We start from the raw sequence: 57349 nt of genomic DNA on the forward strand, positions 1-57349 counted from the left end.
GCCGAAACCTTCATCGCGACCGACGAAACGCCCGGCCGCCGCTATGGGTTACCGCCTGAGCCAGTCCACCGCCCGGGCGGCGGCGAAACCGATGAAGGCGTCACGCTCGGGAACTCTCGAACGGGCGTCGACGGCCCTGGTGAAGACGCCGACCGCGTACCGGCCACCGTCCGGGTACTCCACCACGCCGATCTCGTTGCGCAGCGAGGGCAGCGTGCCGGTCTTGCCGCTGATCCTGACGTCGTCGTCCGCGAAGCCGGAGCGCAGCCGGTGCGGCCACACCTGCAGTTCCAGCCAGCGCCGGACATCGGCGCACGCCGTCGCGGGTGCGGCTTCGTCACGCCAGATCAGGCCCAGCAGGCGGGTACTCTCCGCGGCGGTGGTCCGGCAGGTCTCTTCGGGTGTCAACGCGCGCAGCTTGGCCAGTTGTTCGGCCGGCATCGCGGCCAGGATCCGTTCGTCGTCCTGGTAGTCGATCCCGAGGTCCTCGCCGATCGTGCGCAACAGGTCCCCGCAGTCGTGGGGGACGGCCGTGTGCGGGAGGTCGAGCCGCCGCAGCGTCTTGGCGACCGCGGCCTTTCCCACCTTCCCGAGGATCAGGTCCGTGGCGACGTTGTCGCTGATGCCGATCATCAGGACGGCGAGGTCGTACCAGGACATCGTGAGGTCGTGGCGGAACGTCGCGAGGCCGTACGGACTGGCGGTCGGATGTCCCGGTGGAACCGTGATCCGCTCGGCGAGGTCGAGTTCACCGTCGGCCGCCTGCCGGGCAAGTTCCACTGCTACGGGAACCTTGAACACGGACGCGGTGACCACCGGCTCCTCGGCGTCGATACCCACCTGTCGCGGGCTGTCCAGGTCAGCGGCGTGCAGCCATACCTGGACGCCGACTTCCGCGGCCCGGCCGGTGATTGTCTCGACCAGTTCCGATTCGGTGACCATGGGGTCCCTTCTTTCTGTCGGGGGTGGATTCTGTCCGGACGGGATCTGTTTCCCGGGTACGCCGGCCGATTATTTGGCGCCGGCCGACCACTTGGCGCCGGTCGACTACTTGGCGCCGGCAGGCTCCTTGGTTCCGGCCGGCGGGAAGGTGAACTGTTCGGCTCGCTGCGGGACCCAGAACGCGATCACCGCGGTGAGCAGCGTGGTGCAGATCAGGAAGCCGAACGCGGCGGTGTAGGAGAACGCGTCCGCCAGCCAGCCCATCGCCAGCGGCGCGATCACACCGGCGACCTGGCCGCCGAAGTTCGTCACTCCGGAGCCGAGGCCGGCCACCGCCGTGGGAAGCACCCGCAGCGGAAGGCCGAAGACGCACATCGTCGCCATCCCGAACACTCCGACGGCCAAGGTCTCGTAGAGAGTGAACGTCGCCGCGCTGCCCGCCGACACCATCAGAACGAGCAGGACCGCGGTCACCGTCGCGATGGACACCAGGTACCACCTGGCCTTGTCATGGAAGTACCGGTCGAACAGCCAGCCGCCGAAGATGGTCGTCGCGAAGCCCACCAGACTCGGGATCGCCGACAGCACCCCGGTCTCGTTCAACGACAGGTGTCTGGCCTCCAGCAGATAGCTGGGCACCCAGGTGACCAGGCCGTAACCGAGCATGTTCATCGCGCAGAACAGCACCGCGAACTTCCACACCGCCGGGGACCTGAGCACTTGCGCGCGCGAGACCGCGGGCGGCGTCACCGTCGTCTGCGGAAGCCGGCTCAGCCGGTCCGGCAGCGCCTTGGGCAGAAGCGCCCACAACCCAATGCCGATGGCCGCACCGCAACCCGCCATCCAGAAGAAGGTGTGCCGCCAGCCGATGCCCGTCAGCAACGGGGCGACGAGCAGCGGCGCGAGGCCGGCGATCCCGCTGGCGGACAGCATCACGCTCGTGGCGGTCCCCCGTCTCGCCGGTGTCGTCCGTTCCGCCATGGCTTTGAACGACGCCGCCGGGAAAGCTCCCTGACAGGCACCGAACAGACCGCGGAACAGCAGGAGCAGACCGAACGTGCCGGCCATTCCGGTCAGTGCGGTGAACAGCGACCACAACACGAGCGTGACCAGCATCGGTCCGCGGGAGCCGTACCGATCGGCCAGGAAACCCGCGGGTATCTGGCAGATCATGTAGACCAGCGCGAAGACGGTGACGAGCGAGCCCTGTGCCGTCTTGCCGAGTTGGAACTCCTCTCCGATCGACGGCAGAGCCATGCTGATCGAGAAACGGTCGATGTAGTCGATCGACCAGGCGCACAGCATGACCACCATCGTGATCGTTGCCGTCCGGTTGACCCGCTTCGGTGTCCAGGTGTCCTCGGTGATCACCGCCGTCATGGCTACCTCCGTACCGCTGCGTCGGGGTTGACGGCCCATCCTGGACATCAGGTGACGCAGCGGATTCGTGGAGTTCCACAAACCTTCAGGTGGTGTTCGGGCGGTGCGGACGTTGTCCTGGTGCGGCGCCCGGCTTCTGCTCGCGGTGGCGAGCCGGGTGGAGCCGGAGTTGCAGCATCGCCGCGAACCGCTCGCCGGGGTCGTCCAGATTGATCTCACCGACTTCCGCGACCCGTCGCAGCCGGTACCGGAAGGTGTTGGGGTGCACGTACGCCGCGGCGGAAGCGGCGGCGACGTCGCCGAAGGCGTCCAGCCAGCACGAGAGCGTGTGGACGAGCTGCGACTGGTGCCGGGCGTCGTAGTCGAGCAGGCGGGCGACGGGGCCGGTCGCCACGTCCCCGCGCGCGGCGGCCAGGTCGGCGAGGTCGAGCATGAGTGCGTCGACGTGGACCTCCTCCGCCGTGGCCACGCGCCGGGCGCCCCCGTTGGCGAGCAGCACCCGCAGCGCGCGGTCCGCGCCGTCACGCGAGCGGCTGAGCGCGGAGCCGTCGAGAGCGGGCGGGCCGATGCCGATCGCCGCGTCCACGCGTTGCCCGGTGCGCTCAAGGAAGGTCGACGCGACGCGGACCGAACGCTCCCGGCAGTCCGTCTGGCTCCCCGGCATCGGCACGATGCCGTAGGCCACGTCGCCCACCAGCGCCACGGCCGAGCGCGCCTGGACCGCGCTCAGATGCATGGCCAGCGCGTCGGCGACCCGCTGGCGGTCCGCGACCCGGCGCAGACCGTCCTCCGTCGACGGATCTGCTTCCGAGCCGCCGAACAGCCCCAGGGCGAGGACGATCGCGGGCTGTCCCACGAGCCCGAGCCGCGCAATCGCCTCCGGTGCCCCGGTGCCGCCTTCCAGCGCGGTGCTCACCAGGTCGGCGCGCAGCCTGCGTTCGACATCGGCGCCCGCGCGCAGGCGCAACATGTGGAGCGCGACGACCTTGCCGGCGTCGACCAGCGCCTGCGTCCGCTCCTTGGACAGGGGCCCGGGCACCGCGGCCCAGATCGAGCCGAGGATCTCGTCGCCGGCCCGCACCGCGAGCGCCACCCGGGGAACGGTCATCGACTCGTCGTGGAGCGGATCGACGTACACGGGCGCATGGCCGCGATGAAGTCGATCGAAGACTCCGTTGCGTGCCAGGTCGAGGGTGAACCGTTCCGGTACCTGGCGCCCCAGGATCGTCTCCACGCGGGACTGGTCGGCCTCGTCCTGGCGGCCGGAGAAGGCGAGCACGCGTGAGCTGCGGTCCTCGATGGTGACCGGCGCGTCCAGGAGCGAGGCCACGGCGTTGGCCAGCGCGAACAGGTCGCCCGACGGCATGCCGCCCAGCGTCTGCGGTGAGATGTCGCCGATGTCTCCCTCGACGAGCAGGGTGCGGAGCATGGCGGCGATCTGCGCCCAGGAGGCTCCGCGGGTGAGTCCGAGCAGGGCGACGCCGGACTCGTCGGCTGCCCGCCGGATCTCCACGGTCGCGGTGAACGGTGACCGGACGACGAGCGCTGCCGCGCCCTTGCGACCGAGGTCGTACAGGAGGCGGACCACGTCGTCCGGTTCGTGGACACCCACACCCAGGACGACGGCCTGCGCGGGGAACTGCGCTTCGTCGAGCGGGTCGTGGATGACTACGCCGCTCAGTTGCCGGCGCGTGCTCCCGCCGCCGGCGATCGACTCCAGCAGCACGTCCCCGAGGTCGTCGAGGACGCGCGCCAGGCTTGTGTGTGGCTTGCCAGACGTCGGTGTCAGCATCGCCCAAAAGTATCTCCGGCCGCACCGGAACCTATTGGTCCGATCCGACCGGATTTCACGGCGAATTCGTCGCGTGCTACGAACCGAGCCACGCCTTCGAGGTGGTTACCTCCGCCAGCAGGTCGGGAATCGGCCTGACACCGAGGCCCGGCCCCTGGGGCACCGGCAGGTGTCCGTCCTTCAGGACGAACGGTTCGGTGATGTCGGTCCGGTAGAACCGGTCCGACGCCGAGGTGTCTCCGGGCAGGGTGAATCCGGGCAGCGAGGCGAGCGCGACGTTGGCCGCCCGGCCGAGCCCGGTCTCGATCATGCCACCGCACCAAACGGGGATCCCATGGGCGGCGCAGACGTCGTGCACGCGCCGTGCCTCGAGGTACCCGCCGACCCGGCCGGGCTTGATGTTCACGATGCGGCAGGCACCGAGCGTGATCGCGTCGGCAGCGGAGCGGGCGGACACGATCGACTCGTCGAGGCAGACCGGCGTGCGGATGCGACGGGACAGCTCGGCGTGGCCCAGGAGGTCCTCCTCGTCCAGGGGCTGCTCGATGAGGAGGAGCTCGAAGGGGTCCAGACGGGCGAGCTGGGACACGTCGGCGAGGGTGTACGCCGTGTTGGCGTCGACCTGCAGCAGCACGTCGTCGCCGAAACGCTCCCTCACCGCTCGCACCGGCTCGACGTCCCAACCGGGTTCGATCTTCAGCTTGATCCGCACATAGCCGGCGTCGAGATAGCCGCCCACCGCATCAAGGAGTTGAGGGACGGAGTCCATGATGCCGACCGAGACCCCGCACGGAACGGAATCCCGTGTGGACCCGAGCGCGGCGGCGAAGGACAGGTCGTGTGCTCGCAGTTCGGCGTCGAGCACGGCCATTTCGAGCGCGGCCTTCGCCATCCGGTGCCCCTTGAACCTGGCCAGAAGGGGCGCGACCCGGCTCGCGGTGACCTCGCCCGCCTCCATCAGGGCCGGGACCAGGAAGTTCCGCAGCACGTGTTCGGCGCCGTCGACGTATTCCGAGGAGTAGAGCGGACTTCCCATGGTGACGCACTCGCCCCAGCCCTCGCCGTTCGGCGTGACGACGCGTACGAGCAGCAGTTCCCGTACGTCCTGCGTACCGAATGACGTCCGGAACGGTGCCACCAACGGCATCTGCACACGCAGAAGTTCCACACCACTGGGCTTCATGACGGCTTCTCCCTTGAGACCACGTACCATCCGGCACGATCGAATCCGACGACCCTGGCTTCCTCCGCCATCAGGCCTCCCAACACCTCCCGCAGCGCGACGCGCCACGCCTGGCCCCGGCCCGGGTCCGTGCGCCGGAGTGTCTCGATGTCCGGCGGCACACCGACCAGGACGACCGGCCCGTCGGCCACTGCGGCCAGCGGGCCCCCGTCAGGTGCGACGGACAGGGCGGCTGCCGCACCGTGCTCCCGCAGCGCGGCGGCGTCGACCCGGGCGGGCTCACCGAGCGAGGCGGCGGAGGCCACCGGGCCCGACAGGTCCCAACGGACCATCAGCCGGTCGGTGTCATCGGCGCCGTTGATGCCGTCGCGCATCGGCCCGTAGAAGTCGGGCAGGTAGCGCGTCGGACCGGCGCCGAGCTTGGCCAGGTTGAAATGCGCGTTCCGCCGGACCAGGGGATCGAACGTCCAGGTGATCAGCGAGACGTGCTGGCGCAACGCCCAGGCGCGCTGGTGCAGTTTGAGGGCGAACCCGATCGCCCGGCCGAGGCCTCGCGGCGCGACCCCGGCGATGTGACTGTGCAGGCTCGCCTTGGCCGGGCTACCGAAGAAGCCGAGGCAGGCTCCCAGGAGCTCGTCCCCTTCATACGCCCCCGCGACATAGTTCCCCGCCGCGGACATCGCCCGCAGCAGCTCGGTCGTCACCGGTTGGGCACCGGAGCCCGGCTGCCAGATCGAGGCGAAGAGCCGGCAGACCTCGGTCAGGTCGGACACCTCGGTCAGGTCCCGGATTTCCACACGTGAGGCGGCGGCCGCAGCGGTCGCGGCGGCCGACGCGGCTGCACTCACAGCCGGGGAAACCAGAGCTGACTCATGTGTCGCAAGATCGGTCACGGGACTGTCCTTTCCGGGCCTGCCTGGCGGGCCACGGTGGTGCCGCGCCAGGGTTGTCCGCCGCGTTCGTCGTGGCGCACGGAGCTCAATTCGCCGACACGGCGTCGATCAGGGCGGTCAACAGAGCAGTGCGCCGCGGAAGTTCGGCGACGACGACATGTTCGTCGTCGGCGTGCGCACCGCCGCCCACGGCACCGAGGCCGTCGAGGGTGGGGACCCCTAGTCCGGCGGTGAAGTTCCCGTCCGAGGCACCGCCGACAGCGGCAGCGGTGAGATTCCCGAGACCGAGTTCGGCAGCGAGCGTCGCGGCGAGGTCGAACAGCCCCGAGGACGCCTCCGCCTGCAGCGGCGGGCGGTTGATGCCACCCGAGATCCGGATCCGCGAGCCGTCGAGTACGGGCCTCAGGTCCCGCACGGCCTGATCGACCCGCCGCTGTTCCGCTTCGTCCCACACACGTACGTCGACCGCCACGCCGGCACGCGCGGGAACGGTGTTGGTCGTGGTACCGGCGGACAGGGCCGTCGGCACGACGGTCGTACCCCGTTCGGCGTCGGCGAGTGCGGCGACGGCGAGGATCTGGTGCGCCACCTCCACTCCGGCGTTCACGCCCTTCTCCGGTTCGAGCCCGGCGTGCGCGGCCCGGCCGTCCACGTCGATCCGGTACAGGGAGACGCCCTTGCGGCGGCACTTGAGCGCTCCGCCGTCGGCCGACGCCTCCAGCACGAAGACCGCGTCGCAGCCGCGAGCCTCATCCTCGATCAGGCGCCGCGACGACGGGGAGCCGATCTCCTCGTCGCCGGTGACGAGGACCGAAAGACCCGAGCGGTTCCCGGCGGCCGCGGCGGCGTGCAGCGCCATCACGACGCCCGCCTTCATGTCGAAGCAGCCCGGCCCGCGCAGCACTCCGTCCAGGACGGAGTACGGGTGCGTCTCCAGCGATCCAGCGGGCCACACGGTGTCGTGGTGCCCGAGCAGCAGCACACGCGGCGCCTCGCCGAAGCGCCACCTCAGATGCGTACACCCGTCGATCACCACGCGGTCCGGTTCCGCGTCCAGCAGCCTGCGCCCCATCGCCGCCACGACGTCTGCGCTGCGGGCGACGGCTTCGTGATCGGAGGACGGCGACTCGCACCGCACCAGGGCCTCGATGTCGGCGAGGAGTGCCTCCACCGTCACTTCGGAACGCGTCGCCGTCATCGCGGCTCACCTCGCAGCGGCTGTCCGGCGAGTGCGTCGACTTGAAGCTCCCCCGCACTGACCACCGGAACACCACCGACGAACAGGTGCCGCACGCCCACGGACGGCCGCGTGGAGTCGAAGTAGGTCGCGCAATCGGTGATCGTCACCGGGTCGAGGACGACGATGTCGGCGTCCGCGCCGACGCCGAGGTGTCCCTTCCCCCGCGCGCCCGGCGCCACGTCGTCGAGGACGCGCGCCGGCAGGTGGGCACAGCGCCGGAACGCCTCCGGCCAGTCCCAGGCGCCGCTCTCGCGCACCATCACGCGCAGCGTCTTGGTGAACGTTCCCGCGGTGCGTGGGTGCGTCGTTCCCCCGGGCGGCAGCGGCCACTCGGTGCTGTCGTTGCTGCCGTCGGGCCAGTAGACCGGCATCGCGTCACTGGCGACGATCGCGTCCGGGAAGGCCATCGCCTGGTGCAGCATCGCGAGATCGTGCGAGTTGCCCTCGTCGAGGAACTCCAGAATGCAGGGCGCCCCGGGGTCAGTGTTGCGCAACTGCCGCAGGCGCCCCTCGTCGGCGATGCGTTCGCCCGATTCGAGCATCACGACGCTCGACGGGGACAGGCCCTTCATCCGCAGACGTTCGGCGTCGAGGAAGGCCGCGCCGATCGCGGTGCTGCCCGCCCCGTAGGGGTAGGCCTCGACCGTCACCCGGGATCCCGACCGCCGTGAGCCGTCCAACGCGCCGAGTACCCGGTCGATGTGGTGGCCCGACGTGCTGTTGACGTGACAGTGGTGCATCGCGGCGCCGGTCTCGGCCGCGGCGATGACGATCTCCTCGGAGCCGTCCGCCGGAGTGCCGGGATCCACCTCGACCAGCTCACGGACGTGGGTGTACGTCGGCACACCGGCCTTCGCGGCGAGCCGGGCGACGGCGAGGAACTCGGCCGGATCACTGTGCGGCGCGTACCCGAGGAGGACTCCGATACCGAGCGCTCCTGCGGCCAGTTCACCCTCGATCAGGGCCAGCCATTCGGCGAGTTCACGATCGGTGGAGGAGCGCTGCCATGCGGGGTTTCCCAGCACCGCGAGGCCGCTCCCGATCTGTGCGTCGGGCTGGATACCGGCGAGCACCTGGGCCCGGGCGCCGCCCCACGAGGCGGAAAAGCCGTAGTGCAGCGGGCGTCCGTCCGCGGCGGCCTCGGCGTACGCACGCCCGATGGGCATGAGGCCCGACTCCAGGTCGAGGGTCGTCGTCACACCGTCCATGGCCTGCAGCCGCTGCCCCGCGACGGAGTGCACGTGGCTGTGCAGGTCGACGAACCCCGGACCGACGACCAACCCCGTGACGTCGACGACCTCGCATCCCGGTGGCGCGTCGAGCCCCGCGGCCACAGCTCTGACCACGCCGTCGGACACGAGGACGTCGGCGATGCCGTCGAACTCTGTTCCCGGATCAATGACACGACCGCCACGCAAAAGTGTCTGCACGCTTTCGTCTCCTCGTCGAGGACGCACTGGAGCACCTGCTGGTCTCCAGTGCGAGCCTAGGAGGGGGACCAGGCACCGCTGTTGGTCCAGGCCGACGAATCCGTGGCCGCCTGTTCATACGCGCCGACGAACCCGGCCCGGACCACCGCGAATGCCCGGGTCGCACGTGAACGGCCACTGCTGTCCGGCCGCCGTTTCCGTGGGGTGGCCGCGGAGCAGCGCACGCGTGAGCAGACCGGTGGCAGCCGGGCCGAGGACGACCGTGTCGGCCACCAAGGCGACCCCCGCGCCGGCGGAGATCTGAGGTGCGGCACCGGTGAGGCCGCGGGCGAGGGGAATGAGCGTGGTCCAGGCGATGCCGACGCCGAGCCGGAGACCAGTGGCGGCCACCAGGAGTGCTTCCCAGCGCATCGTGCTCGGCTCCTGCGGTCCGGTTCGGGGCGGGGAAGACCCCGGCCCGAGCTCAGACGGAGGCGGTCGCGACCGCGAGGCCGAAGCCGATCAGTACGACGCCTGTGGTCCGCCCCAGAGCGCGGCGGATCCGCGGCTTCTCAAAAGTCCGCTCGCCCTCGGACAGCAGGAAATCGTCTTCGACGTGCTGGAGCTGTCCGACGCTGCTCTCCTGGACGAGCCCCTGCGTCGGCGCAGGGGCGTGATTGAGGACCTGTTCGTCACACGGCGGCCGGCGGCACCGTGGGCGTTGCCCAGGCCGACCCGGGGTCGCCGCTGTGGCCGTCGCGGTCTGCCCGGAGGCGCCAGTCCGGCTTCGTCCCTGCCTGCCTTGCGGTCAGGAGGTCGCGAGCCTGCCACCGTCAATTCGGTGAAGGCCATGAACCCGTCCAGGGAACAGAGAACCAATACGCCCGCCGTACTGCCGACGGCGAGTACGACGCGGGCAAGGGTGGGGGATCGATGTGCTCACCGCCTACTGCAAGGGCGTCAACAAGTGTCCCAGCCGGGTCAACGAGTGAGCGGCCCGTGCGAGGAATCGGTCGAGCAGCAGGCGTACATCGCGCGCTTCCTCCTCGACTGCACGGCGGTACCTCTCCTCGGCCATACCTTCCTGCGCGGGATGCTGCCGACGCGGGATGCAGTCCGGGTCATGGCCGGCGCGGCCGATGCCGTGGCACCGAATGCACTGGTCGCCTACGGGATCCCACTGGTGGACGACGATGACGAGCCGGTTACCGCCCCCATGGCACTGGGGTGGGTACGTGCACTCGTTTCCAGTGGCCCCGCGTTCTCGGATGCGTCCGTGATGGGCATGTCCCTGGTCCGGGTGGACACTTCCGCTGTCGAGCCCGCCCCACCGGCACGCGCGGACCAGGTGCTGCGCATCCTGCGGACACTGGCCTGGCCGGCCATCGAGACACCGCCGAGCCCCGCTCTGTGCGGCTTCCTCTTCACCGGGCAGGACAGCCTGCGTCTGTACATCGCGGTCGAGGAAGTCGGCGTCATTGCGGCCGATGTACGTCTCACCGGCGCGCTGACCGCCCTTCTCGCTGCGCTCCCGGCACTCGTGCGCGAGGAGGAACGCTGGACGACCGACGAGAGCGACCCGCACTGCGTCCACACAATCGACCTCACCGCGTGGTGAGAACCAGTGGGCAACGCAGCCACGACGGCCGCAGGAAGTCGCCCCACATGAGCACCAGTGACTCGGCGCGCCGCCACCTCTTGTCTGGGCCCTTGGCATGGGACCGTGATCGTTTCGGCGATGAAGGGGATCGAGGCCGGGACCGGGATGCGGGCCAGCGAGGTCATCAGCCAGGTGGCCGACGTGCCGGCAGGCCGGATCGCGGTGTTGTCCGGGCCGAACCTCGCCCGCGAGGTCATGGCCGGCCATCCCGCGGCCGCGACCGTCGACTGTCCCGACGAATCCGTCGCACGGCGTTTGCAGGCCGCCTTCCACACCCCGTACTTCCGGCCTTACACCAGTACGGACGTCCTTGGATGTGAGCTCGGCGGAGCGGCGAAGAACGTCATTGCGCTGGCGGTCGGTATTGCTGCGGGTATGGGTCTCGGTCACAACGCGGCGGCCGTGCTCATCTCCCGGGGCCTGGCGGAGAGCACCCGACCGGCCACGGCCCTTGGCGCCCACCCCGGCACCCTCGCGGGTCTGGCGGGCCTGGGCGACCTCATCGCCACCTACTCATCACCACTTTCGAGAATCCGTGCTTTCGGCCGGTGTCTTGGCCGTGGCCTGACCGCCCCGGGACCGGCGCCGCCGGACAGCCTGCCGGACGACGACTCCCGCCGCCTGCACAAGCTGTTCCCCGGCCACGCGGGCACCGCCTGCCTTTACTTCGTCGAGCACGTGTACGCGGCCGCCCCTGTCGTTCCCCTCCTTGCCCCGGACGGCGTCAACGTCTGGAACCACTTCCTCGAACTCGCCGCCGCATGAGCCGGCAACAAGACCGGGCCACAGCGTCCTCCGGCACACCGGCGGTGCGATGAGTGCGCCTCGGCGTCGGCAGCCTGGCACGCCCGTTCCACGGTCGAGGCGCGGCCACACAGAATCGGGCCATTGCCGCCACCGTGACGCCCCATGGCACCCACTGCACAGCGCAGTCGCCGCACGGGGCGGCCACGGTTTCAGGATGGCCGGAAACCCGCGGCGGATGCGGCCGAAGGGGTGACCATCCATCGAACGGAGACGTTTCGGATGCCGCGCCCCCGCATGCCCGGCACGTTCCGCACTATTCGTACAGAAGTCCAGGATTCCCCTCGTCGTCACCCGTTACGACGAGCTACGGGGCCCGTTCTTAGAGCACCCGTGCCATTCGATGACCTGATGGAGGACACGATGACTTCTCTTCCCGCGTCGCCCCTCGGATTCGAACGATGGCGGCCCTCCCCTGCCCGTCCCGGCACTGGTGTGCAGCGGGTCGGGCAGTTGGCCCGCTGCTCGGCACGGCCGGGTACGGGGTGGGCAGCCGGCCGTCCCCAGCTCCGCCGGTCACCGGGCACGTGCACGCGAAAGCGCCTGCCGTCCGGCAGGCGGGGGTGGCGACGGTGATGGCGCGCAGGAAGCAGAATCAGGGTGGTATCTCGCGTGCCGAGCAGGAGCTCTACGGGGGCCGGCTCCGGTGGGACCAGAATTTCGTGCGCTACGAAGGGGCGCTGACCCGGCTGGGGTTCGGTCAGATGGCGGCGGCGTTGCCGCGGATGGCCGGGATGGTGCTGCGTACGGGGTGGGAGGTCGACCGGCGGGCGCTGGCCGGGGTTGTGGCAGCGCAGGCCGGGCAGGGGGTGACCGCCGTGTGGGGTCTGGTGGCGGTCAACAGTGTCCTGACGCAGTTGTTCGCCGACGGGCCGACCTCGGACAAGCTTCATGAGTCCCTGCCGTCCCTGGCGGTACTGGCAGTGGTGTCCGTGGCCGCGGCCTTGCTGGCGGCGTGGTCGACGGCGATGTCCGGGCGTCTGGAGCCGCAGGTGGAACGGGCGGTGTCTGCCCGCTACTACGAGGCCGTGACCCGGGTCGAGGTGGAGGCGACCGAGCGGCCCGAGGTCCAGCGTGTGCTGGAGGCGGGGAAGTTCGGAACGGACTCGGCCCGCGCGATGCTGCGGCTGACCGTGGGTGTGAGCAATGTCCTGGTCGGCATGGTTGCTGCCGCCGCCGTGCTGGTGGCGCTGCACTGGACCCTGTTGCCGATGCTGCTGGCCATCGCCCTGCCCAAGGGATGGGGTGCGGTGCGCTCGGCGCGCCGCGACTACACCTCACGTCTGAACTGGGTCGATCACCGGAGGGCGATCGCCTCACTGCTGGCGTACCTGACCCGTCCCCATGCGGCGGGCGAGATCCGCGTGCACGCGGCGGGCGAGAAACTGCTGGCCGGATACGAGGAGATGTCGCAGCAGACGGAAATGGAGCAGCGGCGGTTGGCGCGGGCGCAGGCGCAGACCGACCTGGTCGCCGGGGGTTTCTCCGGTCTGGCCTCGCTCGCCGGCTATGGGTTGCTGTGGTGGTTGTTGAGCAGTGGTGGTCTGCCGCTGGCGGTCGGCGGGACCGCGGTCATCGCCATCCGTACGTGCACCGCGCGGCTGACGTCGCTGGTGCAGCAGGTCAACAGGCTGTACGAGGAGATGCTGTTCCTCTCCGACACCAAGAACGCCACCAAAGTGGCGGGCAAGCACGCCATCGCTTCCACCGGCGCGCCGCTGCCGCCCGACGTGTCCGCCGTGCATGTGGAGAACGTGTCGTTCGCCTACCCCGGTGCGGCGTCCCCCTCCCTGAAGGGGGTGACCATGTCGGTCCGCCGGGGAAGGGTGACGGCCCTGGTCGGCGCGAACGGTTCGGGCAAGACCACGCTGACCCGCATCATCGCCGGACTTGTGCTGCCGTCCGAAGGCCACGTGCGGTGGGCGGGCGAGGCCGGCGAACAGGTCGAACTCCGTGAAGCGGACCGGGCACAGGTCTTCGCCCAAGTAGCCATGCTCGCACAGGACTTCCCTCACTGGGAGATGACCGCGGCGACGAACGTGGCCATTGGCATCGGCGACCGGCCCCGCGACATGGACCGGGTCAAGGAAGCCGCACGGGCCGCAGACGTGAAAGACCTCGTCGAGGAGCTTCCCCACGGCTGGGACTCGATCGCCTTCAAAGGGTACGAGCGCGGGGTTCAGCTCTCCGGCGGGCAGTGGCAGAAGCTCGGAACCGCCCGCGTCCTGTACAGGAGCGCGCCGTTCCTCCTCGTCGACGAGCCGACCTCTGCGCTCGATCCCCATGCGGAGATCGCTGCGTTCCAGCGGTTGTGGTCACTGGCCGAGCGCGGTCACGCCGTCGTACTGGTCACGCACAGGCTGGCCGCGACAGCGAAGGCTGATCACATCTACGTCCTCGACCAGGGCGCCGTCGCCGAAGAGGGCACGCACGGCGAGCTCATGGCCATCAAGGGAGGTCTCTACCGGCAGATGTACGAGGCCCAGGCCGCACAGTACGGGCTCAGCCTGCCCGCCACGGGCGCCAGGATCCCCACGCCGCGCAGCGGCACGGACCGGCACGAGGAGGCCCAGTGAGCGGGTCACGCGCATCGGGCCGATCGCTGCGCTGCCGGAGGCCTCCCCGCTGTGGCCGAGGCGGGAACGGCCCGGCGGCACACGCCACAGCAGGCGGGGCTGACGACCGGATCCCGCCCACGGTCCACAGCCGTGCCTCGACGCCGGGCGGGGCCCGCGCCGAAGCGTCCGCCTCCGTCGACGGCGCTGCCGCTCAGCGCCCCGTGCCGATCACCAACCGACTCCTTGCGCAAAGGCGGTAATTCGTTGAACGCGTCCATTTCACCTCTGCCCGCAAGTACCGCCGTCCTGATCGTCAATGGCCGCGGCGAGTACCTTCTTCATCTGAGGGATGCACACAAACCGATTTGCGACCCGGGTACCTGGTCACTGGTCGGCGGCGGGCCCGAGGCCGGCGAGACGCTGGACGAAGCGATCGCCCGCGAAATCCTTGAGGAAACGGGCCTCGTCCTCTCCGGCATCACCCCCTGCACGACCGCGACAGCCCACGGTCCGAACGTCACCGAGGGGACCATCCAGATCTACACGGCCCGCTGGGACGGCGTCGCCCGTGAACTGCCCGTCACCGAAGGGATCATGTTCGCGTGGTTCGACATCGCCACCATGGAGCAGCTGTCGATGTGCTCGTGGGCTCACGAGGTGATCAAGGCCCACCACGGAGAACACCCCGCACCACTGCTGCCCGGGCCACAGGACGACGCAGGCCGGGGCGGGGCGGGAACGGTGAAGAACGTGATCGGCGCACACCTGTTCCTGGAACGCGACGGCCGGACTCTCCTTGGTCTGCGACACCCGGATGTGAAGTTCGCAGGCGGAGTGTGGCACGCCCTGGCCGGTCATGTGGAATGGGAGAGCGTTCGCGCGTGCCTGGTCAGGGAAGCGTATGAGGAGGCCGGGCTCGTCATCGAGCCCGCGGATCTCACCCTGGTGCACACCGTGCACGTGCTCGACGGTCACGAGAACGCCGAGCCAAGGATCCAGCTGTTCTTCCAGGCCGGCCGGTGGTCCGGGGAACCGGAGGTACGCGAGCCCGACAGGTGCATGGCCTGGCAGTGGTGGCCGCTGGACGGTCTGCCGGACCCGATGGTCCGCTACACCCGTGCCGCGATCGAAGGCATCCTCGCGGGCACGACGTACACAGAGCTTGGCTGGGCACCCGCAGTTCACCTGTCGGGCAGGTGAACTACGGTGAAGGCCGAATCCGGCACGGCCGCCCCGGTGTCCAAGGGCCGGCTCACCGATGTGGCATCGGCGCCGCCGGCGCTGGTCGAACGCCTTCAAGCCGACGGGGTGCTGACCGGTCCACGCCTGCGGGACGCGCTGTCGCACCTGGACCGCGGCGTGCTGATGCCACGGGCGTACGTACGGCGTAGTGAACGGGGCAGCGAGCCGGTGGCGTGGGAGCTGCTGGACGGAGCACATCCCAAGGACCGGGCCGATCGGCAGGAGCTCGTGTACTCGGGCGAGTCGGTCCCGGTCCAGCGGGACGGCGAACCGTTGGAGGGTCAGGTCCGTGGCATGGCGAGCGGGCCCGGACGCTGCCTGGTGACCCGCACGCCGGGAGGACACATCGAGGCCGTCCTGGAAGGCGGACCTCGCGGCCACCTCCCCCTGCACGGATACACCTGGCTCACCGCCCAGCACCATCTCCAGCAGATCGCGGACAGCCCGGGAAAGGGACGCCCCACCGCATTCGCTCCGCCGCCGGACCACGCGTACGGCTTCTGGCTGACCGCGGCCTACCTAGTTCCCGGGGTGGTGCGGCACTTCCAGGCCGGCACACTCACCGTGGTGGCCCCCGAGGAGGACTCCTGGGCCGTGGCAGGCCACGGTGACGGCACCGTCCGTATCCATGGTCCGCGCGACGTGTGGGCCGAGCTCGAACGCGTCCACGACCTCTGGACGCGGGCCGGATCCCCTGCGGCCTTCCACGTCGACATACCGGACGACGGTGCCCGCAGCACGTCACTTCCGCAACCGGCACCACTGCCCTCGGACGGGAACTTCCCGCACTCTCCGCCACGCCATGACGGCACACCCAGCCTGCACTTCCCGCATGGAAAATGGAAAGAGGACCTGTGGCCCTGTTCGACTCGGCGGCCGACTATGCCCGATACCGCCCGGGAATTCCCGACGAAGCCATCCGGCTCCTTGCCGAGACCCTGGCCGGCCTTGAGCGGCCGACTCTCCTGGATCTCGGTTCGGGCACCGGGCAGGTTCCGGCCGCTCTGCTGCCCGCCGTTCCGCGGATCAGCCGCGCCGACCTCGTCGACCCGGACAGCGACATGCTCCGCACCGCCGCCGATCAACTCCGGCCCCTGCACGGACAAACAGTGGTGGCCGTCCACGCTGTACCCGCGGAGACGTTCTCCGCGCCGGCCGACGGATACCAGGCCGATCTGGTCACCTGCGCCCGGGCGTTCCACTGGCTGGACCGCCCCACCTCCCTGAGGGGGATCGACCGGGTCACCAGCCCCACGGCCGCTGTGGCGGTCATGGGCGACGGAAGCCTGTGGACGTACGAGGCGCACTGGACCGCGGCCCTGAAGGAGCTGATCCAGTCCTACCTCGGTGACGGGCGGCGGGCCGGCACGACCGGGACATACACCGGACCGAGCAGCCGCTACGAGGACGACCTCGCCGAGTCCGCCTTCAGCAAGGTCACCGAGCACCGCTTCCCTGTCCGCCGCACATGGCACCCGACCAGGTCGTCGGCTACCTGCGCAGCACCAGCTTCGCCCAGCCCTCCCTGTTCGATGAACCCGGGCAGGCCGGCCGCCGGCATGCCCGGTTCGAACAGGAAGCGCACGCGCTCCTGGAGAAGCATGTACACGGCGAAGGGCTCGTCGAGGACGCCGTGTTCACCGTGCTGCTCGCCCGCCGCGGCGGCGCGGCGTGAGCACGGGGTGGCACACCGAGCCGCTGGATGTCCACCTGATCCTGTGCCGCGACGGCGCAGCGGGTCCGGAGGTCCTGCTGTCCCGCCGCGCTGGAAGAAACCGGGATCACTCCGGCCGGGCCGCCCCGGCTCCTGGCCACGGTGTGGAGCCCGCCCGGCGGCGGATGGCCCTTCAGCGCGATCGGCACTGTGTTCGGCGGCGGCCGGCTCACGGCCGCGCAGATCCGTGACATCACCCTCGCCCCGGAGGAACACGACGAAGTCCGTGTTCTACCGCTGTCCAGGTGGAAAGACCTGATGCCACCAGGCGACTTCGCCCGCCTCGTCGCCGTGGAGAAGGCGCGCCGGACCGGCGTAGTCGCGTACATCGATTCCTGGGAATGGGGAAACAGTTGAGCATCATCCTGATGGCCGACCCGCGGGTGGCCGCAATTCCGGTCCGCGAGTGCGGCGAGCCACTGGTCGATATCCGCTCGGGCCCGGCAGCCCTGCTGGTCGACGGGCGCAGGAGCGACCCCGACGGGGCCTTCGCGCACCTGCGTCAGCACGTCCGTGACCAGCTGCTGGAAGCCCAGCGCCAACTACCTGAGGGTCTAAGTCTGTTGGTCGTCGAGGGCTACCGGCCCCCGGCCCTGCAGCAGAAGTACTTCGAGCAGTACACACACAGCCTTCGCGTACTGCATCCCGACTGGCCGCCGCAGGACGTGCGGACCGCGGCCAGCCGCTACGTGTCGCCCCCGGAGATCGCCCCGCACAGCGCCGGCGCCGCAGTTGATCTGACCCTCGTCGATGCCTCGGGCCGGGAACTGGACATGGGAACGGCGATGAACGCCAACCCCGAGGACAGCCAGGGCGCCTGCTACACGGACGCTCCGAACATCTCCGCGACAGCCAGGTCGAACAGGGCGGAGCTCACCTCCAGCATGACTGGAGCCGGATTCGTGAACTACAGGACGGAATGGTGGCATTTCAGCCTTGGAGATCGGTACTGGGCCCTGCTGAAGGGGCACCCGGCCGCGCTGTACGGGCCGAAGAGCTGGACCTGACCTCGCGGCCGGGCTCGGCGCCGGGGCCGCCTGGACCATTCAAACGTCAGAGACCGCAAGACGAAGAGGAGTGTGGGGCGTTGAGGCATGTCCGAAAGAGCACCTGGCAGGAGCACTACGACATGGGACAGGGGTTTCGTCCTCTGGGCGACGCCGAGCTGGCACTACTGGCCGAGCATGTCCCGGCACCCGAGGGCGGACGGGCCCTCGATGTCGGATCCGGAACCGGTGAACTCGCCGTTGCGCTGGCCCGCATGGGATATCGCGTCGACGCGGTCGACTTCGCCGAAGGCGCCCTGGTCCGGGCCCGTGCGGAGCACCCCGAGGAGCAGGGGGTGCGCTGGCTTTGCCTGGATATCGAACAGGACCCGCTGCCGAGCCCGCCCGAGGAGGACGAGGGCGGATACGACCTGGTCACCCTGCGGCTGAGTGCTGCGTTCATCCGGGCCAGATCGCGCGTCCTTCGCGCTCTGGGCGCGCAGCTGCGCAAGGACGGCGCGCTCGTCGTCATCACGCCGGTCGTGGAACACACCCCGCACGAGCGTCGGCATATCGCCCTGGACGAGGACGAGCTCAGCCAGATCACGGACGGTTTCGAAGAGGCCATGAGGTTCGACGCGCAGGGCCTGGCAGTACTGGTCCTGCGAGGGGCGGGCGGGTCGTTCACCGCGGTGGAGAAGGGCCGGCCGGACCCGCAAGCGGTCGTGGGCGCTGCGGCCGTGGTCACCAATGCCTCCGGGGAGGTCCTTCTGGGCCGCTCCGCCCGGGGCATGTGGGAGCTGCCCGGTGTTCATTAGGCAACTCAACTGTTGGAAGTACCGCTGTCGGGCTCCCGAGGCTCTGTGGCTCTTCGATCTCCGGGAGCGGCTAATCAACGCGGTGGATCTGCTGACCAAGGAGTGACACCAAGTGAGCGAGACGACTATCGAGCACGATTCGGTCGAAGAGCCGACTGGTGGTGCGATGCTGTCGGCCGCGTCGGACGAACAACTCGTTGCGATGCTGGCCGGGACCACAGTGAGGGCCTGCAGCTGACCGGCGAGGGTGGGATGTTGCAGCAACTGACCAATCGAGTGCTGGAGTCCGCGCTGGAGGGTGAGATCACCGACCATATCGGCTACGAGAAGTACGATCTTGCCCGGAAGAACAATGGCAACAGCCTTAACGGCAGAGTACGAAGACCGTTCTGACCGATATCGGCCCGTTCGAGGGCGGAGCGCCTCGGGGTACCGCTGGCAACTTCGAGCCGTAGATCGTCAAGAAGCGGTAGCGCCTCCTGCACGGCACCCTGTGAATCCCTCGTGTGCCCTGTGGATAGCCGTGAGCTCAGCGGCCTATGGGCAGTTGGCGTGCGCGGGGCGACGGTCTAGAATCTTGGCGGAGCAAGCGATGGGTGACATGCGAAGTGTGATGCACATCACTCCACGGAATCAAAAAAAAGTTTCCGGAAGCCTTGAAATCGAGTTTCCAAGGTAGAAGGCTTGGAAGCCTTGCGCGATCGAAGCTCAGGGTGGACATTCCCCTGCATGATCGCCGATCGTGGCCGAGTTGAGCCGTGGAATCAAAAGTGACTTCCCCGTGGGTGAGTTGTACTCGCCGTTTGGATAGGGCTCCATTGAGGGGCGCCCAAATAGGGCCCCCAGCCCACTACTTGGCGGTGAGCGGCTGGAGGCCCAAGGCGCTGTTCCCATCGGATGGACCGAGAAGAGGACAGTCCTTTGTCACGTCAGCGTAAAACAGCAAACCCTCAGCCCAACACCTCCAAGCAACAGATCCTCGCGCTGATTCTGGCGATCGCAGCACTGCTCGTTGGGGCCGTACTTGCGATCACTGGTACAGCTACAACGTCAGAAGCCACCGCATTCGTCATTGCCATTCTCGCGGCGGTCGGCTGGGGCTCCCGCCCCAGCAGGTAGCCATCCCCCGGAAGTTCCGTCTGGTGGCCCCCTCTGACGAGAGCCCTTCACCGACCCGCGAAGGTGAAGGGCTGTCGTACGGCCTGTGCGAGGAATCATGCCCACGGCCAACCAGGACGTTTCAGCAAGATCGTGTTACGGGCCGTTATCTGTGCATTCCCCGTCGACGCGGGGCGGGAAGCCGGGTGACGTTCTCGGACTACTGAAGTTCCTCCTGGGCTTGCATCAGTTCAAGGTCGAGCTCGGCGACGATCCGCCGCATTGCGGCATTGACGGCCTGCTCCGTCACGAGCTTCTCCTTGACGGCTGCCAGCTTCTCCGTCACCTCGCTGAACTTGTCGGCAAGTTCCTGCATGGCAGCTGGCGTGGCGTTCTGAGCTTTGACACGGGCCTGGAACTCCTCGACGAGGTCCCTATGGTCGCTGTAGGCGACGTCTCGCCTCAGGCCTGACTCGCGCAGCAGCTCGGTGGCCGTGAGCCGCCCTGACTCCGACCACAGCGGGGCGCCGGCAAGGAGACGGTCAGCGGCACTCCGCAGCGCGACACGCTCGGCTTCCCGGTCCCGGGAACGTCGCCTCGTCATGTGATGTCTCTTTCGTCTTCCGTCGTACGGCCGTAGTGGCGTTCGATAATGGTCAGATCCTGTGCAACTTGGGCGGCGGCCCGGTCCCGACGCGGTTTGGGCGCCAGCGGGTCCGCAGCGGCCGCTTGCAGGACGACAAGCTCCTGCTGAAGCTCGGCGATGTCGCGGTCGGTATACGCGAGGTTCACGCAGGTGGACCGGCACTCGGCCTCGTCCGGGGCGTCGGCGCCGGGCAGGCCCAGGGTGAGCTTCGCCTTCCGGCAGGCAGCTGTCGCGGCGCGCCACACACAGGTCATGCCCTGTTCGTGGTGAACGGCGGGGTCGGCTTGTTCGAGGAGTCGCTCGACGTCGCGTACACCCGTAACGACTCGGCCGGCAAACGGCGCGGATCGTGCGACACGATCCCGATACTCCTGAGCGGAAGGCCCGCTGACATGCTCACCAGCGTCAAGGCGGCGGGCGTCGTCCTCGATCTGGCCGATGATCAGTTCTAGCTTTTCCACCGCCACGTCCTGGAGCCATGCGGGGTCCTCGTTGCCTAATGGTGGAGTCGGGTATTGGAACTCTCCGAATGCCTCGGCCCCGAGGTTATCGTGGGTTGCTGTAAGCCGTAAGGGTTGTAAGGCATGCGGTTGTACGCTGGTCCCCGTCGCTGCGGTTTTCACTCCGCAGCTCAGTCGGCGGGTGCGCAGGCCCTCTGACCAGGGCGGCAAAGAGTCTCGATCGAGACTCTTCGTCAGACAGATGTCCAAACCTGCGAGCGGGCTGCCCTCATGCCTTACAGCGCCCCATGGCCTCTGAGCTGCACTTTTGGCTACTCAACCCCAGATAACGGACGCAGGCGGTGGCCGAGTTGAAGCAGAAGATGAGCGAGGCAGCGTAAAATCTGTCTTCGCACCGCATCGGTTCAGTCTGTGTCCGCCAGCCACTGGTCGATGAGCGCCTTGCCAATCGAATCGACCCGGTACGGGCCGCCGAGAGCAGCGTCCGCCAGCCGCGCGCGCAGTTCCGCGGCCGTGAACCAGCGTGCCTCCACCACTTCCACATTGTCCACATCGATCGCGTCGGAAAGGGCCTCGGCGCGAAACCCGATCATCACCCCGGCCGGGAACGGCCACCCCTGGGAACCTTGGTAGGTCACCGCACCCACGGTGACGCCGGCTTCCTCCCGCACCTCGCGGCGCACCGTGTCCTCGAAGCTCTCGCCGATCTCGACGAACCCGGCTAGGGTGCTGAAGCGGTTCGGGCCGGATGCCGCATGGCGGCCGAGCAGGCAGCGCCGGGGCGTGCCTGGAAGCTCGACTAGCACGATCACGGCCGGTTCGATCCGCGGGAACAGCAGCTTCCCACAGTTCTGGCAGGTCCGCAGGTGGCCACCATTGTAGGACCGGGCCGGGCCCCCGCAGGCGCCACAAAACCGCTGATTGCGGTTCCAGTGCAGAATTCCCCGCGCGTACGCCAGCAGACCCGCTTCGTCCGGCGTGATGGTGGGAACCATCGCCCGCACGTCCAGCATCCTGTCCGCGCCGGCCAGCTCGACGGCGCTCTCCCGTTCGAGCCCGGACACATCAGCCGCGAACACCGCCCTCTCGCCTTCGAGGCCGAGCAGCACCCGGTCGCCGGCCGCGACGAGGATGTCCCTCGCCTGGGCCAAGGGCAGCCGCAACGGCGTTTCGTTTCGCACCAGGCACTGGTCCTGCCACAGGGGAATGACCTGGGTACTGGCCCTGGTCAGCAGTGCCTCGATCCAGTCCGAGTCTCCCCGCCGATCAACGACACGGTCGAGCCCCAACCCGCTGTAGTACACCGCTCCTCCTGGATCACAGTGTCTGCCTGTCCTCGACACTAGCGGATACGTCCGCCGACACCCTCCGCAGCTAGAACTTGCCTAACATGCCTTACCGGATCAGATCTGGGATGAACTGGCTCGATGGCTTGACAACACTAGATAACCACCGTCACATCCCGCGGTCAGGTCCGTGCCAGGGAACGGGGCGATCGTCCGGACTCATGGGCAAGTGTTCGAGATTGACCGGACCGGGGTAGAAATGCGTTCCATCGGGATGGATGACTACCTCGCCAATGAGGTGCCGGTAGAGCCACTCGGCGAAGCTCATGGCATGCTCCCAGTACCCGCCTTTGTCCCGGTCGTGTACCACCACGCTCCAGTCGGGCGTCCGTGGGCTGCGGCTGAGGAAGACGTGGAAGCCGAAGTCGGTCGACAAGGCAGGAATCAGAACTCCGCCAGCACCGGTCTCCGGGTGCGGAAGGCCGTCCCAGTCGGCATCGCGGAAGGCTTGCTCGGTCTCCCGGATGTCCTTGAGAAGGTTCCAACGTGTGGTCGCCGGGTGCTTGAAATAGAGGTGGCTGTTGACCGTGATCGGCGCGTACTCGTCGATGAACTCCTTGTAGTCGCTGGGGAGTTCTGTGCCGACCTCCGACTCAAGACGCGCCCAGCTTTCGGGATCGGCGAAGCGTCGGCCTCCCGGCCCAAGCATCGTGAAGACGGCAGACAGATGGTCGGTCATGGGTTGCACCTCTCGTTCGGTGTAGGAATCGCGGCAAGATCAACGTGGCTCTTCACGTCGTTAGCCCCGGAGGGTTTGTTGTTCTTGGGTGCTGGCCATCGGGAACCTCGTTGGTCTGGGCTTCGCCCGCCGGAGTGGGGGCACGGCGGCTGACCTCGGCGGCGTAGGCGGCCCAGTCGCCGGCCGATGCCTTCTGCCACTGGACGGCGACCTGGATGTGGACGCCCAGCATCCGGGCAAGGATGGCGGCGGGGACCTCGGTGGCGAGGGTGAACAGGGCGGTGGAGCGGTCCTGGCGCGGCTGGAGGCCGATCTTCTGGAGGCGGAGGCCGAGCCGGTCGTCACCGATGGGCTGTCCGGGACGGCCGCCGGGGAATAGCCACGGCGCGTCGTCGGGGGCGCCGATCCTGGCCTTGCCGCGCCGGGTGGCGATGAGGTCGCGCACCAGGCCGGCCAGCGGTTCGGGGAGGACGACAGGTGAGGTGCCGAACGTGATCCCGACCTTGTCGTTGTCGAGGTGGACGTCGTCGACCGTCAGGCGGCTGATGGTGGCGATCTGCTGGGCATAGAGGACCAGCAGCAGGCCGGCGACTCGATCCGAGGTCGCCAGCGTGTCGTCGTGCAGGAGGCGCCTGGCGTCGGCCCAGCGCTTCTCGCTGTCGATCGTCCCGCAGGGTCCTGTCCAGCGCACGGTGCCGTAGGTGAGTCCCTTGGCATGCCGGTGCTGGACGGACCACCGGACGAAGTGGCTGGTCTCGTCCCGGTAGGTGGCCTTGGGGTCGGCAATCCATCGCTCCAGGTCAACCTGGGTGCACGTGCCCAGCGTGAGAGCGCTGTCGGACAGCCAGTCGAGGAAGTTCGCTGCTGCGGTGACGTGGCAGCGTACGTTCAGCGCCTGCAGGTGCGTGGTGTGCTCCTGGCCGAGGCGTCGCCGGAGTCGACGTAGGTGGTGCCAGACCGCGTAACCGTGCAGGATCCGGCGCTCGGTGAGATCGGTGCGTGCTTGGAGCGCCGAGGTGATCCACTGGTCCAGGGCGACCAGCCGCTCGTCGCGAGGCGGCAAGGCGCCGGTGGCGACCAGGACACTGCGGAGATGTGCGAGGACCTTGCTCGCGGGCAACTCGTCGAGCGTGTCGTGGGTGACGGGCCGTTCGTCACGGCCTATCTGCCGGAGCAGGCCGCCGACCTTCGAGCCCGATAGCCAGAACATGGTGCTTGTGGGGCGTTCGGCTCCGGACAGTGCCTTGTAGAGAGGGACGAGGTCCTGCCGGATCGTGCCCGTGTTGCCGGCCAGGAGGTCGCGTACTTGCCGGTCGAGCGCGCATCGCTGGCAGGGACGGGTGCTGAGCTGCCAGGTGGTGCGGCAGACGGGGCAGCGGCCCCAGTAGTCCGGGTCCGGGTTGGTGCACTTCGCGCACAGGGGTGCATCCCACGTGCCGCTGCGGACGTGGTCGACGGCTCCACAGCCACTGCAGGGCGCCCACCGCAACTGGCGCCCCAATCCGCGCGACCGCCTCCGGCCCCGCCATCGAAGCGGCTCTCACCGGGCAACACGCGGGACATGAACTCCTCGACGCGGGCGCGGCTTCGCTCCTGGACAGCCCGTCATGAAGGAGCACACAGCCCTGCGGGAACGTACGGCGGTGTTCGCGCCGCCAGGGAACCGGCCAGGCGAGGACGGATGCGCCGGGCTCACATCGTTGCGGCGAACTCGATTCCTGCTCCACGAGCCCTCGGGGATGCGGCTCACCAACGCTGAGACCCTCCTCGGCAACCTCATACCAAGCCGCTCACCGGCGCCCCGTCCCGCTGTCCAGCCCCTGGCAGCCTCATCACATCCGGAGTGAAACCCTGTGCCGCAGCGGCCGCACCCACCTGTCGTCCAGGTAGTCCTTCTGACGATGAATGACCGGCCTGAACAGGAACGTGCCGCGCAGGCCACGCTGATGGCCCAGCAAGGGGTCGATCCGTGGATCTGCGTTGTCGGCAACGGCTGTGTCCCCGACATCGTGCCTGCCGGCGCCCTCACTGTGGCCCTGGAGACCAACATCGGTATTCCCGGCGGTCGCAACGCCGGAGCCCGGGCCCTCGCCGTGGCGAGCCGGCCGGACCAGGGCAGTCACCTGTTCTTCCTGGACAACGACGCCGTCCTGCCCACGGACGATGTGCTCGCCCGCCTGGTCGCCGAGGCGGATCAGCATCCCGAAGCCGCCTACCGAACAGTGGCCGCAGGTCCTGCGCTGGCGCGAGTTGATCAAGCTCGACACGAAGACAGACGTCCCCGACAACCTGCTCACCGCTGCATACGCCGTCCCGCTACCGAGGGCCGCGCACGTCCTGGAAGCGCTGGACCTGTGGTGACCTGGATCCGGTTGCTGGTGTCGTGGGTGCTTTGGGAGATCTTCGGCTGCCGACCTCCGACTCGCCCGCAGTCCAGAACCGCTTCGCCCATGACTGCGCTGTTGTCGACGGGCGAGACGGACGGAGCCGGCTCGTCAACCGGATCAGGACCTCACAGGTCCTTGCGAAGTGCTCGGTTGATGTCGGGATTCCTGTCAGGCCGGTATGAGGTGATCGGCGTGTATCCCTGAGCGTGGTAGAGCGCAAGGGCCGCGGTGTTGGCGACGCCGGTCTCCAGTTGCGCGCACGTGGCACCCCTGAGTTTCGCGTCGGCTTCCAGACGCAGCAGAATCTCCCGCCCCAGGGACTGGGCACGGGCTTCGCGGCGGACATACATCCGTTTGATCTCTGCGGTCCGGGAGTCCAGGAACCACCATCCGCCGCAGCCGAGCGCGTTCCCTTGTCCGTCCTGTACCAGGAGGAACAACCCGTGCGGGGGCACGAACCGGGAGACGGGGGTGTCGGCGGGGTCGTCGGCGAAGCCGTACAACGAGCGCTGTTCGGCGTACAGGCCCAGGAGCAGCCGTTGGACTCCTGGGTCGTCGTACGGAGCGGGAGTCATCATCCACGCGGCCTGGAAACCTGAACGGAAAGTATGTGTCATGGACCTGAAATCTCCCGGTCGACGGTGCAGGATACTGCTTCGCCCGGCGGATCACAGGGACCGCCGGTCCGTACGTGACGGCCGCCCGCCCGTCAGCAGCGCAGCGAGATGCGGTGGCTGGAATGCCTGGCTGCCTCACGCACGGTCGCGTCCCCGCATCCGTCACACCGCTTACGGCCGACACATGGTCCCCTGGAGGTCCCCGGCCACGACAAGCCGGCCGCCTTCGCCCTGCTGCACCGGCTTTCCGGCGCAGCATCGCCCCCTGCCGTCGGCTCGGTGTGGCGCGGGAGAGAGGTCGAACACCATTTTTGAACCGGCGCGAACTGGCCGATGCCCTGAGGAGCCGCCGCGGTCTTGCCCACCATCGGCGAATCAACGCGTGTGGGCCCTTGAGCGGCATGCCTTGAGCATCTCCGCATGGGGCACCCGGGGACATCGGTTCTGCGGAACCACTTGCTGTGCGGCTTGGTGCACAAGCATCGGCAGTCCTCCGACAACGCGCCGCCCGGCTGCTTCCGCCGCGCATGCGAAGCGGGTTGGCCATGGCTGGTGGACGACGTCCATGAGGGTGCCGGCGGCGGGTGTCCAGAGCGGTGCGAGACCGTCGGTGGCTCCGGGCGGCAGTGCGGAAACGACCAGTTCGGCGGTCGGGTAGGTGCCGGCCGCTGCGGCGGTGACGGCGGCGATGATGGCCGCTTCGTTCCGGCTGGGCAGGATCGCGGCGGCAGGCTTCGGTGTCACACGTACTCCTTGCTGATGAGGTCGGCGGCGGCCTGCGGATCGGGCGCGTACAGACAGGAGTAGGGGTGCTGTTCGAGCCGGGCGATCAGGTGGGTCCGCCGGCGGGCGAGCGGGAGGTCGTCCAGTGGCCACTCCGTTCCCACCACCCCACACCCCGACCCGGCGAACACACAGCTCGTACGGGACGCGCTGCGCCGCACCGACTGGGTGCGCCGGCACCGTACTGGGGAGCCATCTCGTCCACATGGCCCTCGACACCGCCACCCGGCCACGTCCCTGACCGACACAGGCCGGGTTTCCTTCGGTCCGTCGCCAGCCACGCCGAGGACGACGTCGACGACACCGGCTTCACCGCCACCGGCGACATCCGCGACGGTGTCCTCTTCCACGAGCGCCTCGTCCTCTACAAGGAGGAACAGGCATGACCGGCACGGCCAGGACGATCCTGATCACCGGCGTCAGCAGCGGCCTCGGCCGCGCCTTCGCCACGGCCGCTCTTGGCGACGGCCGCTCTTGGCGACGGCCCCACCGTCGTCGGCACCGTACGCGAGGAGGCGGATACGACCGCCCTCACCGCCCTGCACCCCGAGCGCGCGCACGTCCGCATCCTCGACGTCACCGACGACGCGGAGATCCGCGCGGCGGTGGAAGAGGTGGAGCAGTCCGTGGGCCGGGCCCGATCGACGTGCTGATCGCCAACGCCGGATACGGCCGGGAAGGCACCTTCGAGGAAACCCCGCTGTCCGCACTGCGCGCCCAGTTCGACGTCAACGTCTTCGGCGCCGCCGCCACCGTCCAGGCCGTCCTGCCCCACATGCGCGCACGCCGCCAAGGGCACGTCCCGGCCGTCACCGCCATGGGCGGCCTGGCCGGCTTCCCCGGCGTCCCCCCTACTGCGGCAACAAGTACGCGCTCGAAGGCATCCTTGAAGCCGTCGGCAAGGAAGTCGCCCCCTTCCACATCCATGTCACCGCCATCGAGCCCGGCGCCGTCCGCACCGACTGCGCGGGACGCGTGGCGCAGCACTCCCAACGACCCCCCTGAGGGTCGGCGTCTGTACGCGGCTCTGGAGATTGGGGCTATCGGGCAGGCCGAGTGGAACGAGGGCACGGCCGCGCTGTTGGGTGCGCACGTGGATCCGGTGAATCCGATGGGGCGGGCCTGGGCCGGGGTGCCTGTGGCCCGCCGGATGGTCGCGCTCGCGTGCCGCGCGGGCCGCCGGTCACCGGCTTGCCCTGCTGTCCAACAGTTTCGGTCTCCCACCCGTTCGACCCGTACGAACACGTCGGCATCTGGTACCTGTTCGACGTGCACGTCGTCTCCGAGCTGGTCTGGGTGGCCAAGCCCGATCCGGCGATCTACGAACCAGCCCCGGAGCGGATCGGGCTGCCCGCCGAGCGGTGCGTGTTCGTGGACGATCACGCGGTGAATCTGCCGCCAGCGGCCGATCTGGGCATCGCCACGGTCCACGTCACGGACGAAGATGCGGCCGTGACCGAGCCGGAGGCTCTCCTCGGTGTCACGGCGGTGCTCGCCGCGTGAACCCAACTGCAGCGCGAGGCCACGGGGGTTACGTGGTCCGGCAGGTGGCCAGTCCCGATTCTGCCCGTGCGTGTTCGAAGACATGCGATTCGGCGCCGGGGATGGCGAGCGCGGCCAGGAATTGTTCACGTCCCTCGCGAAGGCGACCTGCGGTGGCGTATGTCTGGCCGAGCCGGCAGCGGATGTCCATCTCCAGCCGGTCGTAGTGCGGCTCCTTCAGGGGGTCGAGCTGCTCGTGCAGGGAGAGTGCTTCGTGGTGGAGGGACAGTGCCTTGTCCGGGTCGGTGGTTTCCTGGGCGGTGCCGAGCCGGGCCAGCAGATGCGCGTGCTGGAAGGTGGGTGCGCTCTGCGCGACCTGGTCGAGGGCACGGCGGAACATGCCGTACGCCTCGCGGTTGCGGCCTTGGCTGAGGTGGACCTCCCCGATGCAGTAGAGCGTCTGGCTCAACAGGTTGGGTCTGCCGCTGGTCTCGGCGTGGGTGTAGGCGAGGCCGAAGCAGTCCAGTGCGGTTTCGATGCGTCCGTGATGGTGGTGGATCGTGCCGAGCACGCTGAGTGTCATGCCGGTGAGCCATCTGTCGTCCACCCTCTCGGAAAGGACCAGGGCATCGGTCAGTTGAGGGATGGCCTCCTCTCCCCGGCCCAGGTTGAACGCGGCGGCTCCCAGCCCGGCCAGAGCGCGGGCCTCTTCGCGGGCCTCACCGTTCTGGCGGCTGATGTAGAGGGCCGTGGCGAACCATGTGCGCCCCTCCTCGAACCGGCCCTGGTAGAGGTCGATCATCCCCATACCACTTCGCAGGGCGGGGGCCATCCGCCGGTCGGTCGCCTCGTCCGCGCAGCCGAACGCCGTCTCAAGCGTGGCCCGGCACTCGTGATAGCGACCTCGGCGCAGGAAGAAGTCGGCCAGTGCCTCGGCGATCCAGCAGGCGTGATCGGCCTCGCCCAGCTCGGCGGCGTGTGCGACGACGTCGGGCAGTTCGGTGCCTGCCGTGTCCAGCCATCGCTCCGCGTGTTGCCAGTCCGAGAACGGAGTGTCGTCGGGCTGCGGTCCTGTGGGAAATCCGCCGGGACCCCAGTCGCTGGCGAGGCGGCCCGCGTCCAGATAGAGGCGGAGCAGGGCGGTGCGGGCAGGAGCTTGTTCCTCGGGCGTGGCCTGGGCGAGGCGGCGTGCGTGTACCCGGACCAGGTCGTGGAAGCGGTAGCGGCCCGGGCCGGGCTGTTGGAGGAGGCTGACGTCGACGAGGCCTTCCAGTACGTTCTCCGCTTCGTCGGGCGGGCAGCCCAGCATGGCCGCCAACGCCAGTTTGTCGAACTCGGCCGTCGGGACGAGCCCCAGGGTCCGGAAGGCGCGCTGCAGCCGTTGAGGGAGCTGGTCGTAGGAGAGGCTGAAGGCCGCTTCGACGCTGCGGTCCCCGGCGCTGAGTTCGGCGAGACGGCCTTCGTCCCCGGCCATGCGTTCCACGAGGAACGCGGGTGTCCACGTGGGCCTGGTCTGCAGCCGTGCCCCGACGATCCGCAGTGCCAGTGGCAGGCCGTCGCAGAGCCGGGCCAGTTCGCCCATGGCCTCCGGCTCGCTGTCCGCGCGTTCGTGTCCCACCAGGTGCCGCAGCAGTGATACCGCGCCGCTGGCTTCCAGAGGTTCCAGGGTGATCCTGAGGTCTGTGTCGAGTTCGACCAGGCGGCGGCGGCTGGTGATCAGTACGCGGCTGCCCGGTCCGGCCGGAAGGAGCGGGGCGGCTTGGCGTGCGTTCGCGACGTCGTCCAGTACCAGCAGGAGCCGCAACGAGCTTGTGGCGGTGCGCCACGCCGCGGTGAGTTCGTCAAGGTCGCTCAGTGCCTCGCTGTTGGGTTCGCCCAGGGTGCGTAGAAGTCTGCGCAGAACCCGTTGCGGTGTCAGGCTCTGCTGCTCCTCGCTGTGTGCCCGCAGATCGGCGTGGAGGCATCCGTCCGGGTAGTCGGTGCGCAGTTGGCGGGCGGCGTGGAGGACGAGGGTGGTCTTGCCGACGCCTGCGGTGCCGTCAACGGTCGTGAGGGACACCGTGTCGCTTGGGGCCGGTGCGGTCAGCAGGTTCAGTTCGTGTGTGCGTCCGTCGATGTGCCCGACACTGCCGGGCAGGTCGTTCACCACGCGCCGGATACGGGCCGGGCGGGCCGGTGTGCTGCCGAGGAGGAACGCGTCCTCGCGTCGCAGAACCGCCTCGTGGACACGCTGGAGCTGTTGGCCGGGGTCGACGCCCAGTTCGTCGGCAAGCCGTACGCGCATGGTGGCGAAGGCCTTCAGCGCTTCGTCCTGCCGCTCGACCGCGTACAGGGCGCGCATGCGCAAGCCCAGCAACGGTTCGTTGAGGGGGTCGGCCGCGGTGAGTGTGGCCAGCTCGTCGAGGGTGTCGCAGGCGCACCCGAGTCCGACCAGGCACTCCAGCCTTCCCGCCTGGAGCGACCTGCGGCGTGCCGTCAGCAGTTGCCGCTCGCCCCGGGCGAGCGGGCCGGGCAGCCCGGTCAGGGGCTCGCCGCGGAACAGGGCGAGTGCGGCGGTGAACCTGTCGGCGGCGGTGGCCAGGTCGCCCGCGTCCTTGGCCCGCCGCGCCGCCTGGGTGTGTGCTTCGAGTACCGCGGTGTCCAGTTCAAGGTTGTCGAGAACAAAGCGGTATCCGCCGCCACCGCTGCGGATCACCGAGGTCTTGGGCCCGGCTCCTGGCAGGTCGAGTGCCTTGCGTAACGCGAAGATGTAGCTGGGAAGCACGCGGTGGCCGGATTTCGGCGGGTGTGTGCCCCACACATCGTCGAGTAGTTGCTCGTAGGTGACAGGTCCGCTCCGGCGCAGAACCAGAGCCACCAGCACGGCCTGCCTTCGCACGGGACCGGCGTCCAGTGATGACGTACCGCGTCGTACGCAGATTGGACCGAGTACTTCGATACGAAGCCGTTCCGACGCCCCACCCGTTGCGGTCCCCTGGCTTCCCCTCATGCCACCTCGCACATCATCAAAATTTCATCCGCGCCGAAACGCCCTCGGTCATGGTTGGCGAGACCGCGCAGGGCCGGAGGCCGATTCGTCTGCGCGCAGCGGGGTTCGGCATGACGTCCCTGGCCACAGAGACGCACAGGACCGACCTTTTTCCTCCGAAGGGTAGCCCTGCGGTAGCTGCGGCCGGCGCACAAGTAGGGCAAGTCGGCGCCGTCGACGGCAGGTTGGCCGAATGGGAGCCATCGTGGTGCGGCGTGTGGAGCGGGAATGAGGGAGCAAGCCAGCATGGCGGAAACCAGAGACGTGCTGCCGGTCTATGTGCTGGCTGACGAATCCGGCTCTATGGGCCCGTACGAGGGCGATCTCTCCAGCGGCCTGAACTCGCTGTGCGAGGTGCTGCGGGCGGAGCCCATGGTCGCGGCCACGCTGCGGCTGGCGGTGCTGGGTTTCTCCGATGATGTGCGGGTACGCCTGGCCGTGGCCGACATAGGCCACAAGACCAGCCTGCCTAGGCTTGAGATCCGGGGTCTGACCAGCTACAAGGCGGTTTTCGAGGACCTGCTGGCCCGTATCCCGGCAGATGTACGGCGGCTGCGCGGTGAGGGCTACCAGGTGCACCGGCCGGTGGTGTTCTTCCTCAGTGACGGGCAGCCGACGGACAAGGGGGCCTGGCGGGAGCCGCACGGCCGGCTCACCGACCGGGCGACCACACCGACCGCCCCGACTGTCGTGGCCTGTGGGATCGGTGACGCCCAGGCCTCCACGATGGTGGAGGTGGCGACACGGCCGGAGCTCGCGTTCGTGGCCAGGCCCGAAGCCTCCATCGGTCAGGCGGTCGCCGAGCTTTTCCACGCCCTCACAGCGAGCCTTGCCGCCTCCAGCCACGCGCTGGGATCGGGTTCTCCGGAGCTTGTGGTGAACCGCCCGGACCAGTTCAGCATGGCGATCGAGGAGGCCGGATGATGTACGCCTCCATGCACCGCCGGCAGCCACCGGTACCTGCCCCCGCCCTTCCCGTCGCCCCAGCTGCTGGGCCGTTCCGTGGCAGCAGGTCACCGTGGGGACGCCGAGCCCCGCTTGCGGAGCTCGGGTCCGTGGAAGCCGGCAAGACCGCACGGTTCAGTGCTCCGGCCGAGAGCGAGACGACCGTTCGTATCGCGGTCCTCGGCATCACAAGGCGTATCAGCCGCTACCGGGCCATCACCCTCTGCGCTGACAACGGCAGGTCGACCTGGCCGGTCCGGAACCATCCCACGCCCACCTGCACCGTGTGCGTCCGCTGGAAGTGACAGCTGCGTCCCCGCGGCCCGCACAAGGCTTCCGCACCACGAACACACCCAAGGAGAACAGGATTCACCGTGGAGCACCACTACCGGACCAAGACCGGAGCACAACCGGAGGTCGACGGGCCGCAATCGGCACCGAGGCAACAGACGCCCAGCCCCACCCCATCGCAGCCCAGTCCACCACGGCCGGCGCCGAAGCGTGGCGAAGCGCAGCAACCAGCCGCGCAGTCCGTTCCCTCGCAGAGCGCGAGCGCGCGCGGTGTCGCCCGGCTTCTGCGTCACTGGAAGTTGCTCGCGGCTGCGGTGGTGCCTTGTCTCGTCCTGGCCGGCATCGGGTGGTGGCTCTGGCCGACACAGCCTGCGAGCGGCCCGCCGCACATTGCTGCGGGGACGGTCCAAGCGGACCTTCTCAGCCCTGACCGTGTCAGCCGTCTGGCCATGACGGCAGTGGTCGCCGGCGCCCAGTCGAACCGTCCTCACGAACCGCTCACCGTTTCGCCGGCGCACTGCGCCGTCGCGGCGGGACCGACGACCCAGTCGGTCTACGGGCAGGCGTGGACCGCGTACGTGTCGGCGACCTACAAGGACGCAGGGGCCACGGGCGCCTACACCGTGAATCAGGTGATCGGCGTTTTCCCGGACAGCGAGAAAGCCAATACGGCCTTCTCGACCCTCGCCAAGGGGCTGACCGCGTGCTCGTCCTCGACGCGCACCGATCAGGACGGGCGCACCTCGAAGTGGACGTACAAGGCGCAGCCGTCCACGCAGGTCGCCGTGGCATGGACTGCGGCACAGCACGGCGACGCGGACTGGGCCTGCTCTCACCAGGCACGGGTGAACGGCACGAGCCTCGTCCAGGTCTCGGTCTGCCAGGCAGGTGACGCCCAGCCGGCCGTCGCAAGGGTCACGGATGAGCTGGCCAGGAGGGTGGGCCGGTGATCGCGAAGACGGTCATACCGGTCGCTCGCCGCTGGCGCACCATGCGGCGCGCCGTCCTCCTGGGGCTGGTGGCGCTCTTGCTGCCGATCGCCGGCACGGGAGCACCGGCCGGTGCGGCCCCCCGTACGGGGGGTGCCCTGGCCCAGTCAGGCGCTGTCTCTCCCTTGGCTCCGTCCGCGGACATCAGGGCTGTCTCCGCGGACCTCGTGCGGAAGATCGAGGACTTCAACCGGCAGGAGGCTGCGATCGCGCAACAGGCGAAGAGACTGGTCGCCGAGGCGGAGCGGATCACCAAGGACGCCGCCGCCTTGCGCACTGCCACCACGGCGTACAACTCCAAGAGCACTTCGGTGGATCAGAAGGCCGGCAGCTACAACTCGCGCACGGTATCGCTGAACGCGAGAATCAGCGCCCACAACAGCAAGCCGCATACCTTCCAGATGCCCGCGCAGGCCGCCGCAGCCAACGCGTACGCTGCCGAGGCAAGCAGCCTGCGGGCCGAGCAGGCCCGGCTGCGGACCACGAAGAGCAGCCTGCAGAACGAGCAGAATCAGCTCAGAAAGCAGGGGGCCAGGCTCCGTTCGAAGAAGTCCCTGCTCGCCACCGCCTCCTCGGCACACGACGCGAAAGTCCGCACGTTCAGAGGCAAGGAGAAGCAACTGCAGTCCCTGGGGAGGCAGTTGCTTCAGCAGATGGCCCAGACCATCCAGAGCCTCAACGACAGTCCGCCGGACCCAGCAGCGATGATGAACCAGGGCGGCGACGCGGCGGGGCCACCGCAGTACCTCGACCAGTCGCAGACCGAGGAAGCCGGCCTTGCCGACAGCGTTTCCAGGCAGCCGCAGGTCTCAGCCCTGAATGCGTACGCGAAGCAGACCGGCGCCACCGTCGACATGCGCCCGGGCACGGCATACCTGTCGCCCAGCGCCGTCAGCGCACTGCCCGCCGCACAGGCGGCACGGCTCGGCAGCCCGGTCAGCACGTACGACGGTCTGGCCCGCAAGCCCAACGGACATTACAGGGCCTTGAGGGTGCAGAGGTCCGGGGCGTCCGGCTCTCCGCAGCGGGCGGCCTTCGACCAGGCCATCGCACGCGGCGGCCAGGCTCAGGCCAATATCAGCGGCACTCGGATCATCATCGACGAGGTGACGTCCGTCCCGGCGGTCCGGACTCCGTCCGGTCCCGCCGGACGCACACCCGCTCCAGCCGCTCCGCCGCGGCCAGGGCCCGACGCGGACTCGGACAACAAGCGGCGATGTGACAGCGAGCCCAAGTCGTCACGCTTCCGGTACCAGCCGCTGGACGGGGAGGGCCGAGCCCAGGGGGCGAGCGCGCTGCTCTGCCCACGCGACCTCAAGCCCCCTCTCGCGGGCCGAGACACCGGATCGGTTGACGTGTACGGGTACCCGGATGCCGCGCGGAACACTCCCAGGTCGGGGATGAGCAACATCTTCGACCGTACGCACATCGTCGGCGACAAGGTGAGCGGCGACTGGATCAACGAGAACCTGTTCACCGGGTTCAAGCGCATGAACCGGAGTGGTATGCGGCGCTGCGAAATCAAGATGGAGAGGCAGCTCGCGGCTGGAAAGTGGGTCCAGTACACGGGGAAGGTCAACTACAGCCACGCTACGGGATACGCGGACGGTGTCACCATGTCCGCCTATACCAAGGACGGGGTACTGTTCGACAGCGTCGTGGTCCAGAACATCACGGATTGGCAGACGACATGCTGAGGATCGAAGAGCTGGAGGCCGCGCTTCCGTCGATGACACAGTGGCGTGTGGCTGGAGGGCGCAACGTGGACTGGGGCGCCCTTGAGGCGGTTCTCGGAATAGCGTTGCCCGCAGACTTCCACGCTCTGGCGGAGGCGTACCCGGTGCTGGTCATCGACGACTTCCTGAGCGTGTCCGTTCCCCGGCCCGGAGCCGAGGCGTTGTGGGCGTCCGAGACCAGGGAGGACGAGATCCTTCAGGACCTGTTCGAGATGGGCGACACCGAGGAGTACGTTCCCTTCCCGCAGCCGGGAGGCCTGATCAGCTGGGCGTCGTCCAATTCGGGGGACTCCTTCTACTGGAGGACGAGCCCTGCGGACCCGGACGCATGGCCGGTGGTCGCCCGCGGAGACAACGGCGACTGGTCGGAGTTCCCTGTCGGTGCCGTCGAGTTCCTGGCCGGCGTCTACGGGCGCACCATCCACGTGCCGGGCATGCCCAGGGACTTCCCCAGTGACTATCCGCAGGTGCTGGGCCTGAGCGACCGCATCGACTGATCGGCAACCGATCCGCGGACACGGGTGGGCAGCGATCGCCCCCAGGGACCCTGGGGGCGATCGGGCCCGGCTCACGGCGGCCGGTTGCCGGACCTGGACCTCGCACGCGCCAAGGCCCACTTCCGGCCGCCCGATTCGCACTACCGCGATGTCCTCACCCCGGCAGGCCGCCGCACGATCGAGGACGTCTACGCACCGGAGTTCGACGCCCACGGCTACTCCTGGTAGCCCGCGCCTGCACAGAGATGCGCCGGGGCGCCCAGCCCCAACTGCCTGCGTTGCTACACCTCGTCCTCCGCGGCGACGACACCCGCCCCGGTCAGGCGCACCAGCTCCTCCATGAATCCCGGGTAGCTGGTGGCCACGGAATCCCACCCGGTAATCAAGGTTTCGCCCTCGGTGGCACACGCTGCGGCGACGGCTGCAGCCATCGCGAGCCGGTGGTCTCCGTGGCTGTTCACGATGCCCGGGTGCAGCTTGGCACCGCCCTCGATGACCATGCCGTCCTCGGTCTCCGTCACCGTCACTCCCAGCGCGCGCAGCATGCCGCAGGTGTGCGCGATCCGGTCGCTCTCCTTCGCCCGTAGTTCACCTGCGCCCGAGATGACCGTGGTGCCTTCCGCGACCGCCGCGGCGACCGCGAGCACCGGAACTTCGTCCACAATGCCCGGGACATCAGCTGCTGTCAGCTCTACAGCCTCCAGCCGTGAGGACCGCACCGTCAGTGTCCCCGTGGCCTCGTCGAACTCGATCGCGGCGCTCATCTTCCGCAGCACGCCGACGAAGTCGGACCGGCCGAACCCGGTGTAGAGGTCTTCGACGACCACGCTGCCGCCCTCGGCGAGCAGTGCGGCGACCGCCCAGAACGCGGCCTGCGACGGGTCGCCCGGCACCGCGACGTCGGTGGCGGTCAGAGGTCCGGGCTCCACCGTCACACGCGTCTCTTCGACGCGGACCCGGCCGCCGGACCTGAGGAGCATCTCTTCGGTGTGCCGCCGCGTCGGGTGGGCCTCCACCACCGTGGTCGGACCGTCGGCCGACAGCCCGGCCAGCATGATCGCGCTCTTCACCTGTGCGGACGCCACCCTCGGCGCGTAGGTGATGCCGTGCAGATTCCCGCCGCGGACCACCAGCGGAGCGAACTGACCGTGCTCCCGGCCGTCGACGTGGGCGCCCATCTCCCTCAGCGGGTCCGCGATCCGGCTCATCGGCCGGCGCCGCAGGAACCGGTCGCCCGTCAGCACCGACACCCCGTCAACGCCCGCGCACACCCCGGCCATGAGGCGGATCCCGGTCCCGGCGTTACCGGCGTCCAGTACATCGTCCGGCTCGTGCCGAAGCGGCCCCTCCACCCGCAGCCGCCCGTGGCCGTCGTCCTCGATCACAACGCCGAACCGCTCGATCGCCCTGCGCGTGTGGGTGACGTCCTGTCCCCGCGACAGGCCCGTCACCGTGCTCGTCCCATGTGCCAGCGCCGAAAGGAGCAATGCTCGGTGCGAGATCGACTTGTCGCCCGGCACGCACAGTGCCCCCACCGCCGGTCCCGCACCGGTGACCCGCACCGCTTCAACAGCGTCAAAACTCATGATCTGGATACTCCCTCGGGGTGAACGCACTGCCGACGGGCAGTCCGCCTCGGTGCCACCACTCAACCACTCCGGCGCGCAGCGGCAGCCCTTCAACGGACGACTGAACCGAAGCAGGGCATCCGCTGAACGGATCGGGCGTGCTGCTGCGCCACCAAGTCAGCGTTTGACCGAGTCCTCAGCAAGGACGCTCCCGGGAACCTGGATCCCGCTCACACGTCCGGTGTGAGCGCATCGCCATTCTGGGAGATGGTCAGGAGCGCCGGCTCTCTCACACCGGCATCGCGCATGGAGGCGACCGTGACCTCGGCTGCCCAGATGGCGGAATCGAGGGACCAGGCCGGCAAAGAGCAACGGATCGATGCCGCGTTCTGCATTCCCTCGGTCTGTACCTCACCTACGAGGAGAGGAGCCAGTCCTCCTGCGAGTGCAGAGGGATTGCCGGGATGGATGGCCATGCGGCCCAAGGAGCGTTCGAGAATCAGAGCATTCACGTCTTGTGCCCTTGTCGCCAGACCGGCTGAATCCCGGGCCGCGACGGAGATGACACAGTCGGCCGACGGTCCCGGCCCCGCAGCGGCCACCCAGTCCGCGGCCTGCGACAAGTAGACGAGGCCGTCGTCGGTTGACAGTTGCAGGGGTACGACCGTGTGCAGGCCCGTGAGCGTGTACGTGCCCATGTGATGCAGTACGTCGCTGAGGACAGTGGCCACGGGCAACAGGGGCAGTCGTTGGCCGTGCAGTTGCTCTTCCACGGCGACCTGGAGCCAGGCCAGTTGGCGGACGTGATTGTCCTCCGTCCAGTCCTCACCGGCGTCGTTGTGTCCCCATCGGCTGCCGTCCAGCGTCCCGTGGCCCAGGTGAGTGCTGCTCCAGCCGTAGGCTTCCGCCCTGGTCACAGCGAGGCTGAACACGTCCTCGTCTTCCAGGTCGTTCTCGGCAAGGACGCGATCGATCCACGGGTGCCGGTGGAAGACCCCGTGCAGGCCCATGATGAGGGTCGGATCACTCACGTCCATGCCACTGCGCTCCTTCTACGCTCCGCACAACAGGGTGACGTCCTTGGCGACCGCCTTCTCGGGGAGTCCGCGATGCCGATCAAGTCGACATCTATGCCGCTGCGCCACTGGGTCTAGTTCCGGTTCTCGCATGTCATGCGGGCATTGGCTCGGCGGGAGCTGGCGCCCTTGCCGCCGGCCTTGACGTTCTTGGAACCCGCGGCGACAGTCTTCCAGGTCTGTCCGTGCTTGGTCTGAAGCCAGATGGTGACCTTTGCCTTCAGAGCTTCGTGCTTGGCGAGCGGGTCTAGCCACCAGCCATGTGCCGATGCTGTCGCGGGCGGCGTACTGGACACGTGGACGTGGTCTCCGTCGGTGACGAATCCCCCGACGTCCGAAGCAGTCGTCTCGGAGGCCGCGTAAGCCGATGGCGCGGCGGCGCTGACGACCAGCGTCGCGGCGAAGGCCGCAGACAGAGGGGATGTGCGCACAGGACTCCCTGAAGACGGAAAAGTATCTGACAGCCGAAGTCCCGCTGATCATGTACAGCCGTTCAGGGGAACAACCTTCCCGTTCGGTCGGATCACCCGATCGACGTGGAATGCCTGATCCGCTGACGCCCGGCCAGTAGGGCTGCTGCAAGCGTGAGTTGATCGCAGATCTACCGAGCGCCGTCAGCACCAATGAGATCACCGGCCTGCGTCTCCACCACGTCGCGTACGGACACTTCGGCGACAGCGAGGTGGACAACGACCGGTGTTCGGCCGCGCCTCGATTCAACGCCGGCGACAACTGGGACATCTTGGACGGTAGCTGTATGCGCCGCCACGAGCCAGGCGGCGCCGGCTGACCACCACCCAGTTCCCGTCCAGCGACCCCACTGACGCCGTCACTGACGCCCTGGAAGTCCCCTACCCCGGGCGCATCAGCAACGCCGAACTCCAGAAATGGACCGGCCACGCCCAACACGACCGGCCGGTCCGGCGGCCTCGGAGGCCGCACAGGCGACTCGGCCTATCCGGGCCAACCGGCCGACGTCCACGTCACCATGCCCGAGCGGGCCGGGGACTCCCGTCCACCTGCGGCCTCGCTCCCCGGCGCGGCTCGTACGATCGCACTGTCCTGGTCACCGAACCGGGCCGGCACACGGTGCCCCTCACCGTGACCGAAGAACCGTTCCCAGAACTGGACCGGCTGCGGGCCGTGCACGCGGACAGACTCCACGTCGCCTACCACCAGCACCGTGTCCCCCCTCCTGCCCCACCAGAACGACACCGCCCCCCAGCAGTAGCCACATCCGGTCGGACCTCAGCCCGGCCGGACGCCCGTACGAACACGAAAGAGAAACATCATGATCATCTGGGTCAACGGCCCCTTCGGCGGCGGCAAGACCACGCTGGCCGCGCAGCTCCACCAGCACCTCGCCGACGCCATCACCACCGACCCCGAAGACATCGGCTTCCTGCTGCGCAAAAGCATCGGCGACCACCCGGACCGGCAGAAGGACTTCCAGGACTACCCGATGTGGCGCGAGCTCGTCGCCCGGGTCTGCACCGAACTCGATCACTTCGCCCACGGCGGACCCGTCATCACCCCCATGACGCTGCTCCGCCGCGAGTACGCCGACGACATCTTCGACGCCCTGCACAAGGACGGCATCGTAGTGCGCCACCTCCTCGTACACGCCGACTCCGACACCATCCGGGCCCGCATCGAGGCCAGCATGGAATTCCCCGACAACGAGGAGCTCAGCGAGAAGGTGCGCGCCTTCCGGCGCCGCAAGCTGACCGACTACGAGCAGGCGTACGCGACCTGGCTGTGCGAGCGGGCCGACGTGATCGACACCACCGAGCTCAACCCCGAACAGGTCGCCGCCCAGGCCCTCACCCTCCTGCGTCTCCCGTGACCAGCGGCGCGATAGCCCGGACGACCGGGTCGGCTGCGGTCGTCGCAGACCTCAGCCGGCCCGGCACGTCCACCACGGTCCTCCGCCTGCGGGCCGCCGAGGGACGGCAGAGGTTCGTGCGTGGCGGGGAGTGCCCCGTGGTCGCGAGCCGGCGGTGTGCACATTCGGCGGGGAAGCACCAGTTCGGTGCGGTTCCGGCGGGCGATGACGCTGCCGGCCTCGTCGGGCGGCGGCCCGGTCGGCCGGCTCGCAGCCTCGCTGGCCTCGGGCTTTCACGAGCGGGCTTGTGCGGGTCTTGATCAGACGAGCGGAGAGTGCCACTGAGCTGCGGCGGTGGAACTTGCCAGGGGTTCTGGCGGCTTGTAGGAGGCAGCACTCTCCAGGTGAACGAGCGCGTCGTACCGTAGCCGCCTACCTGAGCATTTGCCGGCGGTGTCGCGGGGTCGCGTAGGCACCCACAAAATGGCTGGTCACGGGAGCAGTCTGTGAAGGACCCTGTGGGTATGCCTCGACGTCTCATGTTCGTGCAGTTGAAGACTGGTTACAACACCGACCGCGGACCCTCGTGGATCGGATGGGTGGACTTCTCGAAGACCTGGAGTACTGCGTACTTCCGCGGGAGGACACTGCGCCGGGCAGGGGGAATGTTCGATGCGAACTTCTACGACGTGCAGACCGACGAGGAGTTCTGGGTCTCCGGGCCGAAGCGGGACCGCACGGACACCCGCTACGGCCCCTCCGACCCTGAAATCGAGCCGGAAGCTGTCGAAACCTATCGCGCCTTCCTGGAAGGCGCACCTCTGCCGGGCCGGGAGAACGGCTGACCTCACGCCCTTGTGAGCGAGGTTGTCCGGGTCTTGATCAGATAAAGAAAGAGTGCTCCTGACCTGCAACGATGCGGCTTGCATAGGGTCTTGTCAGCTGACGGAAGAAGCACTCTTCAGGTGGAGAAGCGTATCGGGTCCTACCCGTGTGTCCGCATCGAGGGCGGTGGCCGGGCGGTGGTCTCCCAGGCTGGGGGCGTGCTGCTGGTCGAAACCGTCCGCAAGGCGGGCCTGGACAACGCGATATCGGCGGCGCTGGCGCCGTGGCGGGAGCCCCGGGCCGTCCACGACCCGGGCAAGGTCCTGCTGGATGTTGCCCTGGCGGTCGCGCTGGGCGGGGACTGCCTAGCGGATGTCGGCATGCTTCGGGCCGAGCCAGCCGTGTTCGGACCGGTGGCCTCCGACCCGACGATCTCCCGCCTCATCGACACCCTCGCAGTCTCCGGGGAGAAGGCTCTGCGTGCCATCCGTGCCGCGCGGGCAGACGTCCGCCAACGTGTCTGACGGTTGGCCAACCGGCAAGCGCCCGATGCGGGCGCGACGGTAACCGCGGATCTCGACGGGGTGCTGGTGCGGGACGGTAACCGCGGATCTCGACGGGGTGCTGGTGGTCGCGCACTCGGACAAGGAGGACGCCGCACTCACCTGGAAGAGGACCTACGGTCACCACCCGCTTATAGGGTTCGTCGACCACGGACCGGGTGGCACGGGCGAACCGGTTGCGGCCCTGCTCAGACCGGGCAACGCGGGCTCGAACACGGCGGCCGATCACGTCACCGCTACCGGACTGGCCCTGGCCCAGTTGCCGAAGGAGTACCGGCGCGGGCGTCGGACCTTGATCCGCACTGACTCCGCCGGCGGCACCCACGCCTTCGTAGCCTGGCCAGCCCAGCGGGGACGGTGGCTGTCCTACTCGGTCGGCATGACAGTCACCGAGCAGATCCACGGCCACGTGTTGAAGGTTCCGGCGTCGGCATGGACGCCGGCCGTCGAGACCGGCGGAGAGATCCGCGACGGCGCCTGGGTCGCCGAACTCACCGGCGACGTCCTGGATGGCTGGCCGAAGGGCATGCGGCTGATCGTCCGGAAGGAACGGCCTCGCCCCGGAGCACAGTTGCGGATCACTGATGCGGACGGTGCCCATGCGCAGACACCGACGTCGAAGGCGGTGGCTGCGGGACCCGTCACTCCCGCTTCCGCCCTCACCCAGGGCCTGTCGTCCGGACCAGGCCGGCTCCACCCCGGCGACAGCCGCAGCCCTCGATACTGACACGAACACGCCATAACACCGCACCGCCGGTGGATAGCACAGAAAGAGGGCACACTGGAAGTACGCTTCGAGCGTCCCGGTGATGGGGCTCACCGAAACCGCGGCCAATCGCCGCTGACGGTCCCTGGTTGGCAAGCTGCGACCAGGAGGAGCCATGTCCACACCCGCTGCGCCCCGGCCGTCGCGACGTGTGCCCCACGACGCTCCCGGCGTTCTGAGCACAACAGCCCACGTCCTCCGGCACCGGCGGCCCGAGCCGTCCCCGTCGGCGCCACCCACCCGGCAGGTGCGGTTGTGTGCCCTCGCGGCGCTCCTCGACGAAGCGCCCGAAGCGCAGTCGCTCGCAGACCGGGCGGTGGCCGCATGCGGAGAACCCGGCCCCCTCCCGTCCCGGGCCGCGCGGGACGCCGGTTCGCGGAACCCGGGCCACCACCGATTGACGGCGCGCCCGCGTGCCATGCATCTGGACGAGGACGTCGGCGTTCTGGGTGAACGGGCCTCGCGACTTCTCACCCACCACGAGTGGGCCCTTCACCAGGCCGTGAATCTCGCCTCCACCTCCCGACAGGGTGCCCGCGTCGAGCGCGCCCGGCTGCGCTTGAACGGCCTGCGCAGGCCGGCTCCGGGCCTGCGGAAGCTGAGCGACGAGGTACGCAGACGTGCGCAGCAAGCGTGCCGGGACGGGGACACACGATGACCGGCCCTGTGCACACAGGCATGCCCGTGTCCTTCCGCGACCGGGTACGGCCCCTGCTCCGGCCCGGCCGGTCGCAACGGGCCAAGGCAGAAGAACGCGAGAACCACCGGCGGCGAGAGGCACTGCACCTGATGCACGGCGGGCTGTGCGCGGTGTGCCGGGAGCGGGACGAGTCGGCGGCACGCTGGCTCTCGTACTTCGTCATGGAAAGCCACAGGCAGGAAGGAACCCGCGCCCGGGTCCAGGAATCCGCAGGGCTCTGCCCCGCTCACACCCGGCGCCTGCTCGCCGCCCCCTCGTCCCCCTGGCTGATGCCACAACTGCTCGACCTGGCACTGACCGGAGGCACCCGGCTGCTCCGTACGCCTGGCACCCGCCGCTCCCGGTGCCCGTGCTGCACGGCAGGCGATGACGCCACCGGGCGGGCGACGGAAACACTGCTGTGCGCCCTCGGTCACCCACCGGTCCGGGAAGGGGTGCAGGACGGAGCGGTCTGCCTGCCCCACATCGCCGTACTCGCCACCCGCGCCCCCTACGAGTACGGGCTCCAGCTCGCCGAGTCCGCATCCGCGGCGCTGGAGGAAGAACGCGAAACAGCGTGGCTGGCCGGTACGGACGAGGACGCGCGCATCCGCGCCGCGCTCCACCGCCGGATCGATCCCCTGCTCCTCGACGAGGAGCGACACCGGCGGCGCTCGACGACGAGCCGGTGGCAGGCAGATGTGGGCATGGACTGCTGCCCACTGTGCCTGGCCGAACACCGGTGCGCCCGCCGACTGCTGAAGTGGGCGGCGACGACCACCGGCCGGGGCCGGCCGGCGCGCGAGGAATCCGTTCTGTGCGCGCGTCACCTCCACGACCTCGCGGCGACCGGCGGACCGAACGTTCGAGCCGTTCTCGCGGAGAACCGCAGCCAATGGGGCACACGGCTCGACCACTTCCGCACGCTGCTGGGTCAGGACGGCAAGGAACGGGACCGCGCGGGCCCCTACCTCAGGTCCGAGCCGCGCTGCCGCGCCTGCGCCGAGGAGCGCGAGGCCGTCCGGCGACAGGCGGCGCTGCTCACCGCTCAGCTCCGCGACCCCGTGCGTGCCCGGGAGTACGGGCACACGCACGGTATCTGCCTGCGCCACGCCCTGAGTTGGCCAGGCCCACGACCGGACCCGGTCCAGGAGGTCGCGGAAGCCCGGCTCGCGTTGCTGCGCTGGGAGATCGACGAGGTGCTGCGCAAGCAGGCCTGGCACACACGGCACGAACCCAAAGGCGCCGGGACAGATCTGAGCCTGCACGCACCGACGCTTCTCGACGGGCGTGTCCATACCGGGCTGCCCGCCCCGGCGGAGAGCCCTCCGCCCGATCCGATGAACCCGCCAAGAACCGACATCCCGTTCGACAGGAGGCCGTGATGGAGTTCGATGTGCTGGTGGAGATCCCTCAAGGATCACGCAACAAGTACGAGATGGACCACACGCTTCACCGCATCCGGCTGGACCGCCTGCTGTTCACCTCCACCAAATACCCGGCCGACTACGGGTACATCGAGGGCACGCTCGGCCGCGACGGCGACCCGCTCGATGCACTGGTGATCGTCGGGGAACCGACGTTTCCCGGCTGCACCATCGAGTGCCGTGCCGTCGGGATGTTCGTCATGAAGGACGAGAAGGGACCGGACGAGAAGATCCTCTGCGTTCCCGCCCATGACCCGCGTTATGCCACCCTGCAGGACATCGACGACGTCTCGTCCTTCGACAGGCTGGAGATCACGCACTTCTTCGAGGTCTACAAGGACCTGGAGCCCGGTAAGTCGGTCGAAGGCAGTCACTGGGAAGGCAGGGAGCAGGCGTACGCCGAGATCGAAGCGTCACGAGAACGCGCTGATGGCGGTTCTCCCACCGCAGGATCGCCGTGACCTCGCCGGGCACGCTGATCCTGTTGCGGCACGGACAGAGCCTCACCAACGCCGAGGGCCGCTTCACCGGCTGGGCCGATGTCCCCCTGACACCTCACGGCGAGCAGCAGGCGGCCCGGGCGGCGGAGCTGCTGACCCGCGACGGTCTCGTACCCGACCTCGTGCACACCTCAGTGCTGCGTCGCTCGATCCGCACCGCGGACATCGTCCTGGCGGAGCTGGACCGCGACTGGGTTCCCGTCCACCGCACCTGGCGGCTGAACGAGCGCCAGTACGGGGCTCTGACCGGGCGCGTCAAACGCGACGTACGAGGAGAAGTCGGCCCCGCCCTGTATCAGGCGTGGCGCCGTTCGCTCACTACAGCGCCCGCCCCGCTGACGGCGGACGAGCTCGCACTCCTGCGCGCCGACCCGAGGTACGCCGGGCTGGCCGGCGGCGGTCTACCTGCTGTGGAGAGCCTCGCGGGTGTCATCGCGCGGGTCACTCCGTACTGGGCGGACGTACTCGCGACACAACTGCGCACCGGCCGCACGGTGCTCGTGGTCGCCCACGGCAACGCGCTGCGCGCTCTGGTCGCGGTCCTGGACCGGCTCACCGGGCGGGAGGTGGAGCACCTCAACATCCCGACCGCTGCCCCGCTGCTCTACGGCTTCGACTCCGAACTGCATCCCACCGTGCGCGGAGGGCGCTACCTGGAGCCCGACGCCGCGCGGGCCGCCGCCGAAGCCGTGGCCGCCGAGGGCCACGACTGACCGCTCCGGCCCGCTCCCGACCGACGAAGGGACGCATCATGTCACTGCGCATTTCCCGGCTGCACGCCGTAGAGATTCTCGACTCCCGCGCCCGTCCGACCCTTGCCGTCAGCCTCATCACCCCGGACGGCACACGCATCCGGGCGGGAGTCCCCTCCGGGGCGTCCACGGGCACCCGCGAGGCGGTCGAACTGCGCGACGGCGACCCCGCCCGGTTCGCCGGTCGGGGAGTCCACCGGGCCGTCGGCCATGTCAACGGCGAAATCGCACAGGCGCTCGTGGGCCGTGACTTCGCCTCGGCAGCGGAGATCGACGCCGAACTGATCGCGCTGGACGGCACGGACACCAGGTCGAGGCTCGGCGCCAACGCGGTCAGCGGTGTCTCGATCGCGGCGGCCCGCGCCGAGGCCGCGGCAGCGGGCGAGGAACTGTGGCAGTCCCTCGCGAACATCGCCGGCACCGTTGCGCGTCTGCCGGTCCCGCACTTCAACGTCGTCAACGGCGGCGCCCACGCCGCCAACAACCTGGACTTCCAGGAATTCATGCTCGCCCCGCTCGGCGCCCCCGGTCTGCCCGAGGCCGTACGGGCGGGTGCGGAGGTGTACGCACGGCTCAAGGCGCGTCTGGCATCGGGCGGGCACTCGACCGGGCTCGGCGACGAGGGAGGCTTCGCCCCGGACATCGACCGCCCCGAGGACGTACTGACCGTCCTGGTGGAGGCGATCGAAGACGCGGGCCACGCCCCCGGCCGGGGCGGGATTGCCATCGCCCTCGACCCGGCCGCCAGTGGGTTCCACGAGAACGGCCGCTATCGGGTGGCGGGCGAAGGGCTCACCTCCGACCAGCTCATCGACCGCTACGAGGAGATGATCGGCCGCTTCCCGGTGTGGAGCATCGAGGACGGCCTCGCCGAGGACGACTGGGACGGCTGGGTCCGACTCACCGAACGCCTCGGCGACCGCGTCCAGCTGATGGGCGACGACATCTTCGTCACCGACCCGGCCGTCATCACCCGGGCCGTAGCCCGCGGGGTCGGCAACTCCGCGCTGATCAAGGTCAATCAGATCGGGACGGTCACCGAGACGCTGGAAGCCATGCGGATCTGCCGCGAGGCCGGGTATACCCAGATGGTCTCTCATCGCTCCGGCGAGACTCCGGACGACTTCATCGCCGATCTGGCGGTGGGCACCGGCTGCGGGCAGCTCAAATCCGGTGCCCCGGCGCGCGGCGAGCGCGTCGCCAAGTACAACCGTCTCCTCGAACTCGCCGACGAACACCCCGGAACCCTTCCCTTCGGGGCCGGTGCCACGTGACCGGTACCGGTAGGGACCCGGCGATGTCCCATCCCCGTCCCTCATGGGCACGGCGGTGCCGGGAACGCCGGTCGGCGCGAGTCGACCGGACCGCATCCGCGGTGCTGGAGCCACACGAGCCGGGTTGCACATCCACGGCAGTTCGGCCAACCCCATCACCTGGCTCCGGCAGCTCGTCGCCGAGTACTCCTGGGTTGGTCTCCGAGTACTCCCGCAATGCCTTCGTCATCTGCCGCATCGACGTCGGCGCCCTGCGGCTCGGGCCACTCAACGCGTGGCGGCGAAGCCGCGGGGCACTGCGAAATCAACGAGCGCCGCCGTGCCCGGCGCGAGCTGGGCCCATGCGGACGGCAGCACCAGCACCGCGACCGCGGAGGTCGGAAACTTCGCTCGGGCCCGCGCAAGTGCCTCGTCGTCCCCGCCTCCCACCAGGGACAGGACCAGGTCCTGCACGCCGGGCTGGTGGCCGATCAGCAACACGGTCCGCCGCCGCTCGGGGACTTCGCGCACGACGGCGGCCAGGGCGGACGCGCTCGCCTCATACGCCCTCGGCTCGAACACCACCTCCGGCGACGCGTCCAGCTGGGCCCCGACGAGATCCCATGTCTGCCGGGTACGCCGGGCGGTCGAGCAGATGACCAGGTCGGGCACGCGGTGCGCCTCGCGCAACCAGCGTCCGGCCGCCGGGGCGTCGCGGCGGCCCCGGCCCGCGAGCGGGCGCTGGTGATCGGGTACACCGTCCGGCCAGGCCGATTTGGCGTGCCGCAGCACGATCAGTCGGGCCGCACCGGACATGGGCATGGTCTCACCCCGCTTCGGCCGGTGGACGCGCCCGCTCTCACGTGTGAGTGCCAGGCCGAGTATCCGTTCCGGAGAGGCGAAGGTCTCGAACTTTCGCGCCCTCGGGCACTCCGTCGGCCGCCTCCACGCGGAGCAGCAGGCCGGGAACGGCTGGTGCGTCGAGGCCGACTGCCGGCGCGTCAGCGGTCCCGTCACTGGACTTCTCCGGGGTCGGTGTCGAAAGCGAACACGTCCGGGTTCGGGGTCGAAGGCAGTCATGTCCGTTGCGCCACCCGTCACCTCCACCGTCGAGGCGTCCGTTCGGCGTCGGCGACGTCTTGTGGTGTGAGAGTGAGAGGCACGTCGCGCGGATGGCCGAGCAGTACCAGCCTGATCGCCGGCAGGCCCTCACGCCCAGCCAGACACAAGCGGTACGTCCCCGGCTCCAGGCCATCGGCGCCGTGGTGGCGCGGTTACGGCGAGCCCATCGCCGGCTGCCTCCATTGTCCCGCGCGGGGGAAGTCGTCACAACTGCCGCACTCCGGCCGGACCGAGGAACGTTCCCGGCACCCGGTAGACTTGCCCGCGGCGGTGTTGCGCACCGCACGGCGGTGGGGCCCGCCGTACCCGAACCGCGGCAACGACGCCGCCAACGGTCCCTACTTGTGACGCGCGCGCTCATGTACGAGCGCGCCCGGCGAGTAGGAGACGTACGTGGAAAAGTCCCGGAACCCCATACTGAACGAACCCGTCGACCCCGACATCGAGCCCCGGATCCCCGCGCAGCACAAAGAGCCGCGGCAGGGCCCCGTGATCGCTGCCGTCTCGCTCGGCGGCGGGGTGGGAGCGGCCGCACGGTACGGGGCCTCACTCCTGTGGCCCACACCCGCCGATGCCTTCCCGTGGACAACCTTGGCCGTCAACGCCATCGGCTGTGCGGTCATCGGCGTCTTCATGGTCGTGATCACCGACGTCTGGGTGGCCCACCGGCTCGTACGCCCCTTCTTCGGCACCGGCGTACTCGGCGGCTTCACTACCTTCTCCACCTACGCGGTGGACATCCAGCGCCTCGTGAACGGGCGCGAAGCAAGCACCGGCCTGGCATACCTGGTGCTCACCCTGCTCGCCGCCATGACCTCCGTCCGGATCGCGGCCGCCTCGACCCGTCGCATCATCGAACGGAGGCAGCCGTGAGTCTCACCGGTTCCGCGCTGCGCGTCACCGTCTTCGTCGGCGAGATGGACATGTGGCACCACAGGCCCGTCTTCACCGAGATCGTCCACCGGGCCCACCGGGCGGGTCTGGCCGGGGCCTCGGTCTTCCGCGGAATCGAGGGCTTCGGCGCGTCCTCACTGATCCATACCGTCCGGTTGCTGTCCCTGAGCGAGGAACTGCCGGTCGCCGTCGTGATCGTCGACACCGACGACCGGATCCGGGCCTTCCTGCCGCAACTGGATGAGCTCGTCACCGAGGGCCTGGTCATCCTCGACGGCTGCGAAGTCATCCGCTGGACCGGCCGCGGCCAGGAGGAACAGTGAACTGGCTGCTCGTGATCGTGGGCGCCATGGCCGGAGCCCCGCTGCGCTATCTCACCGACCGTACGGTCCAGTCCCGGCACGACACCCTCTTCCCCTGGGGCACCTTCACCGTCAACGTCGTCGGCTGTCTGATCCTCGGGCTGATCACTGCCACGGTCACGGCCAGGGCCCCGTCCCCCGAGATCCAGCTGTTCCTGGGCACCGGGCTGTGCGGGGCACTGACGACCTACTCGACGTTCTCGTACGAGACACTGCGCCTGGCGGAGAACGGGGCCCGCTTCTACGCCGCAGCCAACGTCGTGGCGAGCGTGGTGGCAGGTCTCGGCGCCGCCGTCACCGGCGCGGCGTTCGCCCAGGCCATCTGGGGGTAGTCGCTCCCCGGCCGGGGAGCCCGCTGAGACCGGGGCTCGACGCCCCGACGGGCTCCCCTTCCGCACTCGGCCGACGGCCCCACGGCGACGTCGGTCCCGTTCCGTCACACCGGACAGGATCCGGCGGGGCGCGATCTCTCGGGCTTCCGCCCGGAAGCGCTCCGGCGAAGTAGCGATTGCGGAGCCCGGCGCACGTCCTTCCCGAAGGCCCCGGCCCGGTATGGGCGGTCCCCCGGTCGAGCTCTGCCGTGTGTACCGCCGCAGGGGTCCGTGACGGTCCCGGAGGCGGCGAAGGCGGTCGGGGGCAGCGCCGTGACCGGGGCCGCCGCCGCGCGGACGGCCAGAAGAGAGGGGCCATGGGTGTGTTGCGCACGGATATGCGGGTCCTTGCCGGGTGATCACGTGGTCTGACCGGTCAACTCCTGGTGAGGTGCCGGCTGACGCACTGCGCGTACTGCCGCAGGGTGTCGGGCTGGTAGCAAGCCTGGGTCCGGTTCGCGTACCAGGCCAGGAGGAAGGCGGCCAGGACGGCGACCACGATCGCGAGGAGCGACGTCACCACGCCGGTGACGGCCCTGGCACGGCCGGTGCCGGTCCGCCCGGACGCCTTCAGGCCGACGGCGCCCACAACCACGCCGATGAGGCCGAGTGCTCCGCCGACGAGGACGACCGAGGTGAACAGGCCGGTGACGCCCAGCACCATGGCCGCGGTGGCCGGCCCGTCCTTGCCGACCGCGGGCCGAGCACTGAGGCTTGCCGTTCCTTGCGTGTTCATGCGCCATCCTCCGGTGTCGACAACTGGGCAGGAAATGATCATGAGTTACGGGGGCAGGGGCGCACATCGCGAGAAGGCGGGAAGAGTTCCTCCCTCGGTCGGGGGAGGTCTCCCGCGCGCCGAGAGGCGATACTCGCCGACTACGACCAGGGTTTCTGCCGCTGCTGCGCGGCCCCACCTGTTCGGGCGCGCTGTCCGCCTCTCTCGGAGCGATGGCGAGCACTCCGCTGCTGCCGCACGCCGCGCTTCCAGCACTGGCGTGACGCTCCGCCCCGTACGAAGTGCGGACCGCGCCGGCCCCGCTGGTCCGGGCGGCCCCCTGGACGCCGCGGCCGGTCTCGCCCCCCGTCACCCGGCGCTCGCCGCTCGCGTCCGCGGGCCGCCTGTTGAAGGTGCCGCCGCCTCAGGTGCCCGTACGGGAGCACGCGAGTGCGCCCACCGACGGCCGGCTCCCGTCGTTGGTACAGAGAAGCCACCGGGCCGGCCGGTGGACCCGGCGACGAGGCCCAGCCGGAGCAGGCAGTGGTCCGCCCGCCCCGGCTGGGCCTCGTACGGAACTCCCCCGGGCCCCCTGTCCTGGCCTCGGTCTCCGTGCACTCACCGGCTACGGCACGGGCTGCTGCTGGGTGACGCAGTGGATTCCGCCGCCGCCGGTGCCGAGGCGGTCGATGTTGAGCTGTTCGACGACCCGGCCGGGGTAGAGCCGGGAAAGCGTGGCCTTGGCCGCGGCGTCGGCCTGGGCGTCGCCGAACTGGCCCGAGATGACAGCACCGTTGCACAGGTAGTAGTTGGCGTAGGAGGCGAGGAAGTCGCTGCTGGTGGAGCGGATCTTGTTGTAGTCGGGGCCCTGGAGCCGGCTCACCGACATCGGGCTGCCGCTCGCCGTGGTGGAGGCGGACAGTATCTGGTACTGCTGGCGCGCGTCCTTGGCATAGGCATCGGTGTCCGTCGCCAGGGGCATCTGGACGAGCGCCTGTCCGGGGGCCAGGAAGCGCGAGGTGGCGTCGACGTGGTCGTCGGTGATGTCCTGCCCGGACACGCCGTCGAACCAGATGACCTTGGAGGCTCCGTACACGGCGCACATGGCGGCTTCGAGCTGCGCCTGTGACTTGCCGGGGTTGCGCCTGGTGCTGATGAGGCTGCTGCGGGTCGCCATCAGGGTGCCGGCACCGTCCTGTTCGATCGCGCCGCCCTCTCCGACCAGGCCCGCGGAAGTGAACGGGACGCCGGCGTAGGAGGCGATCCGCCCGGCGACGAGGGCGTCCTTGGCGTGGATCTGTTTGTTGCCCCAGCCGTTGAAGTTCAGTCCGACCGCGTCGAGGCCGCCGGAGCCGTTGGTACGGAAGACCGGGCCGCTGTCGCGCATCCAGCAGTCGTCGACCGGGATGGAGCTGATGACGGTGACCGAAGTCCCGCACATCGACCGGGCGTTGGCCGCGCTGCCGGAGTTGGCGCACATGATGACGGGTTCGTACTTGGCGATGCTCCGTGCGATCAGCGCGATGTCGGCCTGGACGCCACTGAGCAGCTTGCGGCCCCAGATCGTGGTGCTGTCCGGCCAGGCCATCCAGGTACGGGTGTGGCGGACGTCCTCGATCGGGACGCTGAAGGAGCTCGCCGGAGCCGCCTGACTGCGTGGCGACGCGGCCAGGGCTCGCCCCTCGCTCGCCGCGAGGGCCGCGCCCGCGGCGGTGATCCCCGCCGCCGCGAGGAACCCGCGCCTGCTCATGCCCCTGCCCGGGGACTGGTTCCCTGCGTGCTCGTTCATGTGGGTCTCCTTCGTCGTTTCCGCCCGGCACCGCGGCACGGTGGGAGTCCGAAAACTAGAACTGACCGAGCGCTCGGTCAATAGTTTGGGCGACGGGTCTCGCAAGTTCGCGCAACACTGCAGGTGGAGACCGGGGTGCTCGTTAGAGTGACGTCATGGCAGCATCGGCAGAAGGCCCCCAGGAAATCTCCCCACCCTCCGTCCGGCCGGGACGGACGCGCGTGTCGGCGAAGGGTGAGCACACGCGGGCGCGGCTGATCTCGGCCGCCCGGACCCTGCTGGCCGGTGAGATGAGCGAGCGTTTCACCACGCGCAACGTGGCGGCCCTGTGCGGGGTTTCACACGGAATGTGCCATTACCACTTCCAGAATCGCACCGACCTCATCCTGGCCGTCGTCGAGGACATCCGCCCCGAGTGGATCTCCCCGCTGGAGGCGGCGGTCTCCACCCCCGGCACGTTCGCCGAACGCGCCGAGCGCGTGGTAGATCTGCTCGGCCGGCCCGAAGGCACGGACCTCGCGCACCTGCACTCGGCGCTGCACTGGCACGCGTTGAACGACGACCGGGTGCGGGAGTCCCTTGATGCCGAGTACCGGCGCTGGCGCGCCGCGTTCGTCGACCTGTTCCAGGTCCTGGCCGACGAGCGCGGCGGGAACCTCGACCCCCGTCCGCTGGGCGCCGCCGTCGCCGCCGCCGTCGACGGGCTCGCCGCCGCGGAGTCGCTGGACGCCGGGGTCAATACCGGAGCGGTCCTGCGGACGCTCATCTTCACTCTCGCGGCCGGTGCCTGAGCCGGTCACGGCCCACCCCAGCGCCCGACGGGCAGCCGCGACCATTTTCGGGCCCCGGACTGGCGGGACGGCTCCAACGGGCGCCGGATGTAAGGGGGTTGGGGTACGACGAGCACCTCGGCCGTAGATCCTGCCCCGACGATGACACCATGACGCACGACGACGATCTCGTCGGCCACGCGGCGGACCACACCCGAGTCGTGATGCGCGGGGTGGAGCCGAGGAGGGCTGCCATGTACGGGTGGCTGGGGTGCTCGAAGAGGACCACTGGTCCCGGACCGCCTCGCGTCGCCCACTCCCCACCCCGTCCGACATGACTTCGTGCTGGGCCGTTGGTTGAGAATTGGTGTGACGGCACCGCATATGTACAGGTCGGCCGGACTTCCAGGACCGGACCGGCCAGATCCTGGCTTCGGCTCGCACGCTCGCCGCCGGGGCCCGAACCGGCCGTCGAGCTGCCCCGGGTGATCAGTTCCGAAGGGTGCCTGCGGAGGGTGTGGGAGTGGGCGGTCAGGCACTGGGGTCGACTTCGGGGTGCGTGAACCGCACGGGCTTGTCCAGCGAGCGGGCGTAGGCGATTTCGGCTCGGGTGCTGTCTCCGATGTAGTCGCCGACTACGAGCACCTCGTCAGCGAGCCGGATCTTCGCTCGGTGCAGCTCGCCGAGTCGAACCTTCAGCGCCTCGGCATCGACGGGATCGGACCAGAATTCGTGCGGCGACTTCATGTCGCAACCCGGTTTGACGACAATCCTTCCGGCTTTGGTCTCCCGCAGGTCGGCCTCGGTCATCTCGGTCATGAATCGGGTGGAGCCGCAGATCACGACGATACGCGGCAGGCCCAACTGCTGCTTCACGTCGGCGAGTTTCTCTTCGGGGGTGCCCGGCTGCGGGTATGACACTGGTTCCTCCTGGTGGTGTGGTCCGAGGGACGCCTGCGGAGACGAGAACGAGGATGTCCAGGATCGTCTAAAGAGCGTTTTGTCCTGGCGGGGTGTTTGGTAACTGGCGCGATGTCAGCAGCTTGGGGCGGTCCGTGCCAGCGTGTGAGGATCCGCCTGTGGAGTGTGATGTGTGTGGACGGTCGATGTGGCAGTGGCCGGTGCCGCCGACGGCTTGGGGAGAGGAGATCTGGTCCTGTTCCTGGTGCCATGCCGCCACCCATGTGGGCGGAGAGTGGTTTGAGATCTCGCGACCGCCGTACCTGCCCATGGAGATGCGCTGGGAGAGGGCCGTCGCGGATGGCCTTCCCGCTGGTGTCTCCCACGCTTTCGGCCTCTTCGACAGGACACTGTGCGGGATCCGGGAAACCGGCATGTCGCCGTCCGACCGCTGGTGGCTGCCGGAACGGGAGGACGCCTGTGGTACCTGTCGGGCAGCGGCGGGTGTCATCGAGGACCGCTGGCCGCAAGGACCCACCCCCACGGCAAGCCCCCGTCGTCGACCAGTACCGAGCGTTTCAGACCGCTCTTGCCTCGGTCCACCGGACTGCGCCCGGTGTTCTGGCCACCGCCAGGAACTTTCACGATGCAACCGTCCACCACGAGATTCTCAGGGTCGAGGCCGATAGCCTCGTCGTATGCCTCAAGCGCCAGCCCGTGCAGCCGCTCGAAGAGGCCATTGGCGATGCACTCGTCCCGCCGAGCCCTCATCGTGGTTGCCGAGCAGGTGTGGTCGGCATGCTGCCGGTGGGTGCCTTTCGAGCACGAGGCGGGCCAGGAGCTTGTCGGACACGACCGGTCGGGGATGCGGGGACGGTGGCAGCCCAATGGATGAGCGGCCACTGCCCGCTTGGGCAGGAGGGCTTGGAACTGGTCCCACAACGGGTCGGTGATGGATGAGGGCAGGACGGGCACGTGACCTTCGCTCGGCCGTAGAGGACGTCGACCAGCAAGTCCCGCCCGGGGGGGGGGGCCCGGGGCGGGGGGGGGGGGCCCCCCCCCCCCCGGGCGGGACGAAGGTCACCCGGCCTGTTCCTGCAGGTCCTCTGCGGGAACGGGCGCGGGCATGCGCCAAGCCACGACCGCGCCGGTCACAAGCCCCATGGCGGCCAGCAGAGTGGCCATCAGGAATGGGTCGAAGGAATGCAAGGACGGGGCGAACCCGATCCCAACGCAGACTGCTACCCCGGTCGCACCGCCCAGTTGGTCAGCCGCGCGCTGGATGCCCGACGCGGTCCCGGCGTCGTCCTCGGTGACGCCGCTGACCGCGAGGTACTGGATGCCGAACCCCATCCCGGCCGCGATCAGGAGCATGGCCGGGATCATCGTCATGCCGCCTGCCCGCAGGGCCGCGACAGCCGCGACAGTGGCCATCGCAGCCGTGGTGAACCCGATGCCGGCAAGCACACACGCGCGTGCTCCCCAGCGGCCCAGCAGACGGGGCACGAGCATGGAGAACACGATCAGCGAGACCGCCAGAGGCAGCATCGTCAGGCCCGCGCCCAGCGGGCCGATGCCCAACCGGTCCTGCAGATAGAAGGTGAACAGCAGGAACGAGGTCGACAACCCCCCGCTCAGCAGCATCGTGGCCAGGTTGGCCGCCACACGCGTGCGGTTGGCGAAGAAGCGCAGTGGCAGCAGCGGGTTGCGCGAGCGTGCCTCGACACGCACGAACCCGGCCCCGGCGGCCACCGCCCCTGCCAGCGCGCCAGGGGCCACCCATGCGGGCGTTCCGGGTTCACCGGCCTCGACCACACCGAAGATGAACAGCAGCGGGCAGGCGGTCAGCATCAGCGCGCCGTGAAGGTCAAGCGGCGGGGCGTCCTTGGCCACGGGCCGGTCCCCCTCGACCAGGAAGACAGCGGCCAGCAGCACGACCAGGACGAACGGAACCGAGACCAGGAAGATCCACCGCCACCCCAGGTGGGCGGTGACGATTCCGGACAGGACGAATCCGAGCACGAGACCGCAGCTGGCCACCGCCGCCCACACGCTCAGGGCCCGCGACCGACGCGGACCTTCGGGGAACATCAGCACGATGGTGGCCATCGCAGCGGGCAGCGCGATGGCCTCACCGGCGCCCTGCAACAGGCGCGCGACCACCAACAGGGAAAACGTGGGGGTCAGGCCTGCCAGCAGGGACGCGGCGCCGAACAGGCCGGTGCCGAGCAGCAGCATGCGCCGCCGCCCGAGCAGGTCGCCCAGCCGGCCACCGAGCATCAGCAGCCCACCACCGGTGACCGTGTACCCGACCACAACCCAGGTCAGGGAGTGCCCGTCGATGCCGAAGCCGGCGCCGATCGAGGGCAGGGCGATGTTGACCACGGTCACGTCGACCGCGATGAAGAACTGCAGCATGGACACCGCGCACAGCACCAGCCATGCGCGTGCAGAGGACGGGCTGTGCCCGCGTGAAGAAAGGATGCCTGAGAACATCAGGTGCTCCGTCGCTCAGAGGAAGCTCTGAGCAGCACAAACGTGCCGCTCCGGTCTGATCACGAAACGGCTGGACGTCCAGGAGGAGTGTGTGAGTCGAACGTCCCGCCGCTAGCGGGACGTCTTGGTCACTGCGGCGCAAGCGGCCGCACACGAAGCAGCAGACATGCCGTGAACGCTACCAGGGCGGAGACGCCCGGCTCGGACACCTGCCTGACGTCTCATCTCTTCACTCGCAGGCCCGTTCTACAGAGCTTCCTGGGCACGGGAAGCCCGCCGCCGCGGAGCACCTATCCGCGCGATCTCTTACGGCGAACGACGTGGACACCCTCGCGACAGCACTCTGCGCGACGGCCGGCGACGTGCTGAAGGAGCGATCCCGACCTCCTGGCCGCCGAATGCGAGCTTCTGCGAGAGCGCCAAGGACAGAATCTCATCGGCGACAGGAGCTGCTTCGACCGTGGATTCGAACGCGAACTGTCCGAGCGTGGGGTCCAGTTGCTGCGGACGGCCCGTGAAGGTGAACGGGAACAGCCTGGCGCAGCGCTGTTCAAGCCACTGCGACAGGTCATCGAATCGATCAACGAGACCTTCGAGGGACACCTTGACCTGGAACGGCACCGACGGCGCACACCCGGAGGTGTCCTGCCCACGTCATGCAACGCGTGCCCGCGCTGGCCGCCGCGATCCGACACGACGACGCCACCGGACGAACCGTCCTGCGCTCACCGACCACCTACGATCACTGGCCCCTGGGAACAGGTCGTCTACAGGGCCCGGCGGGCCTCCGCGATCCGCTCCGGGTCCCAGCCGGGGCGGGGCACGGACTCCAGGAGGAGCCGGGTGTAGGGGTGCTGGGGAGCGGCCAGTACCTCGGCGGTGGCCCCCGCCTCGATGACGGCGCCGTGCCGCATCACGATGACGTCATCGGTGACGCACCGGACCACGCCGAGGTCGTGGGTGATGAAGAGGTAGCCGATCGAGGTCTGCTCCCGGATATCGGCGAGCAGGTTGAGGATCTGTGCCTGTACGGATACGTCGAGTGCGGCGACCGCCTCGTCCAGGACGAGTACGGCCGGCTCGACGGCCA

The 57349-nt window shown here is 69.1% G+C and carries 52 protein-coding genes and 6 pseudogenes (1 of these 58 running past the window's edge); 30 read left to right on the plus strand and 28 right to left on the minus strand.

Going from position 1 to position 57349, the window contains the following annotated elements; all coding sequences use genetic code 11:
- Window positions 1-48: 48 nt before the first annotated feature.
- The 8 genes from ACGF8B_RS11710 to ACGF8B_RS11745 form a co-directional block, all read right to left on the minus strand.
- On the minus strand, window positions 49-942 hold the full coding sequence (locus ACGF8B_RS11710) for a serine hydrolase (RefSeq protein WP_392737090.1): 894 nt from the start codon (window positions 940-942) through the stop codon (window positions 49-51).
- Window positions 943-1047: 105 nt separating this feature from the next.
- Entirely contained in the window at window positions 1048-2322 is a 1275-nt protein-coding gene (locus tag ACGF8B_RS11715; RefSeq protein ID WP_392737092.1) for an MFS transporter, read from the minus strand.
- 85 nt (window positions 2323-2407) lie between these two features.
- The gene (locus ACGF8B_RS11720) at window positions 2408-4114 is read right to left on the minus strand and encodes a PucR family transcriptional regulator (RefSeq protein ID WP_392737094.1); all 1707 of its coding nucleotides are present in this window, start codon (window positions 4112-4114) and stop codon (window positions 2408-2410) included.
- A gap of 76 nt (window positions 4115-4190) precedes the next feature.
- The gene (gene menC / locus ACGF8B_RS11725; RefSeq protein WP_392737096.1) at window positions 4191-5297 is read right to left on the minus strand and encodes an o-succinylbenzoate synthase; all 1107 of its coding nucleotides are present in this window, start codon (window positions 5295-5297) and stop codon (window positions 4191-4193) included.
- Window positions 5294-6145, minus strand: coding sequence for a GNAT family N-acetyltransferase (locus tag ACGF8B_RS11730; protein WP_392737097.1), 852 nt, complete (start codon window positions 6143-6145; stop codon window positions 5294-5296). Before ACGF8B_RS11730 ends, menC begins: the two co-directional genes overlap by 4 nt.
- Window positions 6146-6275: 130 nt before the next feature.
- Window positions 6276-7388, minus strand: a complete 1113-nt coding sequence (locus tag ACGF8B_RS11735; RefSeq protein WP_392737099.1) for a M20 family metallopeptidase — start codon at window positions 7386-7388, stop codon at window positions 6276-6278.
- On the minus strand, window positions 7385-8860 hold the full coding sequence (locus ACGF8B_RS11740) for an amidohydrolase family protein (RefSeq protein WP_392737100.1): 1476 nt from the start codon (window positions 8858-8860) through the stop codon (window positions 7385-7387). Before ACGF8B_RS11740 ends, ACGF8B_RS11735 begins: the two co-directional genes overlap by 4 nt.
- A 114-nt stretch (window positions 8861-8974) precedes the next feature.
- Window positions 8975-9271, minus strand: a complete 297-nt coding sequence (locus ACGF8B_RS11745; protein ID WP_392737102.1) for a hypothetical protein — start codon at window positions 9269-9271, stop codon at window positions 8975-8977.
- Window positions 9272-9680: 409 nt separating this feature from the next.
- Here ACGF8B_RS11745 and ACGF8B_RS11750 point away from each other — a divergent pair, with 409 nt between their 5' ends.
- The 11 genes and pseudogenes from ACGF8B_RS11750 (at window position 9681) to ACGF8B_RS11800 (ending at window position 19014) form a co-directional block, all read left to right on the plus strand.
- Window positions 9681-10457, plus strand: a complete 777-nt coding sequence (locus ACGF8B_RS11750) for a hypothetical protein (protein ID WP_392737103.1) — start codon at window positions 9681-9683, stop codon at window positions 10455-10457.
- 102 nt (window positions 10458-10559) lie between these two features.
- A pseudogene (locus ACGF8B_RS11755) lies at window positions 10560-11069 on the plus strand (glycerol-3-phosphate acyltransferase); the annotation flags it as partial.
- Between the two features lie 809 nt (window positions 11070-11878).
- Window positions 11879-13879, plus strand: a complete 2001-nt coding sequence (locus ACGF8B_RS11760; protein WP_392737105.1) for an ATP-binding cassette domain-containing protein — start codon at window positions 11879-11881, stop codon at window positions 13877-13879.
- Between the two features lie 246 nt (window positions 13880-14125).
- The gene (locus ACGF8B_RS11765; RefSeq protein ID WP_392737107.1) at window positions 14126-15061 is read left to right on the plus strand and encodes an NUDIX domain-containing protein; all 936 of its coding nucleotides are present in this window, start codon (window positions 14126-14128) and stop codon (window positions 15059-15061) included.
- Window positions 15062-15942: 881 nt separating this feature from the next.
- Window positions 15943-16305 (plus strand): annotated as a pseudogene (locus ACGF8B_RS11770) (class I SAM-dependent methyltransferase); the annotation flags it as partial.
- 266 nt (window positions 16306-16571) lie between these two features.
- Window positions 16572-16778, plus strand: coding sequence for a hypothetical protein (locus ACGF8B_RS11775; protein ID WP_392737446.1), 207 nt, complete (start codon window positions 16572-16574; stop codon window positions 16776-16778).
- A gap of 141 nt (window positions 16779-16919) precedes the next feature.
- On the plus strand, window positions 16920-17174 hold the full coding sequence (locus ACGF8B_RS11780; protein ID WP_392737447.1) for a hypothetical protein: 255 nt from the start codon (window positions 16920-16922) through the stop codon (window positions 17172-17174).
- Between the two features lie 11 nt (window positions 17175-17185).
- On the plus strand, window positions 17186-17824 hold the full coding sequence (locus ACGF8B_RS11785; RefSeq protein ID WP_392737429.1) for a M15 family metallopeptidase: 639 nt from the start codon (window positions 17186-17188) through the stop codon (window positions 17822-17824).
- Between the two features lie 80 nt (window positions 17825-17904).
- Complete coding sequence (locus tag ACGF8B_RS11790; protein WP_392737109.1) at window positions 17905-18621, plus strand: class I SAM-dependent methyltransferase; 717 nt, start codon at window positions 17905-17907, stop codon at window positions 18619-18621.
- 112 nt (window positions 18622-18733) lie between these two features.
- On the plus strand, window positions 18734-18859 hold the full coding sequence (locus ACGF8B_RS11795) for a hypothetical protein (RefSeq protein ID WP_392737111.1): 126 nt from the start codon (window positions 18734-18736) through the stop codon (window positions 18857-18859).
- Window positions 18860-18873: 14 nt separating this feature from the next.
- A complete protein-coding gene (locus ACGF8B_RS11800; RefSeq protein ID WP_392737112.1) occupies window positions 18874-19014 on the plus strand; it encodes a hypothetical protein in 141 nt (46 codons plus the stop codon).
- 925 nt (window positions 19015-19939) lie between these two features.
- On the opposite strand, the gene ACGF8B_RS11805 is transcribed toward ACGF8B_RS11800, so the two are convergent.
- From ACGF8B_RS11805 to ACGF8B_RS11845, 9 genes are all read right to left on the minus strand, one after another.
- Window positions 19940-20323 (minus strand): hypothetical protein, encoded by a 384-nt coding sequence (locus ACGF8B_RS11805; protein ID WP_392737113.1) that lies wholly within the window; start codon window positions 20321-20323, stop codon window positions 19940-19942.
- On the minus strand, window positions 20320-20826 hold the full coding sequence (locus tag ACGF8B_RS11810; protein WP_392737115.1) for a hypothetical protein: 507 nt from the start codon (window positions 20824-20826) through the stop codon (window positions 20320-20322). The genes ACGF8B_RS11805 and ACGF8B_RS11810 overlap by 4 nt, the downstream gene beginning before the upstream one ends.
- Window positions 20827-21230: 404 nt before the next feature.
- Window positions 21231-22130, minus strand: coding sequence for an NAD(+) diphosphatase (gene nudC / locus ACGF8B_RS11815; RefSeq protein WP_342283624.1), 900 nt, complete (start codon window positions 22128-22130; stop codon window positions 21231-21233).
- Window positions 22131-22281: 151 nt separating this feature from the next.
- Window positions 22282-22851, minus strand: a complete 570-nt coding sequence (locus tag ACGF8B_RS11820) for an SMI1/KNR4 family protein (protein ID WP_392737117.1) — start codon at window positions 22849-22851, stop codon at window positions 22282-22284.
- 52 nt (window positions 22852-22903) lie between these two features.
- Window positions 22904-24352, minus strand: coding sequence for a hypothetical protein (locus tag ACGF8B_RS11825; RefSeq protein ID WP_392737119.1), 1449 nt, complete (start codon window positions 24350-24352; stop codon window positions 22904-22906).
- Between the two features lie 331 nt (window positions 24353-24683).
- Complete coding sequence (locus tag ACGF8B_RS11830) at window positions 24684-25052, minus strand: hypothetical protein (protein ID WP_392737121.1); 369 nt, start codon at window positions 25050-25052, stop codon at window positions 24684-24686.
- Between the two features lie 311 nt (window positions 25053-25363).
- On the minus strand, window positions 25364-25855 hold the full coding sequence (locus tag ACGF8B_RS11835; RefSeq protein WP_392737123.1) for a GNAT family N-acetyltransferase: 492 nt from the start codon (window positions 25853-25855) through the stop codon (window positions 25364-25366).
- A gap of 375 nt (window positions 25856-26230) precedes the next feature.
- Complete coding sequence (locus ACGF8B_RS11840) at window positions 26231-26599, minus strand: hypothetical protein (protein ID WP_392737124.1); 369 nt, start codon at window positions 26597-26599, stop codon at window positions 26231-26233.
- On the minus strand, window positions 26596-26742 hold the full coding sequence (locus tag ACGF8B_RS11845) for a hypothetical protein (protein WP_392737449.1): 147 nt from the start codon (window positions 26740-26742) through the stop codon (window positions 26596-26598). The genes ACGF8B_RS11840 and ACGF8B_RS11845 overlap by 4 nt, the downstream gene beginning before the upstream one ends.
- A gap of 183 nt (window positions 26743-26925) precedes the next feature.
- Between ACGF8B_RS11845 and ACGF8B_RS11850 the strand changes: the two are divergent.
- The 3 pseudogenes from ACGF8B_RS11850 to ACGF8B_RS11860 all read left to right on the plus strand — a co-directional run.
- A pseudogene (locus ACGF8B_RS11850) lies at window positions 26926-27024 on the plus strand (Atu4866 domain-containing protein); the annotation flags it as partial.
- Window positions 27021-27634 (plus strand): annotated as a pseudogene (locus ACGF8B_RS11855) (SDR family NAD(P)-dependent oxidoreductase); the annotation flags it as partial. The pseudogenes ACGF8B_RS11850 and ACGF8B_RS11855, both read left to right, overlap by 4 nt.
- A pseudogene (locus ACGF8B_RS11860) lies at window positions 27564-28141 on the plus strand (HAD-IA family hydrolase). The pseudogenes ACGF8B_RS11855 and ACGF8B_RS11860, both read left to right, overlap by 71 nt.
- A gap of 28 nt (window positions 28142-28169) precedes the next feature.
- Here the strand turns inward: ACGF8B_RS11860 and ACGF8B_RS11865 are convergent.
- Entirely contained in the window at window positions 28170-30998 is a 2829-nt protein-coding gene (locus tag ACGF8B_RS11865; protein WP_392737126.1) for a BTAD domain-containing putative transcriptional regulator, read from the minus strand.
- Between the two features lie 396 nt (window positions 30999-31394).
- On the opposite strand from ACGF8B_RS11865, the gene ACGF8B_RS11870 reads away from it, so the two are divergent.
- The 5 genes from ACGF8B_RS11870 to ACGF8B_RS11890 all read left to right on the plus strand — a co-directional run bounded on the left by ACGF8B_RS11870 (window position 31395) and on the right by ACGF8B_RS11890 (window position 35834).
- Window positions 31395-32072: a hypothetical protein gene (locus ACGF8B_RS11870; protein ID WP_392737128.1), complete on the plus strand. Its 678-nt coding sequence runs from the start codon at window positions 31395-31397 to the stop codon at window positions 32070-32072.
- Window positions 32073-32701: 629 nt separating this feature from the next.
- A complete protein-coding gene (locus ACGF8B_RS11875; RefSeq protein ID WP_392737430.1) occupies window positions 32702-33334 on the plus strand; it encodes a sensor domain-containing protein in 633 nt (210 codons plus the stop codon).
- A 206-nt stretch (window positions 33335-33540) separates the two neighbouring features.
- Window positions 33541-35070: a DNA/RNA non-specific endonuclease gene (locus tag ACGF8B_RS11880; protein WP_392737129.1), complete on the plus strand. Its 1530-nt coding sequence runs from the start codon at window positions 33541-33543 to the stop codon at window positions 35068-35070.
- Window positions 35064-35606, plus strand: coding sequence for an SMI1/KNR4 family protein (locus tag ACGF8B_RS11885; RefSeq protein ID WP_392737131.1), 543 nt, complete (start codon window positions 35064-35066; stop codon window positions 35604-35606). The genes ACGF8B_RS11880 and ACGF8B_RS11885 overlap by 7 nt, the downstream gene beginning before the upstream one ends.
- 84 nt (window positions 35607-35690) lie before the next feature.
- Complete coding sequence (locus ACGF8B_RS11890; RefSeq protein WP_392737133.1) at window positions 35691-35834, plus strand: hypothetical protein; 144 nt, start codon at window positions 35691-35693, stop codon at window positions 35832-35834.
- A 53-nt stretch (window positions 35835-35887) separates the two neighbouring features.
- Here the strand turns inward: ACGF8B_RS11890 and aroA are convergent, their stop codons facing one another.
- The 3 genes from aroA to ACGF8B_RS11905 form a co-directional block, all read right to left on the minus strand.
- Window positions 35888-37192 (minus strand): 3-phosphoshikimate 1-carboxyvinyltransferase, encoded by a 1305-nt coding sequence (gene aroA, locus ACGF8B_RS11895; RefSeq protein WP_392737135.1) that lies wholly within the window; start codon window positions 37190-37192, stop codon window positions 35888-35890.
- 212 nt (window positions 37193-37404) lie between these two features.
- Window positions 37405-38211: a hypothetical protein gene (locus tag ACGF8B_RS11900; protein WP_392737137.1), complete on the minus strand. Its 807-nt coding sequence runs from the start codon at window positions 38209-38211 to the stop codon at window positions 37405-37407.
- Between the two features lie 113 nt (window positions 38212-38324).
- Window positions 38325-38681, minus strand: a complete 357-nt coding sequence (locus tag ACGF8B_RS11905) for a hypothetical protein (protein WP_392737139.1) — start codon at window positions 38679-38681, stop codon at window positions 38325-38327.
- A gap of 860 nt (window positions 38682-39541) precedes the next feature.
- Here ACGF8B_RS11905 and ACGF8B_RS11910 point away from each other — a divergent pair.
- The 7 genes and pseudogenes from ACGF8B_RS11910 (at window position 39542) to eno (ending at window position 46861) form a co-directional block, all read left to right on the plus strand.
- On the plus strand, window positions 39542-40096 hold the full coding sequence (locus ACGF8B_RS11910; RefSeq protein WP_392737141.1) for an AAA family ATPase: 555 nt from the start codon (window positions 39542-39544) through the stop codon (window positions 40094-40096).
- 518 nt (window positions 40097-40614) lie between these two features.
- A complete protein-coding gene (locus tag ACGF8B_RS11915) occupies window positions 40615-40920 on the plus strand; it encodes a hypothetical protein (protein WP_392737143.1) in 306 nt (101 codons plus the stop codon).
- Between the two features lie 120 nt (window positions 40921-41040).
- Window positions 41041-42058: pseudogene (locus tag ACGF8B_RS11920) on the plus strand (IS1380 family transposase); the annotation flags it as partial.
- Between the two features lie 849 nt (window positions 42059-42907).
- Window positions 42908-44293 carry a hypothetical protein gene (locus ACGF8B_RS11925; RefSeq protein ID WP_392737145.1) on the plus strand — a complete coding sequence of 462 codons (1386 nt, stop codon included), beginning with the start codon at window positions 42908-42910 and terminating at the stop codon, window positions 44291-44293.
- Window positions 44293-44796 (plus strand): inorganic diphosphatase, encoded by a 504-nt coding sequence (locus ACGF8B_RS11930; RefSeq protein ID WP_392737147.1) that lies wholly within the window; start codon window positions 44293-44295, stop codon window positions 44794-44796. The genes ACGF8B_RS11925 and ACGF8B_RS11930 overlap by 1 nt, the downstream gene beginning before the upstream one ends.
- Window positions 44793-45548, plus strand: a complete 756-nt coding sequence (locus tag ACGF8B_RS11935) for a 2,3-diphosphoglycerate-dependent phosphoglycerate mutase (protein ID WP_392737149.1) — start codon at window positions 44793-44795, stop codon at window positions 45546-45548. Before ACGF8B_RS11930 ends, ACGF8B_RS11935 begins: the two co-directional genes overlap by 4 nt.
- A 38-nt stretch (window positions 45549-45586) precedes the next feature.
- Window positions 45587-46861, plus strand: coding sequence for a phosphopyruvate hydratase (gene eno / locus ACGF8B_RS11940; protein ID WP_392737150.1), 1275 nt, complete (start codon window positions 45587-45589; stop codon window positions 46859-46861).
- Between the two features lie 267 nt (window positions 46862-47128).
- Here eno and ACGF8B_RS11945 read toward each other — a convergent pair whose 3' ends face one another.
- A complete protein-coding gene (locus ACGF8B_RS11945) occupies window positions 47129-47662 on the minus strand; it encodes a SixA phosphatase family protein (protein ID WP_392737152.1) in 534 nt (177 codons plus the stop codon).
- Between the two features lie 693 nt (window positions 47663-48355).
- Here ACGF8B_RS11945 and crcB (ACGF8B_RS11950) point away from each other — a divergent pair.
- Genes crcB (ACGF8B_RS11950) through crcB (ACGF8B_RS11960) form a run of 3 tightly spaced genes read left to right on the plus strand, consistent with a single transcriptional unit; the run spans window position 48356 to window position 49550 of the window.
- Window positions 48356-48835, plus strand: coding sequence for a fluoride efflux transporter CrcB (gene crcB, locus ACGF8B_RS11950; RefSeq protein WP_392737154.1), 480 nt, complete (start codon window positions 48356-48358; stop codon window positions 48833-48835).
- A gap of 44 nt (window positions 48836-48879) precedes the next feature.
- Entirely contained in the window at window positions 48880-49179 is a 300-nt protein-coding gene (locus tag ACGF8B_RS11955) for a DUF190 domain-containing protein (RefSeq protein WP_392737432.1), read from the plus strand.
- On the plus strand, window positions 49176-49550 hold the full coding sequence (crcB, locus tag ACGF8B_RS11960; protein ID WP_392737156.1) for a fluoride efflux transporter CrcB: 375 nt from the start codon (window positions 49176-49178) through the stop codon (window positions 49548-49550). Before ACGF8B_RS11955 ends, crcB (ACGF8B_RS11960) begins: the two co-directional genes overlap by 4 nt.
- A 415-nt stretch (window positions 49551-49965) precedes the next feature.
- Here the strand turns inward: crcB (ACGF8B_RS11960) and ACGF8B_RS11965 are convergent, their stop codons facing one another.
- Entirely contained in the window at window positions 49966-50325 is a 360-nt protein-coding gene (locus tag ACGF8B_RS11965; protein WP_392737158.1) for a DUF4190 domain-containing protein, read from the minus strand.
- A gap of 604 nt (window positions 50326-50929) precedes the next feature.
- The gene (locus ACGF8B_RS11970; RefSeq protein ID WP_392737159.1) at window positions 50930-52093 is read right to left on the minus strand and encodes an agmatine/peptidylarginine deiminase; all 1164 of its coding nucleotides are present in this window, start codon (window positions 52091-52093) and stop codon (window positions 50930-50932) included.
- Window positions 52094-52248: 155 nt separating this feature from the next.
- On the opposite strand from ACGF8B_RS11970, the gene ACGF8B_RS11975 reads away from it, so the two are divergent.
- Complete coding sequence (locus ACGF8B_RS11975) at window positions 52249-52884, plus strand: TetR/AcrR family transcriptional regulator (RefSeq protein WP_392737161.1); 636 nt, start codon at window positions 52249-52251, stop codon at window positions 52882-52884.
- 510 nt (window positions 52885-53394) lie between these two features.
- On the opposite strand, the gene ACGF8B_RS11980 is transcribed toward ACGF8B_RS11975, so the two are convergent.
- The 4 genes from ACGF8B_RS11980 to ACGF8B_RS11995 form a co-directional block, all read right to left on the minus strand.
- Complete coding sequence (locus tag ACGF8B_RS11980; RefSeq protein WP_392737163.1) at window positions 53395-53784, minus strand: hypothetical protein; 390 nt, start codon at window positions 53782-53784, stop codon at window positions 53395-53397.
- A 1059-nt stretch (window positions 53785-54843) separates the two neighbouring features.
- Complete coding sequence (locus tag ACGF8B_RS11985) at window positions 54844-56187, minus strand: MFS transporter (RefSeq protein WP_392737434.1); 1344 nt, start codon at window positions 56185-56187, stop codon at window positions 54844-54846.
- A gap of 378 nt (window positions 56188-56565) precedes the next feature.
- A complete protein-coding gene (locus ACGF8B_RS11990) occupies window positions 56566-56880 on the minus strand; it encodes a hypothetical protein (RefSeq protein WP_392737164.1) in 315 nt (104 codons plus the stop codon).
- Between the two features lie 146 nt (window positions 56881-57026).
- Window positions 57027-57349, minus strand: partial view of an ABC transporter ATP-binding protein gene (locus tag ACGF8B_RS11995; RefSeq protein WP_392737165.1) — the end only. Its footprint extends 511 nt past the window's final position; only the last 323 of its 834 coding nucleotides appear in the window; its start codon lies off the right edge, out of view; the stop codon is at window positions 57027-57029.

Origin of the sequence: Streptomyces sp. NPDC047917, assembly GCF_043204345.1 — a bacterium.
Taxonomy (GTDB): domain Bacteria; phylum Actinomycetota; class Actinomycetes; order Streptomycetales; family Streptomycetaceae; genus Streptomyces; species Streptomyces sanglieri.

What these genes read in the sequence shown, in the direction of transcription:
- ACGF8B_RS11805 (WP_392737113.1), bottom strand. Translation starts at nt 20,323, where the DNA reads ATGACGAGGCGACGTTCCCGGGACCGGGAAGCCGAGCGTGTCGCGCTG.
- ACGF8B_RS11800 (WP_392737112.1), top strand. Translation starts at nt 18,874, where the DNA reads ATGTTGCAGCAACTGACCAATCGAGTGCTGGAGTCCGCGCTGGAGGGT.
- ACGF8B_RS11910 (WP_392737141.1), top strand. Translation starts at nt 39,542, where the DNA reads ATGATCATCTGGGTCAACGGCCCCTTCGGCGGCGGCAAGACCACGCTG.
- ACGF8B_RS11745 (WP_392737102.1), bottom strand. Translation starts at nt 9,271, where the DNA reads ATGCGCTGGGAAGCACTCCTGGTGGCCGCCACTGGTCTCCGGCTCGGC.
- ACGF8B_RS11915 (WP_392737143.1), top strand. Translation starts at nt 40,615, where the DNA reads ATGTTCGTGCAGTTGAAGACTGGTTACAACACCGACCGCGGACCCTCG.
- ACGF8B_RS11775 (WP_392737446.1), top strand. Translation starts at nt 16,572, where the DNA reads ATGGCACCCGACCAGGTCGTCGGCTACCTGCGCAGCACCAGCTTCGCC.
- ACGF8B_RS11830 (WP_392737121.1), bottom strand. Translation starts at nt 25,052, where the DNA reads ATGCTGATCCGCCTCGGCGACCAGGCGGGCGAGCACATCGTCCGTGGG.
- eno (WP_392737150.1), top strand. Translation starts at nt 45,587, where the DNA reads ATGTCACTGCGCATTTCCCGGCTGCACGCCGTAGAGATTCTCGACTCC.
- ACGF8B_RS11945 (WP_392737152.1), bottom strand. Translation starts at nt 47,662, where the DNA reads ATGCCCATGTCCGGTGCGGCCCGACTGATCGTGCTGCGGCACGCCAAA.
- ACGF8B_RS11965 (WP_392737158.1), bottom strand. Translation starts at nt 50,325, where the DNA reads ATGAACACGCAAGGAACGGCAAGCCTCAGTGCTCGGCCCGCGGTCGGC.
- ACGF8B_RS11930 (WP_392737147.1), top strand. Translation starts at nt 44,293, where the DNA reads ATGGAGTTCGATGTGCTGGTGGAGATCCCTCAAGGATCACGCAACAAG.
- aroA (WP_392737135.1), bottom strand. Translation starts at nt 37,192, where the DNA reads ATGAGTTTTGACGCTGTTGAAGCGGTGCGGGTCACCGGTGCGGGACCG.
- ACGF8B_RS11720 (WP_392737094.1), bottom strand. Translation starts at nt 4,114, where the DNA reads ATGCTGACACCGACGTCTGGCAAGCCACACACAAGCCTGGCGCGCGTC.
- ACGF8B_RS11710 (WP_392737090.1), bottom strand. Translation starts at nt 942, where the DNA reads ATGGTCACCGAATCGGAACTGGTCGAGACAATCACCGGCCGGGCCGCG.
- ACGF8B_RS11760 (WP_392737105.1), top strand. Translation starts at nt 11,879, where the DNA reads ATGGCGCGCAGGAAGCAGAATCAGGGTGGTATCTCGCGTGCCGAGCAG.
- menC (WP_392737096.1), bottom strand. Translation starts at nt 5,297, where the DNA reads ATGAAGCCCAGTGGTGTGGAACTTCTGCGTGTGCAGATGCCGTTGGTG.
- ACGF8B_RS11870 (WP_392737128.1), top strand. Translation starts at nt 31,395, where the DNA reads ATGGCGGAAACCAGAGACGTGCTGCCGGTCTATGTGCTGGCTGACGAA.
- ACGF8B_RS11955 (WP_392737432.1), top strand. Translation starts at nt 48,880, where the DNA reads ATGGACATGTGGCACCACAGGCCCGTCTTCACCGAGATCGTCCACCGG.
- ACGF8B_RS11925 (WP_392737145.1), top strand. Translation starts at nt 42,908, where the DNA reads ATGCCCGTGTCCTTCCGCGACCGGGTACGGCCCCTGCTCCGGCCCGGC.
- ACGF8B_RS11900 (WP_392737137.1), bottom strand. Translation starts at nt 38,211, where the DNA reads ATGGACGTGAGTGATCCGACCCTCATCATGGGCCTGCACGGGGTCTTC.
- ACGF8B_RS11835 (WP_392737123.1), bottom strand. Translation starts at nt 25,855, where the DNA reads ATGACACATACTTTCCGTTCAGGTTTCCAGGCCGCGTGGATGATGACT.
- ACGF8B_RS11820 (WP_392737117.1), bottom strand. Translation starts at nt 22,851, where the DNA reads ATGACCGACCATCTGTCTGCCGTCTTCACGATGCTTGGGCCGGGAGGC.
- ACGF8B_RS11970 (WP_392737159.1), bottom strand. Translation starts at nt 52,093, where the DNA reads ATGAACGAGCACGCAGGGAACCAGTCCCCGGGCAGGGGCATGAGCAGG.
- ACGF8B_RS11785 (WP_392737429.1), top strand. Translation starts at nt 17,186, where the DNA reads ATGGCCGACCCGCGGGTGGCCGCAATTCCGGTCCGCGAGTGCGGCGAG.
- ACGF8B_RS11885 (WP_392737131.1), top strand. Translation starts at nt 35,064, where the DNA reads ATGCTGAGGATCGAAGAGCTGGAGGCCGCGCTTCCGTCGATGACACAG.
- ACGF8B_RS11715 (WP_392737092.1), bottom strand. Translation starts at nt 2,322, where the DNA reads ATGACGGCGGTGATCACCGAGGACACCTGGACACCGAAGCGGGTCAAC.
- ACGF8B_RS11975 (WP_392737161.1), top strand. Translation starts at nt 52,249, where the DNA reads ATGGCAGCATCGGCAGAAGGCCCCCAGGAAATCTCCCCACCCTCCGTC.
- ACGF8B_RS11735 (WP_392737099.1), bottom strand. Translation starts at nt 7,388, where the DNA reads ATGACGGCGACGCGTTCCGAAGTGACGGTGGAGGCACTCCTCGCCGAC.